Origin of the sequence: Streptomyces sp. NPDC050704 (assembly GCF_040654355.1) — a bacterium.
Classification (GTDB): domain Bacteria; phylum Actinomycetota; class Actinomycetes; order Streptomycetales; family Streptomycetaceae; genus Streptomyces.
In genome coordinates this window covers 1-56,746 of record NZ_JBFAHW010000055.1, presented here as the reverse complement: position 1 = coordinate 56,746, position 56,746 = coordinate 1, and the positions used below count along the sequence as shown (strand labels likewise).

Here is a 56,746-nt window from a genome sequence, read left to right as displayed (position 1 = left end):
ACGACGGGGGGAAGACCACGACCGCGAACGGGGTCGAGCTGGTCAAGGGCGGACAGCTCACCACCTGCACGCACCTGCCGTACCCGCCGTTCCAGTCGGAGATCGGCGGCAAGGTGGAGGGCTTCGACGTGTCGCTGATCGACCTGGTCGCCAAGGACCTCGGGGTGAAGCAGGACATCCTCGACCAGCCCTTCGAGAACTTCAAGACGGGCGCGTCCCTCAACTCCGGCCAGTGCGACCTCGCCGCGGCCGGCATGACGATCACCGAGGAGCGCAAGAAGAACGTCGACTTCTCCGACCCGTACTTCGACGCCACCCAGGCCGTTCTGGCCGACAAGAAGAGCGGCATCGGCTCCTTCGCGGACCTCAAGGGCAAGAAGGTCGGCGCCCAGGCGCAGACGACCGGCGAGGAGTACGCGAAGGGCAAGGGCCTCGACCCGGTCTCCTTCGAGTCCTCCGACGCGGTCCTCAACGGCCTGCGCACCGGCCAGGTCGACGCCGTCGTCATCGACTACCCGGTCGTCCAGGGCTGGCTGAAGGACAAGGCCAACGCGGACGCCTTCACGGTCGCCGACAACATCAACACCGGTGAGCAGTACGGGTTCTCGGTGAAGAAGGGCAACACCAAGCTCGTCGAGGCCATCAACAAGGCCCTCACGGACGCCCGCGCCGACGGCACGTACAAGAAGCTGTACGAGAAGTGGATCGGCCCGTACGACGAGGATGCCGCGGGCGCCTCCTCCGCTTCACCGTCCGCCGCCTCATGACCGAGACGGACACTCAAGTACAGCCAGTCAAAAAGGGCCTGACCAGGCGTCAGAAGCGGGCCCTCTCGCGCGGCATCCAGTACGCGGTGGGCCTCGCGGCCGTGGTCGCGCTCGTCGCCACGGCCGACTGGGACCGGCTGCAGAACCAGTTCGCCCAGGCAGACCTGGCCAAGCGGCTGTTCCCGGACATCATCACGCTGGCGCTGAAGAACACCGTCCTCTACACGCTGTCCGGCTTCGTCTTCGGCCTCGCGCTCGGCATGGTCATCGCGCTGATGCGGCTGTCCCCGGTGGGCCCGTACCGCTGGCTGGCCGGCATCTACATCGAGATCTTCCGCGGGCTGCCCGCCCTGCTGATCTTCATCTTCGTGGGCGTCGCCGTCCCGCTGGCGTTCCCCGGCACGGAGATCCCCGGCGGCACGTACGGGAAGGTCGCCCTCGCGCTCGGCTTGGTGGCGGCCGCGTACATGGCGGAAACGATTCGCGCGGGCATCCAGGCCGTCCCCAAGGGGCAGATGGAGGCGGCCCGTTCGCTGGGCTTCTCACACGCCCGGGCGATGGTCTCGATCATCATCCCGCAGGCGTTCCGGATCGTGATCCCGCCGCTCACCAACGAGTTGGTCCTCCTCTTCAAGGACTCCTCGCTGGTGCTGTTCCTCGGTGTCACGCTGGAGGAACGCGAACTCGCCAAGTTCGGCCGCGACCTGGCCAGTGAGACCGCCAACTCGACGCCGATCCTGGTGGCGGGCCTGTGCTATCTGCTGGTCACCGTGCCGCTCGGCTTCGTCGTACGCCGACTTGAGAAGAAGGCCGGGGAGGCCACCAAGTGAGCAGTGCCAAGACCCCAGTCGGCGGCCCGGAGATCCAGGTCAGGGGGCTGCACAAGTCCTTCGGCGACAACGAGGTGCTGCGCGGCATCGACCTGGAGGTCGCCCACGGCGAGGTCGTCTGCGTCATCGGCCCGTCCGGCTCCGGCAAGTCCACGCTGCTGCGCTGTGTGAACCTCCTGGAGGAGCCCACCAAGGGCCAGGTCTTCGTCGGCGGCACCGAAGTCACCCATCCCGACGTGGACATCGACGCGGTGCGCCGCCGAATCGGCATGGTCTTCCAGCAGTTCAACCTCTTCCCGCACCTGACGGTGACCGAGAACCTCGCGCTGCCGCAGCGCCGGGTCCTCGGCCGCGACAAGACGGAGGCCGCGAAGGTGGCCGCCGACAACCTCCGGCGCGTGGGGCTCTCCGAGAAGGCGCAGGCGTATCCCTCCTCCCTCTCCGGCGGCCAGCAGCAACGGGTCGCCATCGCCCGCGCGCTCGCCATGGGCCCCGAGGTGATGCTCTTCGACGAGCCGACCTCGGCGCTCGACCCGGAGCTGGTCGGGGACGTCCTGGCGGTGATGCGCATGCTGGCGAACGAGGGCATGACGATGATGGTGGTGACCCACGAGATGACCTTCGCCCGCGAGGTCGCCGACCGGGTCGTCTTCATGGACGCCGGCGTGATCGTCGAGGACGGCCCGCCGGCCCAGGTCATCGGCAACCCCGCCCACGAACGCACCCGGCACTTCCTCTCCCGCCTCCTCGACCCGGCGATGGCGGAGGTGGAGGAGGAGATCTCGGACAAGGCGGGCGACAGCGACTGAGAGCCTGAGTCAGACCCCCCGTCGTCCGCGCAGCACCCGCCGCGCAGCGGCTGTCGGACGCAGCCGGTGCGTGCCGGGCGTCGGGGCGCAGGTGGGGGTTCAGACACAGGCTCTGCCCCTCGGCGCCTGCCGCCCCGACTCCGTACGCCCATGAACGTTTCGGATCGGACATACCCGCCTCTGTCGTTCAAGGCGCCGGTACCGTCATCATTCGGGGCATGACGACTGTCGACGACGCGGGCGGCTTCGGAGCCGGCACCGCGCTGCCCCTGCTGCCGGAGGACTGGGAACGCTGCCTGGCCGTGGCGGCGCACCCGGACGACATCGAGTACGGGACGGCGTCCGCCGTGGCCCGGTGGACGGCTCAGGGCAAGCGGATCACGTACCTGCTGGCCACGCGTGGCGAGGCGGGTATCGACGGGCTGCACCCGGATCGCGCGGGCCCGCTGCGCGAGGCCGAGGAGCGGGCCGGGGCCCGCGAAGTGGGCGTGGAGACGGTGGAGTTCCTCGACCACCGGGACGGGGCCGTCGAGTACGGGCCGGCCCTGCGCCGCGACATCGTGCGGGCCATCCGCCGGCACCGGCCCGAGGTCGTGGTGTCGGGCACGTACACCGTACGCATGGTCGGCGGAGTGACCAATCAGGCCGACCACCGCGCGGTGGGACTCGCCGCGCTCGACGCGGCGCGGGACGCGGGGAACCGGTGGATCTTCCCGGAACTCGCCGACGAGGGCCTCGAACCCTGGGGCGGGGTCCGCTTCGTGTGCTTCGCGGGCGCCGAGCGGCCCACCCACGGTGTGGATGTCTCGGGGGAGCCGCTGGAGCGGGGCATCGCCTCGCTGGAGGCCCACGCCGAGTACACCAAAGGGCTCGGGGCGCAGGGTTTCGAGCCCCGCCTCTTCCTGACCTGGGCGGCCCGGCAGGGCGGGCCCGCTCTCGGTGTCGAGGCCGCGGTCCTCTTCGACATGCACTGGATCGCCTTCGAGGGACCACCACCCTGGGAGCAGTGACGCCGCGGCTGGCTATCGTGCAGTCCATGAGCGATCACGCGGTGCTGCACGTGAAGGGACGGGTCCTGGCCGGACCCGACGACGTCCGCGACGAGCTGTGGGTCGTCGACGGCAGGATCACCTATGACCGTCCCGCCGGCGCCCGTGACATCCGTACGGCGAAGGGCTGGGCGCTGCCCGGACTCGTCGACGCGCACTGTCATGTGGGCCTCGACACCCACGGCCCGGTCAGCCAGGACGTCGCGGAGAAGCAGGCGCTGACGGACCGGGAGGCGGGCACGCTGCTGATCCGCGACGCGGGCTCGCCCTCCGACACCCGCTGGATCGACGACCGCGCCGACCTTCCGAAGATCATCCGGGCGGGCCGCCACATCGCGCGCACCCGCCGCTACATCCGTAACTTCGCCTGGGAGATCGAGCCGGAGGACCTCGTCGCGTACGTCGCCCAGGAGGCCCGGCGCGGCGACGGCTGGGTCAAGCTGGTCGGCGACTGGATCGACCGCGGGACCGGCGACCTGGGTGCCTGCTGGCCGCGCGACGCGATCGAGGCGGCGATTGCGGAGGCCCACCGCCTGGGCGCCCGCGTAACGGCCCACTGCTTCGCCGAGGACTCACTGCGCGACCTGGTGGAGTCGGGCATCGACTGCGTCGAGCACGCGACGGGCCTGACGGAGGAACTGATCCCCCTCTTCGCCTCGCGCGGCGTCGCGATCGTCCCGACCCTCGTCAACATCGCCACCTTTCCGCAGCTCGCGGCCGGTGGCGAGACCAAGTACCCCCGCTGGTCGGCCCACATGAGGCGGCTGCACGAACGCCGCTACGACACGGTCCGCTCCGCCTACGACGCCGGTATCCCGGTGTACGTCGGCACGGACGCGGGCGGCTCCCTGGCGCACGGGCTGGTGGCGGGGGAGGTGGCGGAACTGGTCACCGCCGGGATTCCCGCGGTGGAGGCGCTCTCGGCGACGACCTGGGGCGCCCGCAAGTGGCTCGGGCGACCCGGCCTCGACGAAGGCGCACCGGCGGACCTGGTGGTGTACGAGCGGGACCCCCGCACGGACGTACGTGTGCTGGGGGCCCCGCTGCGGGTGGTGCTGAACGGGCGGGTCGTCGGCTGAGGTCTCGACGGCGTCCCGTTGACAGAGCGTTACCATCCGCCACGCCGGGTCGTTGTGCACTCCACTTCATGCCCCGGGGTGTCAACCGGCGCGTTCGTACAAGGGCGGGCCTTCGGGTGACTCCGGTGAACATCCGTGTCATGAGGTTCGAAGATCTGCACGGAAACCCCACGTTGGAGTGAACTCCCGTCAGATTGCTGACTGTTCACTCTCCGTGCGTAATTCTGACCGGGTCCCGAGCTTGTCTCTTATGGGGGTCCCACCACCTTGAACACCCACAACTTCCGCATGCCCGCACGCCGTTTCGCCACCGTCGGAGCGGCCACCGCCCTGGCCGTCGGCCCCGCGGCCCTGGCCGGCGCGGGCTCCGCACACGCGACCCCCGACCAGGGCCGCGCGAGCGCCGTCGTGCTGCGCACCGGCCTCGACGTGTCCCTGCTCAACAAGACCGTGAACGTCCCGCTCGCGGTCTCCCTCAACCACGTCGAGGCACCACAGAGCGCCGAAAAGACCGCGCTGAGCGCCCGGTTGGACGGCGTCGACGACGGAAAGCCGTTCAGCGTGCTGCGCGCGGACATCGCCGACGCGAAGGCGACGGTGTCCGCCAGAAAGGCCGAGGCCTACACGAACCTCGCCCACGCGAAGCTCCATGTCCCCGGACTGCCGCTGCTGTCCCTCGTCGAGGTCGACCAGGTCACCTCAAAAGCGACCTGCGAGACCGGCAAGAAGCCGGTCGCCTCCTCGAACCTGCTGGGATCGGTGACGGCCCTCGGCAAGAAGGTGACCCTGACGGCGGGCGGCCCGACCGAGGTGACGGTGCCAGGCGTCGGCACCGTACGGCTGGACCTCTCGAAGACGGCGACCACCTCCCGCACGGCCGCCGCCACCGCCCTCGAACTCAAGGTCTCCATCAACCCGTTGAAGCTGAACGTGGCCGAGGTCGAGGGAACCCTGACCCTGGCCGAGGCCACCTGCGAGACCCCCGCAGCGCCCCCCACCAAACCAGCGGCAGAGGTAAAACCACAGGGAGAGCCCGCCCAAGAAGCCAACCTGGCCGACACAGGCGGCAGTTCAACAACCCCCTACGTGGCAGCCGGTGCAGCAGCCCTACTGGTCGTGGGTGCCGGAGCAGTAACACTGGCCCGCCGTAGGCGAAACTGACCATTCGTCACCCAAGCCCCCACAACACGCACTCGGCTCTCCGGCGTGAGGGGTCGTGTCGGGGTGTCCGATCGCCGCGGCAACATGCCTGAGGCTGAATATCCCAGAGCGGCGATCGGATACCCCGTCGCGGCACCGCCCCACCCACACACCCAGGGGCGCGAGGAACTGCGCGACCAGCCCCCACCCACCCCGCAGACAAACACCCCCAGCCCCACCAACCCGCACCCACCAACCGCCTAACCACCAGAGGTCAACGCCTGATCCAACGCCTGAAGAAAACGATTGACCGTCGCCCGATCCCGCACAGCCACCCGCAACCACCCCTCGTCCAGCCCAGGAAACGTATCCCCACGCCGCACCGCGAACCCCAACCGCCGCAACCGATCCCGCACCCCCACCGCCCCGGAGACCCGCACCAGAACGAACGACCCCTCGGCCGGCTCCGCGACATACACACCGTCGGACGCGAACTCCCGGAGCCCCGCCACCAGATGGCCCCGGTCGACGGCGACACGACGAGCCGCCTCAGCCTGCTCTCCCAGGGCCCGCGGAGTCATACAGGCCTCCGCGGCAGCCAGCGCCGGCGAGGAAACCGGCCACAACGGCTGAGCCCGCTCAAGATCAGCGACCACCCCCGCGGACGCGAGCACGTACCCGATCCGCAACCCCGCAAGACCCCACGTCTTCGTAAGGCTGCGCAGCACCACGAGCCCCGGCACATCGGTACGCCCGGCAAGCGCCTCCCGCTCACCCGGCACCGCGTCCATGAACGCCTCGTCGACGACCAACGTCCGCCAGGGCCGGGCGAGTTCGGCGATCCGACCGGCCGGATGGAGAACGGACGTGGGGTTGGTCGGGTTGCCGATCACCACCAGGTCCGCGTCCTCGGGAACGGCCGCCGGGTCGAGCCGGAAACCGTCCTCCGCCCGCAGCAGCACCCGGTCCACGGAGTGCCCCGCGTCCCGCAGCGCCGCCTCCGGCTCGGTGAACTGCGGGTGCACGACGACGGGCCTGCGGACCTTCAGGGCGCGCGCGAGCAGCACGAAGGCCTCGGCAGCCCCCGCCGTGAGCAGCACCCGCTCCACGGGCAGCCCGTGCCGCGCCGCCACCGCGGCCCGCGCGGCCCGCCCGTCCGGGTATGCGGCAAGCCCGCCCAGCGACTCGGCGATGTGCGCACGCAGCCAGTCCGGGGGAGTACCCGCACGGACGTTCACCGCGAGATCGACGAGCGCCGAACCGTCGTCGCGCACTTCGGTGTCACCGTGATGGCGAAGATCATGCGCCGCCACCCGACCGCCGACACCGTGCCCGCCGATGCCCTGCCCGCCGACACCGTGCCCGCCGGCGCCCTCAGTGTGCATGGGAGGGCGCATGACCGCTGTGATGGTGATGCCCGTGCTGGTGACCGTCGTGACTGTCGTGCCCGTCGTGATGGTGACCGTCGTCGTCCGGGTGGAAGTGCGGCTGCTGCGGCAGCCCCACCTTGTCCTCGAAGCCGGGCAGCGCGATGCGGTAGACGCAGGAGTCGCAGTTCATCCGCAGATCGCCCTCGACCGCCTCCCGGTAGCGCTCCATGACCAGGTCGAGCAGTTCCGGTTCCGGACCGATGACGTCGGCGGACCGCACCTCGACCTCGGGATGCGCCGCCGCCCACCCCTCGGTCTGCTGCCGCACCCGGTCCGGGAGGATCCCGGTGAACAGGAAGTAGGGGAGCACCACGATCCGCCGCGCACCGAGCATCACACAGCGGTCCAGGCCCGACGGCACGTCCGGCGCGGCCAGCGACACGAACGCCGTCTCCACGCCCGCGTAACCGCGCCCCTCCCACAGCAGCCGCGCCGCCTTGTGCACCTCCGCGTTGGCGTCCGGGTCGGTCGAGCCGCGCCCGACGAGCAGCACGGTGACGTCGGCCCGGTCCGCGGGCGTACGCGCGCCGCCGCCGAGCGCCTCGTCGAGCCGCCGCTCAAGCACGGCGAGCAGCGCCGGATGCGGGCCGAGCGGACGCCCGTACGTGTACGAGATCCCCGCGTGCCGTTCCTTCTCGCGGGCCAGCGCGGCCGGAATGTCGCCCTTGGCGTGCCCGGCGGACACCAGCATCAGCGGCACGGCGGCGAACCGCCGCACCCCCCGCTCGACCAGCTCGGTCACGGCGTCGCCGAGCGGCGGCGGGGACAACTCGATGAAGCCGCCCGCGACGGGCAGTTCGGGGTTGCGGCGCCCCAACTCCCGTACGAAGTCGCGGAAGGCCTCGGCGCCGGCGTCGTCCCGGGTGCCGTGGCCGGCGATGAGGAGGGCGGGAGGCGGGGTGGTCACGATTTCTCCTTGGACTTGGACGGGGACTCGGACGGGGACTTGGACGGGGACTCGGACGGCGAGACAGGGTGATACAGCAGAGCGTTGAGCGCGGCCGCGGCGACCGCCGAACCGCCCTTCTCGGACACATTGCTGACGGCGGGCAGCCCGCTCTCGCGGAGCGCGGCCTTGGACTCCGCCGCGCCGACGAAGCCGACGGGCAGACCGATGACGAGCGCCGGAGCGGCGTCCAGCGCGAGGAGCTCTTCGAGCGCGGTCGGAGCGCAGCCGATCACCCAGAGCGCGCCGGGCCCCACCTGCTCGTACGCGAGCCGGACCGCGTGCGCCGAACGGGTCAGCCCCGGCCCGGACCTGGCGTCCTTCAGCCGGCACACGGTCGCGCGGCGCGTGATGCCCGCCGCGACCATCTCCACGTCCACGACGACGGGCGCCCCGTCGTGCAGCGCCCGGTGCGCCTTCGCCAGCACACCCTCGTCGGTCACGAGGTCCGTCGCGTACTCCAGGTCGGCGGCGGAGTGGATCACCCGCTCCACGACCGCCCGGGTCAGCGGCGGGAAGTGCGAGGTGTCCAGGCGGGCCCGCAGCCGCCGGAAGGACTCCTGCTCGATGGGGTGCACGACCCGGGTCTCCGGGAACACCCGGCTCACGTGAGCTTGGCTCGCCTGAGCTCGGCTCACTTCGGCTCGGCTCATTTGGCCTCCTCCTGCCAGCGGTAGCCGCGCGGCGTCACCATGCGCCCGGCGATCTCACGGGTCGCCGTGTTGCCCACGGTCACCACCGTCATCATGTCCACGATCGCCGGATCGAGTCCGGAGAGGGTGGTGAGGCGGCTGGATTCGTCCGGTCGCGAGGCGTTGCGTACGACTCCCACGGGCGTCGTCGGCTCCCGGTGCCCGGCGAGGATCGTGAGCGCCTTCGGGAGCTGCCAGTCCCGGCCCCGGCTGCGCGGGTTGTAGAAGGTGACCACGATGTCGGCCTCGGCCGCCGCGCGCACCCGGCGCTCGATGACCTCCCACGGCGTGTGCAGGTCGGAGAGGCTGATCGACACGTGGTCGTGGCCGAGCGGCGCCCCCAGGATCGCCCCGGCCGCGAGTGCGGCCGTCACCCCCGGCACGCCGACCACGTCGATGTCGTCGGACGCCTCCGCGAGCGCCGGCGACGCCATCGCGTACACGCCCGCGTCGCCGCTCCCGATCAGCGCGACGGCCTGACCGAGCCGGGCCTCGGCCACGGCGGTCCGGGCCCGCTCCTCCTCGGCCCCGAGCCCCGACTCCAGGACCCGGGTGCCCGGGCGGAGCAGGTCGCGGATCTGGTCGACGTACTGGTCGAGCCCGACGAGCACGGAGGCCCGGCGCAGCTCGTCCTTCGCGCGCGGTGTCAGCAGGTCCCGGGCGCCGGGCCCGAGCCCGACCACCGCGAGCCGCCCGCGCGCCGCCCGCCGGACGACCGCACAGGTCGCCATCGCGGGCCGCGCGGCCGACTTGCGCTTGGGGACGAGGAGTTCACCCCCGCGGACGAGTGCCGCGGCCTCCGCCACCGAAGGGGTACCGACGGCGGCCAGCGGCGCGTCCGAGGGGTTCGGCACGTCGACCTTCGCCAACTCCTCGGCGCTGTACGTGACCACGGGCACCCCGAGCCGCTCGGCCGCCCCGAGAATGCCGGGCTCACCGGCCTTGGCGTCAACGGTGGCGAGCTCGGCGACGGACTTCGCGGACAGCCCGGCATCCCGCAGAGCGTCCTCGACGAGCCCGAGCACCTCGTCGACCGGAGCACCCTTGGAGGCGCCGACCCCGACGACGAGGGACGGCGGCCGGAGGACGACTTGGCGCTCGGCGCTCTCAACAACCCGATCGGTGACGCGAATCGAATACTCGCCACCCGACGCGACGACCCGGAGCGGAGGCAGCGGCCAGGCCAACTCCGCCCGCAACCCGACCTGTTCGCCGTCCAGCATGGCTCGCGACACCCCGGCCACATCCCCCTCGACGGGGAACCCAAATGTGTCGAGACCCGGCACCCCGACGGAGTCGGTGGCCGTCGTCACGACCGGCTCGGCGCCCAGCAACTCGCCCACCTCCCGGGCGAGTTCGTTGGCACCGCCGCCATGCCCCCCGACCAGGGACACCGCGAACCGCCCGCCCTCGTCGACGCACACCACCCCGGGATCGGACGCCTTGTCGACGAGCAGCGGCGCGACGAGCCGCACCACGGCCCCCGTCGCGAGGAAGCACACGAGCTGCTCACACTCGGCGAAGGCCCGCCGCACGGCGTCCCCCACCGGCCCCTCGTACACACGGGTACGGCCCGGCCACGCCGAGGCCACCCGCTCACAGCCCGCCGAACCGGCGGCCGTCGCGGAAATCAGGCCGATCACTGTGCGACTCCTTCACTACGCGCCGGAGGCCGGACGCCCCACAGCAGAAAGACGGGATTGGTCGCCGCGAGCCGGGTGACATCTCCGGGCAGCGGCGCGAGCCGGGACGACTGCAGCAGTACGCCGTCGCAGTCGAGCCCGGCCGCGACGAGCGCGCCCCGCACAGCCGGAACCCGGTCGAGCGCGGCCATCGCCACGACCACCGACCGCCGGGCCCGCCGCGCGCAGGCGGTCACGATCGCGGGCAGCTCGCGGCCGCCCCCGCCGATGAACACGGCGTCGGGATCGGGAAGATCGGACAGCACGGTCGGCGCGGCACCGTGCACGACGCTCACGTCGACCCCGTGCGCGGCGGCGTTGGCGCGCACGCGCTCCACCCCGTCCAGGGTCTTCTCCACGGCGGTCACGGCGGCCCCGAGCCGCGCGCACTCCACGGCGACCGATCCTGAACCGGCGCCGACGTCCCAGACGTGTTCCCCGAGCCGCGGTCCGAGCCTGGCCAGCGCGAGCGCCCGCACCTCGAACTTGGTGATCATCGAGTCGCGGTGCGTGAAATCACCCTCGGCCAGGGCCCATTGAGCGGGCCCGGGTGGCGGCCCGGCGACGGTGCGCACGGGGGAGAGGACTCGTGCCTCGTCCAGGCACAGCACGACACTGACGGCCGGTCCCCAGTCGCGGGCGGCGGCCTCGGCGGGCGTGACCCGCTCGACCCGCTCACCCCCCGCACCCTCGCCCTCCGCACCCTCCTCGTCCGAGCCCTCCTCGCCCGAGCCCAGAGCCGAAGCCACCACCAGAACCCGCTCACTCGACCGCAGCGCGGCCCCCAACTCGGCGGGCCCGGAGCCGGGACCGGTCAGCACCGCCACCTTCGGGTGCGCCCGGCAGACGTTCACGGCGGTTCGCAGGTCACGCCCGTGCGCGCTCACCACCACCGCGTCGTCCCACGTCAGCCCGAGCCGCGCGAAGGCGGTGGCGACGGAGGAGACCCCCGGATGGACGGTCAGCCGATCGGACCCGAAGCGCTCGGCGAGCGCCCGCACGATCCCGAAGAACCCGGGGTCCCCGGAGGCCAGTACGACGACCGGTCGGCGCTCGTCGGGCTTCTCCGGCTCCAGTTTCTCCAGGAACCGCTCGATCGCGTCGAGGGCGGGGGCGAGCGGCCCGAGGACGATCCGCGCCGCCGTGTCCGGCAGCGCGGCGGCCGCCAGATGCCGCCGGGCCCCCACGACGAGTCCCGCCCCGGCCAAGGCGGCCTCGGCGTCCGGCGGAAGGGGCGCCCCCGTACCCGTACCGATGACGGTGATCACGTGGTCGCGCCCGTCGCATCCACCGCGTCCGTCGCGCCCCGCGTCCGCAGCGCCCTGCGGGCCTCCGGGTCGGCCTTGCGGAAGCCGTGGAAGTGGCCCGGGTGGTAGAGGTGCGAGCGCGTGCCGTGCGCGTCGAGGGCCGGGCCGACCAGGAACAGCGTGTGCTTCCAGAGCTTGTGCTCCTTGACGGTCTCCTCCAGCGTGCCGATCGTGCACTTCACGATCAGCTCCTCCGGCCAGGTCGCCTGATACGCGACCACGACGGGGGTGGAGGTCGGATAACCGCCCTCCAGCAGCTCCCGTACGAGCTGCCCGCTGCGGGCGGCCGACAGGAAGAGCGCCATGGTGGTCCCGTGCCGCGCGAACTCCCGTACTTCCTCCCCCGGTGGCATCGGCGTCTTGCCGCCGCCGAGCCGGGTGAGGATCACGGACTGGGCGACCTCGGGGATGGTCAGCTCGCGCTGGGCAAGCGCGGCGACGGCGGAGAAGGAGGAGACACCCGGCACGATCTCGGTGTCGATGCCGATCTCCGCGCACCGGTCGACCTGCTCCTGCGTACCGCCCCAGAGAGCGGGGTCGCCGGAGTGGATACGGGCCACCCGCAGCCCGTCCAGGGCGGCCCGCTCGTACACGGCGACGACGTCCTCCAGGGACATCGTCGCCGAGTCCAGGATCTCCGCACCCGCACGCGCGTGCTCGAGAACCTCCGCCTGCACCAGGCTGGCCGCCCAGATCACGACGTCGGCCTCGGCGATGGCGCGCGCGGCACGGAACGTCAGCAGGTCGGCGGCACCGGGACCGGCCCCGACGAAGGTCACCTTGCCGGTGGGGGCATCGGCCATGGGATGGGGTCCTCTCCTACGAGACATCAGCGCACGTACTCCGCCGGCCGCGGGGACGCGGGTATGGGCGTGGGGCGTGCGCGAAAGGGGGGTTGATCGGATAGCAAGGGCATATGGCGGTGTTCGTCGCGCTCGGCGCGTTCCTCATGACGCTGGCCGGCGGCTGGACGGCGCAACGCGTCACCGACCGCCGCCACCTCGTACTCGGCCTGGCCGGCGGTCTGATGCTGGGTGTGGTCGGCCTGGACCTGCTGCCGGAGGCACTCGACGCGGCGGGCGACGAGATCTTCGGCGTACCGGCCGCACTGCTCCTGTTCGTGGCCGGCTTCCTGCTGGCCCACCTGGTGGAACGCCTGCTGGCGGTCCGGCAGGCGGCGCACGGCGCCGAGGAGCACAACGGCCGGACGCCCCAGGTGGGCCTGACCGCGGCCGCCGCGATGGTCGGTCACAGTGCCATGGACGGCGTGGCGATCGGCGCGGCCTTCCAGGTCGGCGGCGGCATGGGAACCGCCGTGGCGCTCGCCGTGATCGCCCACGACTTCGCGGACGGCTTCAACACGTACACGATCACGACCCTGTACGGGAACGCCCGCCGCAAGGCCCTGCTGATGCTGTTCGCGGACGCCGTGGCACCGGTGGCGGGCGCCGCCTCGACGCTGCTCGTCACCATCCCGGAGCACCTGCTCGGCGGCTATCTCGGCTTCTTCGGCGGCGCGCTCGTCTACCTCGCCGCCGCCGAGATCCTCCCCGAGGCGCACCACGAGCACCCCGCCCGCTCCACCCTGCTGTGCACGATCGCCGGAGCGGCCTTCATCTGGCTGGTGGTGGGCATCGCGGAGTGAGACGACACATATGCGCCCCCTGAAAACGGCACATGTGTGCCCTCTGAAGGGGGTCACAGCTTGCCGCCGCGTCCGCCGTCGCGCCGGGCGGGCGCGATGAGCGTCGAGAGATAGGGCAGCGGAGCGCCGTCCAACTCGGCCGCGGGCCGAATGGACTCGTCCGGCAGCCCCAGCGCGGACCCCCACACGGCGTCGTCGACCCGCCCGGTCTCCCGCAGCGCCGCGACCACTTCCTGCGCGAGCCGCCCGAACTTGTACGCGACGACGGTCCCGGGCCCGTTGAGCGCGTCCTTGAGCACCTCGGCCCCCGCCGTGACGGGCACGAGCGTCAGCGGCTCGGTCCCCTCCGTCAGTACGGCCCCGGACCGGGCGGCGAGATCCTGCATGGCGGTGATACCGGGGACGGTCTCGATGCCGGTGCCCGGTACGAGGCGCTCGATGGTCTGGGCGAGATAGGTGAACGTGGAGTACACGTTCGGATCCCCGATCGTCGCGAAGGCCACGGTGCCGTGCGCCCGCAGCAGCTCGGCCACCCGCGCCCCGGCCGCGTCCCAGGCGGCCTCGCGCCGCTCCCGGTCGGACCGTTCGTTGAGCGCGAAGACAACCCGTACGACCTTCTCCGCGCCCACGTAATGCAGCACGGTGGCCTCGGCGCGCCCCCGCTCCCCGCTGTCCATTACGGGCACGACCACAACATCCGCCGCCCGAAGGCAGTTGACCCCCTTGACGGTCACGAGCTCGGGATCCCCGGGCCCGACCCCGATCCCGATCAGCCTGCTGTTGCTCATGACCCGACACACCTCTCCACGAACCGACGTGCGACACCGGGCGCGGAAGCCCAGTGCGTGTGCAGATAACTCGCGTGCACACCTCGCTGTACGAATCCTTCGACCCGCCGCACCGGAGCCCGTACTCCCCATGCGGGAGTCACCCCGGCCCCCGGCTCCAAGACGGTCCGGTGAAACTCGTGCCCGCGCATCCGGCTGCCGGCCACGGCGAGCACGCTGTCACTCACGGCCACGGCGTCCCGATACCCGAGCGTCAGCCGCTCGTCCATCCGGGCCTTCGCGTCGATCACCCCGCACATCGGCTGTCCGTCGAGCTCACGCGCGAGATACAGCAGCCCGGCACACTCGGCGGCAACCGGCGCGCCACGCTCCGCGAGAGCGACAACGGCCCGACGGAGGCCCTCATTGGCGGACAACTCAGAGGCGTACACCTCAGGAAACCCACCTCCGATGACCAACCCGCATGTCCCATCGGGCAGTTCCTCATCCCGAAGCGGATCAAAGGTGACAACTTCGGCCCCGGCGGCGACAAGCAACTCGGCATGCTCGGCATACGAGAAGGTGAAGGCCGGCCCACCGGCAAGGGCAACGACGGGAACCTTCGGACCAAGTCCCGGCCCACCCAGTCCGCCTGTTGTCTCCGAGGCCGGCCCCGGCCCACCCAGCCCGTCCGGCGTTTGAGGACGAGGCCGTCCAGGCCGATACGGGGGTTTGGGGGCGGAGCCCCCAAGGTCGGGAACGGGAAGGGGCGGCGGGGGCGAAAGAGCCAGAACCTCAGCCGCATCCCACGCGCCACAAGGCACCGACCCAGCCCCCCGCGCCAACGCAAGCAGCCCCTCCAGATCACACCCTTCCCGTACCTGCGAGGCCATGGCGGCCACAGCCGAAACCGCCTCCGCCCGCCGCTCGGCAACCGGCACAAGCCCCAGATGCCGAGAAGGCGTCCCCACCGGCTCAGCCCGTCGCAAGACGCCAAGCACCGGCACCCCCGACGAATCCAACGCCTCCCGCAACAACTCCTCATGCCGAGAGGACCCGACCTTGTTGAGAATCACCCCACCGATCCGCACCTCCGGATCCCAGGAAGCAAACCCATGCACCAACGCCGCCACGGACCGAGACTGCGACGAGGCATCCACGACCAACACCACAGGCGCCCGCAGCAGCTTGGCCACATGGGCGGTGGAAGCCAGCTCCCCTTCCCCCGCAGCCCCGTCGAACAGCCCCATCACACCCTCGACGACGGCGAGATCACACCCCCGCGCCCCATGGGCGAACAACGGCCCGACCAACTCCGCCCCACACAGATACGCGTCGAGATTCCGCCCCACCCGCCCGGTGGCGAGCGCGTGATACCCGGGATCGATGTAGTCGGGCCCCACCTTGTGCGGAGACACGGCAAGCCCCCGCGCGGCGAACGCGGCCATCAACCCCGTGGCAACGGTGGTCTTCCCGCTCCCCGAAGAGGGCGCGGCGATAACCAGCCGAGGGACGGAACCAGGGACGGAACCAGGGACGGAGGGAGTCACCACTCGATGCCCCTCTGCCCCTTCTGCCCGGCGTCCATCGGATGCTTGACCTTGGACATGTCGGTGACGAGATCGGCGAACTCCACCAACTTCTCCGGAGCGTTGCGCCCGGTGATCACGACATGCTGGTTGCCCGGCCGATCCCGCAGCACGGCAACAACCTCATCGACATCCACCCACCCCCAGTGCATGGGGTAGGCGAACTCATCGAGCACATACAGCTTGTACGTCTCCGCCGCGAGGTCCCGCTTGACCTGCTCCCACCCCTCGCGGGCCTTCTCCTCGTTGTCCATCTGGGAGTCGCGCTGCACCCACGACCACCCTTCGCCCATCTTGTGCCAGTCGACGGACCCGCCCTCACCGCTGGCCCCGAGCACGCGCAGCGCGTTCTCCTCCCCGACCTTCCACTTCGCCGACTTGACGAACTGGAACACCCCGATGGGCCACCCCTGATTCCAGGCGCGCAGCGCGAGCCCGAAGGCGGCGGTGGACTTCCCCTTCCCCACCCCCGTATGCACGACGACAAGCGGCCGGTTCCGTCGCTGACGTGTCGTCAGCCCGTCGTCCGGCACGACACTCGGCTGTCCCTGAGGCATTACGCGGCCCTCCCGCTGTTGCGCCCACCCTGACCCTGAACATCCCTGACCAGCCCGGCGATGGAATCGGCCCGCAGCTCGTCCAACGTCACCGCGGTCCCACCGAGTTCACCCGCGAGCTGCCCGGCAAGGCCGAGCCGTACTGGCCCGGACTCGCAGTCGACGACAACGGAGGCGACCCCGTCGACGGCGAACAACCGAGCCGCCCGCCCCGCGAGCGCGACCGGCTCGGGCCCACCCGTGGCCCGCCCATCGGTCACCACCACGACGAGCGCCCGCCGAGCCGGATCCCGCAACCGCTCCACCCGCAACACGTCGTGCGCGCGCAGCAGCCCGGCGGCAAGCGGCGTACGCCCACCCGTGGGCAGCGACTCCAGTCGCACCGCCGCAGCATCGACCGATGAGGTGGGCGGCAGCGCCACCTCGGCCGCGGCCCCCCGGAAGGTCACCAGCCCCACCTTGTCCCGCCGCTGATAGGCGTCGAGCAGCAACGAAAGGACAGCCCCCTTCACGGCACTCATCCGCTGCCGGGCCGCCATCGACCCGGAGGCGTCCACGACGAAGAGCACGAGGTTCCCCTCACGCCCCTCCCGGGTCGCCTGCCGCAGATCGTCCCGCCGCACGACGAGACCGGGCCCGGACCGACCGCGCGCCCGCTGATGCGGGGCCGCGGCCTGCACGGTGGCGGCCAAGTGCAGCTTGGTGAGCGCGCCTTGGGGCCGCCGGGCCCCTGTGGTCCGCCCGTGCTCGGTCCGCGCCCGGGACCGCCGCCCGGCGGCCCCCTCGCCCAGACCGGGCACGGTCAGCGCCTTCGTACGAAAGGGCTCGGCGGCCCGTACGGCCTGCTGCTCGCCCGAGCCGCCGCCGGAAGCCTGCGGCTGCCCGCCCTCACCGGCCTCCGGCTGGACGGCCTCGTCACCACCTGGCTCCGAGCTGTCGGCCGCGTTCTGAGGTTCGTCCTGCGGCCCGTCCTGGGGAGGCTGTCCGCCGCCCCCGCCCGGCCCGTCCGGATCCGGATCCTCGTCACCGGAGCCCTCGGAGTCGCCGGAGCCGTCCCCACCCCCGAACTCCTCCAGCGTCTCGTCGAGCTTGTCCTCGTCAATTCCCGGCGCGTCAAAGGGATTCCGCCGCCGCCGGTGCGGCAGCGCGAGCAGCGCCGCCTGCCGTACGTCCTCCGCCAGCACCTCGGTCCGCCCGGCCCACGCGGCCAGCGTGGTCGCGGTCCGGGCCATCACGATGTCGGCCCGCATCCCGTCCACTTCGAAGGCCGCACAGGTCGCCGCGATCTGCCGCAGCGCCGCGTCGCCGAGCCGCACGGACGGCAACAGTTTCCGCGCCGCCACGATCCGGGCCCGTACCGCCGACTCCTCGTCGGCCCAACGCGCCGCGAAGCCCGCCGGATCGTCGTCGTACGCGAGCCGCCGCCGCACGACCTCCACGCGCTGGTCGGGCTCCCGCGAGGCGGCGACCTCGACCGTCAGCCCGAACCGGTCGAGCAACTGCGGCCGCAGCTCGCCCTCTTCGGGATTCATGGTCCCGACGAGCAGAAACCGTGCCGCATGCCGTACGGAGACACCCTCGCGCTCGACGTACGAGGCGCCCATAGCAGCGGCGTCCAGCAGCAGATCGACCAAGTGGTCGTGCAGCAGGTTCACTTCATCCACGTAGAGAATCCCGCGATGCGCGTCGGCCAGCAGCCCCGGCTCGAAGGCCTTCACGCCCTCGGACAGGGCCCGCTCGATATCGAGCGCCCCCACCAGCCGGTCCTCGGAGGCGCCCACCGGCAACTCGACCATCCGCGCCGGCCGCGACACCCCGGGTCCCACCTCGTGCGGCCCGTCCGGACACGCAGGATCGGGCGCACCGGGCGCACCGGGCGCACACGAGAACCGGCACCCGGCGACGACGTCCACCTCCGGCATGAGCGCCGAAAGGGCGCGCACGGCCGTGGACTTGGCCGTGCCCTTCTCGCCGCGCACCAGCACACCGCCGACCGCGGGCGACACCGCGTTCAGCAGCAGGGCGAGCCGCAGGTCGTCCTGGCCGACAACAGCCGTGAACGGAAACGGAGTACTCACTGGTCGTCACCCTCCAAGTCGCCCTCGAGCTCCAGATACGTGGCCCGCAGCCGCTCCAGCGTGTCCGCGTCCGGCTCTGCCCACAGCCCGCGGTCGGCCGCCTCCAGAAGACGTTCCGTGATTCCCCTCAAGGCCCAGGGGTTGGACTTCTTCATGAAGTCCTGGTTCTCCGCGTCGAAGACGTACTCCGCGCTGAGTTTCTCGTACATCCAGTCGTCCACGACCCCGGCCGTGGCGTCGTACCCGAAGAGGTAGTCGACGGTCGCCGCCATCTCGAAGGCACCCTTGTAGCCGTGGCGCCGCATGGCCGCCATCCAGCGCGGATTGACGACCCGCGCGCGGAACACGCGGTGCGTCTCCTCGCCCAGCGTCCGCGTCTTCACCTGATCCGGCACCGCCGAATCACCCACATACGCCTCAGGGCTGGCCCCCGTGAGGTGCCGCACCATCGCGACCATCCCACCGTGGTACTGGAAGTAGTCGTCCGCGTCGACAAGATCGTGTTCCCTCGTGTCGACGTTCTTCGCGGCCACGGCGATGCGCTTGAACGCCGTCTCCATGTCCCCCCGCGCCGCCCGCCCGTCGAGCCCGCGCCCGTACGCGTAACCGCCCCACACCGCGTACACCTCGGCCAAGTCGGCATCGCTGCGCCAGTTGCGCGCGTCGATGAGCGGCAGCAGACCGGCCCCGTACGCACCCGGCTTCGACCCGAAGACCCGGGCCGTCGCGCGTCGGCGGTCGCCGTGCTCGGCGGTGTCCTCGTCGGCGTGCGCGCGTACGTAGTTCCGGTCGGCGGGCTCGTCCAGGTCCGCGATCGCGCGTACCGCGTCGTCGATCAGCCCGATCACATGCGGGAACGCGTCCCGGAAGAACCCGGAGATGCGGACCGTGACGTCGATGCGCGGCCGGCCCAACTCCTCCAGGCCGACGACCTCGAAGCCGGTCACCCGCCTCGACGCGTCGTCCCACACCGGCCGGCACCCCAGCAGCGCCAGGATCTCCGCGATGTCGTCACCCTGGGTGCGCATGGCCGACGTCCCCCACACCGTCAGGCCGACCGACTTCGGATACGCACCGGTGTCCTGGAGATACCGCTGCACGAGCGAGTCGGCGAGGGACTGCCCGACCTCCCAACTGAGCCTGGACGGGATGGCCTTGGGGTCGACGGAGTAGAAGTTGCGGCCGGTCGGCAGGACGTTGACCAGTCCGCGGGTCGGCGAGCCCGACGGTCCCGCCGGGACGTAACCCCCGTCCAGGGCCAGCAGGATGTGGTCGATCTCGTCCGTCGTACGGGCGAGCCGCGGTACGACCTCACGGCAGGCGAACTCCAACACCGCGACCCCGTCCGGGAGTTCGGTGCCCAGGACCTCGCGCACGAGAGCGGGGACGGTCGCGACGTCCCAGCCGCGCTCCTCCATGCCCTCCGCGAGCCGCCGGCACAGCTGCTCCAGCAGGTCGATCGCGTCGGCGCCGGTCCGGGCCGGGCCCTGGACCAGCTCGGTCAGCTCGACCGGCACCTTCACCGGCGCACCCGGCTCGCCCAGCAACTCCTTCTCGACCAGGCCGAAGTACTCGGCGAGGCAGGCCCGCAGACCGGGCAGCGCGTTTGCCGTGCCGCCCCACACCTGCGAGGCCCGCAGCACGGCGAGGACGAGGTTGACGCGCGGCTCGGCCTCCGGGCCGCCGCCCAGGATGTGCAGCCCGTCGCGGATCTGCACGTCCTTGATCTCGCAGAGGTAGCCGTCGATGTGCATCACGAACTCGTCGAACGACGTGTCGTCCGGCTGCTCGTCGACATGCAGGTCGTGGTGCAGTTCCGCCGCCTTGACCAGCGTCCAGATCTGGGCGCGTACGGCCGGTGCCTTCGTCGGGTCCAGGTCGGACACGAGGGCGTACTCGTCGAGGAGCTGCTCCAGCTTCGCCAGATCGCCGTAGGTGTCGGCGCGCGCCATCGGCGGCACGAGGTGGTCGACGACCGTGGCGTGGCCGCGGCGTTTGGCCTGGGTGCCCTCACCGGGGTCGTTGACGATGAAGGGGTAGATGAGGGGGAGTTCGCCGAGGACCGCGTCCGGGGCACACCCCCCGCTCAGACCGAGGCCCTTGCCGGGCAGCCACTCCATCGTGCCGTGCTTGCCCATGTGCACGACGGCGTCGGCGCCGAAGCCCCCCTCCGAAGTCGCGGCCTCCAGCCATCGGTACGCCGCCATGTAGTGGTGCGACGGCGGCATGTCCGGGTCGTGGTAGATCGCGATCGGGTTCTCGCCGAAGCCGCGCGGCGGTTGGATCATCACGACGACGTTCCCGAACTGGAGGGAGGCGAGGACGATGTCGTCGCCGTCCACGTAGAGGGAGCCCGGAGGTTCTCCCCACGCCTCCAGCATCCCGTCGCGCAGCTTGGGGTCGAGCTTGTCGAACCAGGCCTGGTAGTCGGCGAGCGGCACGCGCGCGGGGGCGGCGGCGAGTTGCTCCTCCGTCAGCCATTCGACGTCGTGGCCACCGGCGTTGATGAGCCGGTGGATCAACTCGTCGCCGTTGTCGGGGTGTCCGTCGACGCCGTACCCGGCGTCCCGCAGCGAGTCCAGTACCCGGATCGCCGAGGCGGGCGTGTCGAGTCCGACCGCGTTGCCGACCCGGGAGTGCTTGGTCGGGTAGGCGGTGAAGACGAGCGCGAGCTTCTTGTCCGCGTTCGGCTTGTGCTTCAACCGGGCGTGGCGCACGGCGATTCCGGCCACCCGCGCGGCCCGCTCGGGATCGGCGACGTACACCGGCACGTCGTCAGGGCCCTGCTCCTTGAAGGAGAAGGGGACCGTGATGAGCCGCCCGTCGAACTCCGGGATGGCGACCTGCATAGCCGCGTCCATGGGGGAGAGGGCGGCGTCGGACGCCTCCCACGCGGCGTGCGAGGAGGTGAGGCAAAGCCCTTGCAGGACGGGGATGTTGAGGTCGGCGAGGGCGCCGATGTCCCAGGCCTCCTCGTCGCCGCCCGCGGAGGCCTCCGAGGCGTGCGCGCCACCGGCCGCGAGCACGGTGGCGACCAGCGCGTCCGCCCGGCCGAGGGTCTCGTAGAGGCCCATGTCGGCGCCGCGCAGCGAACCGCAGTACACGGGAAGGGCGTTGGCGCCCCGGGCCTCGATCGCGTCGCACAGCGTGTCGACGAAGCCGGTGTTGCCGGACAGTTCGTGGGCCCGGTAGAAGAGCACGCCGATCGTGGGGCGCCCGTCGACGAAGGCCCGCTCGCCGTGGACCCCGTACTCGGCCATCTTCAGCGGCTCTTCGAAGCCCTCGCCCGTGAGCAGCACGGTGTCGGAGAGGAAGCGGGCCATCTCGGTCAGGTTCTCCGGCCCGCCCTCGACGAGGTAGCGCAGCGCCTCCGCGACGACACCGGCGGGCACGGACGACTCGGCCATCAACTCCGCGTCCGGCACGCTCTCCCCGCCGAGCAGCACGGTCGGAATCCCGGCCGCCTTCAGGGCGGCGAGCCCGTCCTCCCAGGCGCGCTTGCCGCCGAGGAGCCGTACGACGACGATGTCCGCGCCCTCGACGAGAGCGGGCAGCTCCTCCGCGACGTCCACGCGGGTCGGATTGCCGATCCGGTACGCGGCGCCGGAGGCCCGGGCCGCCAGCAGATCCGTGTCGGCGGTCGACAACAACAACACTGTGCTCATACGGGCGCTCCCGGTGGAATGAAAGGCAGTCCTGAAGGCGCGCCGGACTCGATGAGCCGCCACAGCGCGTCCGTGTCCGCGTGTTCCTCGATCAGATCGCCGAGCAGGTCCAGCTGCTCCTCGCGCAGTGCCGCGAACGACGTGTCCGGGGCCGGCACGAAGCGACGCCCCGCGGCGGCCGCCACCTCGCGCAGGAAGGCCCGCCGGAAACCGTCCGACTCCAGCGAGCCGTGCCAGTGCGTGCCCCAGACCTCGCCGACCCGGCAGCCGTCCAAGAACGGTGTGCCGCCCGCGACTTGGGCGACCCCGTGGTGGATCTCGTACCCCTCGACGGGTTCGCCGAGCGCCTCACCGACGGGCCGGGTGAGGGTCTTCTCGCGCGCGAACCGCACGCGTACGGGCAGGAGTCCGAGTCCGTCGACGGCACCCGCTTTCGACTCGACCTCGTCGTCGATGTGCTCGCCGAGGACCTGGAAGCCGCCGCAGATGCCCAGTACGGGACGTCCTTCCGCGGCTCTGCGCGCGATGGCGTCCGCGAGCCCGCGTTCCCGCAGCCACTCCAGGGCCCTGACCGTCCCCCGAGTCCCGGGGATGACGACGAGGTCGGCGTCGGCCAGTTCCTCCGCGCGGTCCACGAACCGCACGACGACGCCCGGTTCGGCCGCCAGTGCGTCCACGTCCGTGAAGTTGGACATCAGGGGGATCGCGCAGACGGCGACGCGGAGGATGTCCTCGCCGACGGGGGAGGAGACCGCGGACTCCCGGACCGCCCCCCTCAGCGACACCGCCATCCCGTCCTCCTCGTCGATGCCGAGACCGTGCCGGAAGGGGAGCACGCCGTACGTGGAGCGGCCAGTGAGGCCGTGGAGCATCTCCAGGCCCGGCTCCAGCAGCGACACATCGCCGCGGAACTTGTTGACGAGGAACCCGGCGACCAGCTTCTGGTCCTCGGCACTCAGCAGCGCCACCGTCCCGAAGAAGGAGGCGAAGACGCCGCCGCGGTCGATGTCACCGACGACGAGCACGGGAAGCCCGGCGTTCCTGGCGATCCCCATGTTCACGATGTCGGTCCGGCGCAGATTGATCTCGGCGGGACTGCCCGCCCCCTCGCAGATCACCGCGTCATACGTGCCCCGCAACTCGGCGAGGCACTCCAGCACGGTCCCGAGGAGCTGTTCCTGCCGTCCTCCGTGGTAGCCGCGCGCGCTCATCTCGCCGACGGGCCTGCCCATCAGTACGACCTGGCTGTTGCGGTCGCTGCCCGGCTTGAGCAGTACGGGGTTCATGAGCGCGGTGGGCTCGACGCGCGCCGCCTGCGCCTGCATGGCCTGCGCGCGCCCGATCTCCGCGCCCTCCCGCGTGACGAACGAGTTGAGCGACATGTTCTGCGCCTTGAACGGCGCGACCTTGACGCCCTGCCTGACCAGCCAACGGCAGATCCCGGCGGTGACGACGCTCTTGCCCGCGTCGGAGGTGGTGCCTGCGACGAGCAGCCCCCCACCACTCATGACGTACGCCCCTTCGTGAGGAATCCCTTGGTGAGCAGCCGCCCGGCGACACTCACGCCGAGCGCGAGCAGGTTCACGCGCCGCGAGAGCCGTACGGCCCGCTCGATGTCCCCGACCTCCACGGCCCGCCCCGCACCGTTGAGTACGGGCCGGTGCTCGACCCTTCCCGCGTACGAGAGCGTCCCGCCGAGCCGCACTCCGAGCGCCCCCGCGAACGAGGCCTCAACGGGCCCGGCGTTGGGGCTAGGATGCTTCGCGGCGTCGGTACGCCAGGCACGTACGGCCCCTCGCGGATCGCTCCCGGCGACGGCGGCGAGCACGGCGGTCAGCCGGGCCCCCGGCCACCCCATGACGTCGTCGAGCCGTGCCGAGGCCCAGCCGTACCGCCGGTACCTGGGCGACCTGTGCCCGACCATGGCGTCCAGCGTGTTGACCGCCCGGAATCCGACCAGGCCCGGAACGCCCGCCGCGGCGCCCCACACCAGGGCGCCGACCACGGCGTCGGAGGTGTTCTCGGCGACGGACTCGACCACGGCCCGGGCGATCCCGTCGGCGTCCAGCGCCTGCGGATCCCGCCCGCACAGATGCGGCAGCCGCTCCCGGGCCACCTCGATGTCCCCGGCGGCGAGCGCCCCGCCGATCGCCCGGGCCTCGCGCCCGAGGGACGTGCCCCCGACGACGGCCCAAGTGGCGGCGGCGGTCAGCGCGCTGGAGGCGGTGGGTGACGTACGTACGGAACGGGCGGCGGCAGCCGCGACGGACACGGCCCCGCCGGCGCACACGAGGGCGTGCAGCGCGCCCCACCCCCGGTGGTCCCGCCACAGCACCCGCTCCACGGCTCCCGCGGCCCGCCCGAACGCGGCGACCGGATGCCCCCGGCGGGGATCGCCGAGCAGCAGGTCACCGAGGAGGCCGGCGGCGGCGCCGTACGCGTGGACGCGATCGGCACGCACCGGTTCAGCCCGCCGTTACGTAAGGCAGAACCCTCGTCCGGAGAGAAGCCCTTGTATCGGGCCTGGGCACACTGGTCCACAACAGGCGGCCGCGCATGGTGATATGTCCTCACTCAGGGTGTCCACGCCCTGGTTCGACGAGACCGACGACGAGAGTTCCTGGCTCCCGGGGGGATTGATTCCCCGGTAACAGTGGCGGGACCGCGCCGGATTCGCACCGGCTTCCTCTCCTGCCGTCGTACATGGCTCCGGCAGTCCACCACGGCCCGAGAACAACCGTCAACTTGCTGTTGACCTGCGAAGGGAGAGTGTGCTGAGACCCACACACGGGCCCACGCACAGGTGGGGTGCGGGACGTTGTTCCGTCCCGCACCCCACCTGTTGACCTGCTTGACCTGTCGGAGGAAGCGCCGCTGTCAGGCGACGATCAGATAGATCCCGTACGCCACCGCCGCCGCGCACGCCGCGAAGCAGGCGTAGGCGCCGGTGGCCGCGAGGGCCGCCGAGCCGCCCTGGGCGGTGGCCGACTCGCGCTTGGAGAGGCCGAGGATGCCGAGGGTGAAGAGGGCCACGAGGGCGACGGTGACGATGAGGCTGACTCCGAAGACGGAGCCGAGGGCTGCCCAGTCGATGTGCATGCTGTTTCTTCCTTAGCGCTTCAGACCACGGCCGACGAGGCCGGCGGGTTCGCGGGCGTCCCGTCGGGAGCCGCGATGGTGGCCGACAGGTCCTCGGCCAGGTCGTCCTCGGCCGCGGCGCCGGCCGGGGGCGGGGTGACGGCGGCCACGGCCGTGGTCACCACACCGGGGGGCTCCTCGGTGTCGTTGACGTTGGTGTGGTCGATCACCTGGCGGCGGGAGGCCAGCCAGATCCCGGCGCTGGAGGCGACCAGGAAGACGGCGACGACGCCCGTGCCCCAGTTGCCGAAGGAGGTCAGGTACTCGGCGAGGGCGGCCACCAGGGCCGCGGCCGGCAGGGTCAGACCCCAGGCGACGAACATCCGGGTGGCCGTGGACCAGCGGACCACGCCCCCCTTGCGGCCGAGGCCCGCACCCATCACGGCACCGGAGACGGAGTGGGTGGTGGAGAGGGAGAAGCCGATGTGCGAGGAGGCCAGGATGACCGTGGCCGCACTGGTCTGGGCGGCGAAGCCCTGCTGGGGCTGGAGGTCGGTCAGCCCCTTGCCCATCGTGCGGATGATGCGCCAGCCGCCGAGGTAGGTGCCGAGCGCGATGGCCAGACCCGCGGAGAGGATGACCCAGACCGGCGGGTCGGAGTCCGGGGCGATGGCGCCACCGGCCACCAGAGCCAGGGTGATGATGCCCATCGTCTTCTGGGCGTCGTTGGTGCCGTGGGCGAGGGAGACCAGGCCGGCGGAGGCGATCTGCCCGGCGCGGTAGCCCTTCTTGGACGACTTCTCGCCGATGTTCCTGCCGAGCCGGTACGTCAGCCGGGTGGCCAGCAGCGCGGCGATACCCGCCACGACGGGCGCCGCGATGGCGGGGATCAGGACCTTGGTCACGAGCGCGTCGCCGTGCACGGCACCCAGGCCGGCCGAGGCGACGGTGGCGCCGATGAGACCGCCCATGAGGGCGTGCGAGGAACTGGACGGCAGTCCGACGAGCCAGGTCAGCAGATTCCAGAGGATCGCGCCGACGAGCGCGGCGAAGATCACCTCGGGCTGGATGCCGGATTCGTCGACGAGGCCCTTGGAGATCGTGTTGGCGACCTCCACAGAGAGGAAGGCGCCGACAAGGTTGAGTACGGCGGACATGGCCACCGCGACCTTGGGCTTGAGCGCGCCGGTCGAGATGGTGGTGGCCATCGCGTTGGCGGTGTCGTGGAAACCGTTCGTGAAATCGAACACGAGAGCGGTGACGATCACGATTCCGAGGAGGAGCGTGATGTGTTCCATTTACCCAGGCTTCTGTTGGACGTCAGTGGCACAGGGACCGTAGGTAACCTGGATGAACGGAAGATGAACTGGGGTGGGCGGCAGGGTGGCCCGATAGGGGTGTCGCCACTCCGCTTGTGGCGAAGTGGCGACGGTGATCCTCGAACAGAGGCGGAATACCGGGCTCCGCTACCCCTTCGCGAACCTCTTGAGCTGAGCCGGCGATCCGTTGAAGAGATTCTGATCACCCGGCAGGCTGCCGCTGCCGTTGTCGTACTGCCAGAACGTCCAGAACCGCCAGCCCGACGGCAGCGACCCCGCCGACGCGCTGTAGCGAGCCAGCCAGAGCGGATGGTTGGAGGCGAAGGCGGCGCTGTTTCCGGTGCACATCTTCCACCAGTTGAAGTTGGTGTAGATCACCGGGCGGCGGCCGGTCTGCCGCTTCACCTCGTCGCTGAAGCTCTTGATCCAGCTGACCATCCCGCCCTTGCTCAGGCCGTAGCACTTCTTCTTGCCGTACGGGTTGTACTCGATGTCCAGCGCGGGCGGCAGCGTCCAGCCGTCCGCCCGCCAACTGCCTCCGTTGCGCAGGAAGTACGCCGCCTGCGCCTTGCCGGACGACTTGTGCGGCAGTGCGAAGTGGTACGCCCCGCGGACCATGCCCACGTTGCGTGAGCCGTTGTACTGCTGGCCGAAGTACGGGTTGCGGTACGTGGTGGACTCGGTCGCCTTCACGTAGACGAATTTGGCGCCTTTGCTCTTCGCGCTCGACCAGTTGACGTTCTTCTGGTGCGAGGACACGTCGTGGCCCTTGGGCTTGGCGGCTGCCGAGGCAGGCACCTCGAAGAGGGCGGTTCCACCGAGCGCCAGTGTCGCCACGGAGGCCGCGACGAGACGGGCACGCTGACGGGACGGTTTGCGATCACGAGCCATGGTTCCCCCCGGAATGGCGGCGCGCACGAAAAATCTCCCAGAGATTACTGGAAGATCCCTGAAAGCCCGTCGTATGCCGGTCATTCGTTCACGGTTGGCGATTCATGCCCATCTGTGACCTTTCGAAGACCGGGATTCCGCCCTAAAGTGCCCTCTCCTGCGCGGTGTTGAGGCACCCGGCTGGCAGGATCGCGGCATGACTGAGCAGCGGCGGGACGCGGGAGACGGACGGGACGCGGGGGAGCGGAGCGTGCCCCGGGCGCCCGAGGCACTGGAACAGGCTTGGGACGACCTCGTGGCGACGGCCCGCCGGTCGGTGTCCGACGGTCTGGTCGTCGGTACGTCGGGCAACGTGTCGGTGCGTGTCGGGGACACCGTCCTGGTCACCCCGAGCGGAGTCCCGTACGACCGGCTGGGCCCGGAGGACATCTGCGGGGTCGCTCTCGACGGCCGGCGGGTGCTCGGTTCGCTCGTTCCGACCAGCGAACTGCCCATGCATCTCGCCGTCTACCGCGCCACCGACGCGCGGGCCGTCGTCCACACCCACGCCGTGCACGCCACGGCCGTCTCGACCCTCGTCACTGAGCTGCCGCTCATCCACTACATGGCCGCCGCGCTGGGCGGCGCCGTCCGCGTCGCCCCCTACGCCACGTACGGCACGGAAAAGTTGGCCGAGAACATGCTCCAGGCCCTACGCGATCGCACAGCCTGCCTCCTCCAGAACCACGGCACCCTCACCTACGGCACCACCCTGCCCCAGGCCTACGACCGCACAGCCCAACTGGAGTGGATGTGCCGCGTGTGGCTCACCGCGTCATCCCTCCCGGGCCACACACCGACACTCCTCTCCGAGGCGGACGTACGAGAGGTGGAGGACCGACTTCGGGGGTACGGGCAGCCGGGGGTGAGTGAGCCGGAAGTCTGAGGGCTGCTTCCCGAGCGGTCCGGGCGCGCCCCAAAGGGGCGCGGGGAACTGCGCGACCAGCCACGACGCACCCGCAGACAAAGACACCGCGACCAGGCCGCCCGCACCATTCCGGCGGCCCCGAACCCACCGCATCCCCCGCAGACCTCCCACTCCCTGCGAACAACAGAGCCGCACCAAAACACGCCTGCCCCGCTCCACTGGCCGACAACGGGCTCCGTCAGGAGACTGGACCCGTGCGCACCGTGAAGCCGACGACCGCAGCCGTCACCACCGCCCTCACCGTCGCGATAGCCGGCGCGGCCACCGTCGCGGCGGGCCGCTTCGCCAGCGACGCCGCCCTGAAGGCGCCGCCGGGCAAACCGCTGCCCACCGAACCCCGCCTCACCGTGCACGCCACGGCGGCGGGCCGGATCACCCTGACCCGCGCGCTGGCCTCCCAGCGCCCGGGCGTGTACGGCCTCAGCGGCGACGGCAGTCACGCGGTCGTCGGCCCTCTCCTGGACGCCGCCCCGCACCCCGCGGACACGGTCGTACGCCGCCTGGAACGCGTCACCCACGGCACGCTGGAACCCGGCGCGAAGGTGTGGTTCACCCCCGGCGTGCACATCGGCAACCCGAGCGCCGCCCTCGGCCTGGACCACGCCGACGTGGACGTACCCGGCGAACTCGGCGCCCTGCCCGCCTGGTTCGTGCCCGCCGCCCGGGACACCTGGGTGATCACCGTGCACGGCCTCGGCGCCACCCGCGAACACCCCATGAACGTCATGGAGTTCCTGCACCGCCACCACTTCCCGGTCCTCGACCTCGCCTACCGCGGTGACCTCGGCGCCCCCCGACCGCCGGACGGCCTGAACCACCTCGGCGAAACGGAGTGGCGCGACCTGGACGCGGCCATCCGCTACGCCGTCCGCCACGGCGCCGAGCGGGTCGTCCTGCACGGCTGGTCCACCGGCGCCACCATGGCCCTGCGCGCCGCCGCGCACTCCGCGCTGCGCGACCGGATCTCGGGGCTCGTCCTGGACTCGCCCGTCCTCAGCTGGGAGACCACGCTGCGCGCCCTCGCCACGGCCCGCCGCACCCCGGGCGCCCTGCTGCCGCTGGCCGTCCGCGCCGCCCAGGGCCGCACGGGCCTGCACGGCGACCGCACCCAGGGCGCCGCCGACCCCGATCGGCTCAAGGTGCCGGTCCTCGTCCTGCACGGCCCCGACGACACGGTGGCCCCGTGGAACCTCTCGCGCCGCCTCGCCGACCGCCGCCCCGACCTCGTCAGGCTGCACACGGTCCGGGGCGCCCCGCACGGCGCCATGTGGAACGCCGACCCGGCCGGCTACGAAGAGGCCCTCCGCCGCTTCCTCACCCCGCTCATGTAGCCACCCGGCTCCGCTCATGCGGTCACCCGTGCAGCCACCTCCGCCGCCTTGTCGGCGGGCTTCCGTTCGTCGTTCCCCCAAGCTTCCGTTTAACCCCGTACCACCTGGTCGTTCCCGCCTCACGAGCGCTCGCCGGGCCCGGTCCGCCGGCCGCCCCCGTCGCCCTCGGCGGCATTCCGTTTGGGTTTTCGGACCGTCAACGGGAAGACTGCCCCCGTGACGTCCCGTATCCCGCGCGACTCCAGGCTCCGACTCGTCCGCCCGCGAACCCTGGCCGCCGCCCCCCGAGCGATGACCCAGCGGCCCACGCGCCGACCCGCACCCCGCCCTCCCGAGGGCACACCGGCACCGGCGGAACTGGCCCGGATGGCGCGCGCCGTGCTCGCCGGCGCGGCCCGCGTCGCCCGCTGGGCCGACGCCGCCCTGAGTGCCGGCCGGGCCCGTGACGGCGCGGCCTCCGACGGCAGCCCCGAAGGCGGGGGCACCCTGTCCGACGCGACCGCCCAACGGGCCGCCGACGAGCTGACCCTGACACCGGCCCAGGTCCGGGCGGACTGGGACACCGCGCGCCTCGCGGGCCTCGTCGAGGTGCACGGCGGCGTCGCGCGCCCCGGCTGGCGGCTGCGTGCCTGGCACCGCGACGACAGCGCCGTACTGCGCGGCTGGGTCGCCCTCTTCGACGCCTGGTCGATCGCCCACCCCGGCCCCGACGGGCGCGAGCCCGCCGCCGTCGCCGAGGTCGTCTCCGCGATGCCGCAGGTCCTCTCCTTCCTCCAGCTGTCCGCAGGACCGGTCCCTGTCACCCAACTCCTCGACCTGCTCGAACAGCGCGTCACGGAACTGCGCACCGAGCGCTGCGAAATCCCGTACGGCCCGCAGCCCGAGCCCTCGGAGGACCCGGCCGAGGACACCCCGCTGGCTCCCCTCCTCGACTGGGCCCTGCACGCCCTGGCCGCCGTGGGCGCCCTGACCTGGGCCGACGGCCAGGCCACGCTCACCCCGCTCGGCAGCTGGGCCGTGTGGGTCAAGCTGGAGCAGATCTGCGTCGCCGCGCAGAGCCCCGCCGGGAACATCGAGCAGGGCGCTGAGGACATGCTCCGCGGCTGCGCCCGGCTACGGCCGAACGCCGCCCGCGCCGAGTACCGTGCCTGGCTCGCCGCTCGCCCCGTCGGCAGCGCCGTCACCGAACTCCTCGACGCCGCCCGTGGTGAGGACGCCCTGCTGCGCGGGCTCGCCTTCGAGGCCCTGCGCGTCGTCGGCGCCCCCGCCGAGCCCGACGTACGAGCCGTGGCCGAGGAGACCCATCTGCGTCCGTACGCCCTGCTGTGGCTCGCCGAGCACGACGGGCACGACCCCGAGGACGCGCACGAGGTGCTCACCCGCGCGGAGGCCACCTGGCTGTGGGTGGACACCGCCGCGGCCGTCGCCGACCACGGCGAAGCCCCGCTGCTCGTCCGGCACTTGGAGTCGGCCGTGCAGGCCACCGTGCCCGCGCTCCTCGACGAGGTACGGGCGGTCGGGCATCCCCGCACCGTGCAGGTGCTGGTCGCGCTCGCCGCCGCCCATCCCGACCCGGCCCTCGCCAAGGCCGTACGCCGGGCGGCCTTTCAGGTGCACACCGGGGGAAGCTAGCCGCCCCGCGAAGCGGTTCGCTCCGCGGAGCCGCATGGTGTCACCGCCCGGCGCCCCCGCGGGGCGCCTTTCGTCACGCAGTTATCTCGGGGGTGTACGTGCCGAAGCTCCAGATGTTGCCCTCGACGTCCCGGGCCATGTAGTCCCGCGACCCGTAGTCCTGGTCCGTCGGGGGCATCAGGATCTCCGCCCCGTGGTCGACGGCCCGCTGGTGGTGTGCGTCGATGTCGTCCACGACGACGTACACCCCCGTGTGCCCCGCGCCCTTCATCGCCTCGTCGAAGCGACCGCCGCGGCCCTTGGAGCCGAGTATCACCGCGCCGTTCCCCTGCACCAGCTCCGCGTGCATCACGGTGCCGCCCTCGCCCTCGTACACCGACGCCTCGGTGAATCCGAAGGCCTCGGTGAGCTGCTTGATCGCGGCCTTGGCGTCCGCGTACAGCAGCGTCGGGTAGATGCTCGGGCGTCCGCCGCCGATGCCTGCCATACCGACCACTTCCTCTCGTCCGACCGCTGGAACCCTGCCGAAATGTGACCTGCTCCACAGTCTTGCACCCGGCACTGACAACGCCCCGCCGAGCTCGTGGGACCTGTGCACGTGAGGGCACCCGGCCGGGCACCGCCGGGCAATGAGCGTCACAGTCCCGAACACCCGCACGCAGAAAAAATGCTTGCACCGCCCCGTTAGACTTGGCCCATGGCCATTCTCCTCGCGCACTAGACGGCGTGAACGACGTCAGCCGCCCGCCCCGTCATCAACCCCGCCCAGGAGTCTGTCCGTGATTTCCGCCTCCGGTATCGAACTGCGTGCCGGCGCCCGCATCCTCATCGAGTCCGCCACCTTCCGTATCGCCAAGGGCGACCGCATCGGCCTGGTCGGCCGCAACGGAGCGGGCAAGACGACGCTCACCAAGGTCCTCGCGGGTGAAGGCACCCCCGCCGGCGGCACCGTCACCCGCTCAGGCGAGGTCGGCTACCTCCCGCAGGACCCGCGCACCGGCGACCTCGACCAGCTCGCCAGTGACCGCATCCTGTCCGCGCGCGGCCTGGACACCCTGATCCGCAAGATGCGCGAGAACGAGCAGCGCATCGCCAACGGCTCGGGCGCCACCCGGGAGAAGGCGATGCGGCAGTACGAGCGCCAGGAGACCGAGTTCCTCACCAAGGGCGGGTACTCCGCCGAGGCCGAGGCCGCCACCATCGCCGCCGCGCTCAACCTGCCCGACCGCGTGCTCGGCCAGCCGCTCCATACGCTCTCCGGCGGTCAGCGCCGCCGCATCGAGCTGGCCCGCATCCTGTTCTCGGACGCGGACACCCTGCTCCTCGACGAGCCCACGAACCACCTCGACGCCGACTCGATCGTCTGGCTGCGCGACTACCTGAAGACGTACCGCGGCGGTTTCATCGTGATCTCCCACGACGTCGACCTGGTCGAGACGGTCGTCAACAAGGTGTTCTACCTGGACGCCAACCGCTCCCAGATCGACGTCTACAACATGGGCTGGAAGCTCTACCAGCAGCAGCGCGAGGCCGACGAGAAGCGCCGCAAGCGCGAGCGGCAGAACGCCGAGAAGAAGGCCGCCACACTGCACTCGCAGGCCGACAAGATGCGCGCCAAGGCCACCAAGACCGTCGCCGCGCAGAACATGGCCCGCCGTGCCGACAAGCTGCTGGCCGGCCTGGACGCCGTGCGGAAGGCGGACAAGGTCGCCAAGCTGCGCTTCCCCGAGCCGTCCCCGTGCGGCAAGACCCCGCTGATGGCGGAGGGCCTGTCGAAGTCGTACGGCTCCCTGGAGATCTTCACCGACGTCGACCTGGCCATCGACAAGGGCTCGCGCGTCGTCATCCTCGGTCTCAACGGCGCCGGAAAGACGACCCTCCTGAAGCTGCTCGGCGGGGTCGAGAAGCCCGACACCGGAAGCATCATCGAGGGCCACGGACTCAAGCTCGGCTACTACGCGCAGGAGCACGAGACCCTCGACCCCGAGCGCACGGTCCTGGAGAACATGCGCTCGGCCGCCCCCGACCTGGACCTGGTCGAGGTCCGCAAGACGCTCGGCTCGTTCCTGTTCTCCGGCGACGACGTCGACAAGCCGGCCGGTGTCCTCTCCGGCGGCGAGAAGACCCGCCTCGCGCTCGCGACCCTGGTGGTCTCCTCCGCGAACGTCCTCCTCCTGGACGAGCCGACGAACAACCTCGACCCGGCCAGCCGCGAGGAGATCCTCGGCGCGCTGCAGACCTACAAGGGCGCCGTCGTCCTCGTCACCCACGACGAGGGCGCCGTCGAGGCGCTCCAGCCGGAGCGGATCATCCTGCTGCCGGACGGCGTCGAGGACCTGTGGGGCTCCGACTACGCGGACCTGGTCGCCCTCGCCTGAGCCCCGTGCCCGCCCGGAGCGGCGGTCGGCGGCGCTTGATCGAATGACTGATCCACGGGCTGATCCACTTCGTATGGATCATTCGGCCGATCCGTGATCCATCATCTGTGTGAGATCTCCTCGTACCGAGGTGTGTCCTACATCGATTTCCCGGCCGGCCCCTTCGTTCCCAAGGGGTCGGCCGTCGCGCGTCCCTGACCTGGGACTTCTTCGCCGAACTCGTTCGGTCGTACGGACGGGTACACCCGGAATATCAAATTCCGCTCGTGGGGACGGCCCTCCCCGGCCCAAAGCTTGTCCGACGGACCTTGCCGAATGGGTGGCCAGGAAGCTCTTGAGGGGTGATCATGAGAAGTCCAGAGCGCACTTCCCATGAGGAGGCACGGGTGGCCGAGACTCTGAAGAAGGGCAGCCGGGTAACCGGCGCCGCGCGCGACAAGCTCGCGGCAGACCTGAAGAAGAAGTACGACTCCGGTGCGAGTATCCGGGCGCTGGCCGAGGAGACCGGCCGCTCGTATGGCTTCGTACACCGGATGCTCAGTGAGTCGGGTGTCACGCTTCGTGGGCGTGGCGGAGCGACGCGGGGCAAGAAGGCCGCGTCAGCCTGACGCCGGGCGGTTCCTCGTACCTCGATGGTGGCCACCCGGTCGGTCGGTTGACCGGCCGGGTGGTTACTGTGCAGTCACTTAAGGGTGTGCTCGTCCGGCACCCACTCTGACCGCACCCATCGGAGGCGCCCCATGGCTTCGTTCGACCCACTGCTCGACAAGGACGGCGTACGGCTCACCGTCGACGACGCGATCGCCACGGTGACGCTGACCAACCCGGCCAAGCGCAACGCGCAGAGCCCCGCTCTGTGGCGTGCGTTGGCCGAGGCGGGGCAGTTGCTGCCGGGCACCGTTCGAATCGTCGTGCTGCGCGCGGAAGGCAAGTCCTTCTCCGCGGGGCTCGACCGGCAGGCGTTCGCGCCCGAGGGCTTCGACGGCGAGCCGTCCTTCATCGATCTCGCACGCGGTTCCGACAGCGAGCTCGACGCGACCATCGCCGGGTACCAGGAGGGTTTCACCTGGTGGCGGCGGAGCGACATCGTGTCCATCGCCGCCGTGCAAGGACATGCCATCGGGGCGGGTTTCCAGCTCGCCCTCGCCTGCGACCTGCGCGTCGTCACCGACGACGTGCAGTTCGCCATGCGCGAGACCAGCCTGGGCCTCGTCCCCGACCTCACGGGTACGCATCCGCTGGTGGGGCTCGTGGGGTATGCCCGTGCGCTGGAGATCTGCGCGACCGGGCGGTTCGTGGCGGCCGACGAGGCCGAGCGTACGGGGCTGGCGAATCTTGCGGTGCCGGTCGATCAGCTCGACGGTGCCGTGCGTGATCTCGCGGGGGCGTTGGTGGCTGCGCCGCGGGATGCCCTGATCGAGACCAAGGCGTTGCTTCAGGGGGCCGTGGATCGTACGTATGCGGACCAGCGGGTTGCCGAGCGGGCGGCTCAGGGGCGGCGGTTGCGGGATCTGGCCGGGGTTGGTGACTAGGCGCTTCGCTGGGGCGGTGCGTTACGTGCGGGTTCGTTGTGGCTGGGCGCGCAGTTCCCCGCGCCCCTTTGGGGCGCGTCTGAGCGGGCGCAGCTGATGAAGGCTCAGCCCCTTACCGCTGTTAGACGAAGGCTCAGCCTCTTACCGCTGTTACCAGTACCGCCACCGACGGGTGGTCCGGTAGTGCCTTGGTGACCGCGGTGCGGACCGCGCGGGTCACGTCCAGAGTGCGTTCGTGAGCGTCTGTCTCGATCTCGACGCGGATGTGGCGGCGCGGTAGGGCTGCGGTCTCGCCGGGGCGCTGCTCGATGTGCACCCCGCCGGTCAGGCGGGTCACGCCCGGGACAGACTGTGCGGTGGCGGCCACTCGGGATTCGTCGTCGCCCCGTTGTGGTTCGGCGGGGCGTGTGCCGGTCTCGTCCCGGTCCGCGGTGTCCGCGGCCGGGTTTTCCTCCAGCAAGCCCGTCACTCGTAGATCCACCTCTGTGACCGTCAGGCCGAGGCGCTCCGTCGCCGCCGTGGCGAGGGTCGCGCGCAGGCGGGACGCGGTCGTCGGGAGCGGTTCGCCGGGTGTGAGCGCGGCCGTGAAATCCGCGCTGATCCGCAGGGGGCCAGGCGGCAGCGCGCTCGGCGGCGAGGGCACGGCGGCCTCGTACGCCGTCTCCGGGTCGGCGAGCGCGAGCCGCAGCACGCCGAGGCGTACGCCCGGCAGGTGACGGGCCGCGCGGCGCAGAACCGAGCCGGCCGCCCGCTCCGTGATCCACGCGCCGTCGCGCGGGCCGCCCAGCGGCACCAGCCGGCCGAGGCCGAGCTGATGCCGTACCTCCTGTGTCCATCGGTCCACCGTCATTGCCCCAGCCTGCCGCATCCCCGGCGCGCGACAGGGGAACCCCACTTAGTGTGGGCGAAGAGGCCAACCGAAAGGGACGGACGGCGATGACCGACATGACTGAGCGGGAACGGCCCGAGACCCCCCAGAGCGAGCCGCCGGACCCGCAGCAGCTTCGCAAGACCGGCGTGACCAAGCGCGGCGGCGGAGATCCGGCCACCCGGGGACGTACCACCATCGCCGACGGCGTGGTCGAGAAGATCGCCGGGCTCGCAGCCCGGGACGTCCTCGGCGTGCACGCGATGGGCAGCGGGATCTCGCGCACCTTCGGCGCGGTACGGGACCGGGTCCCCGGCGGCGGCGCGAGGTCCGCCACGCGCGGGGTGAAGGCCGAGGTCGGCGAGGTGCAGACCGCGCTCGACCTGGAGATCGTCGTCGACTACGGCGTGTCCATCGCCGATGTCGCCCGCGACGTACGGGAGAACGTCATCGCGGCCGTCGAGCGCATGACCGGGCTCGAGGTCGTCGAGGTCAACATCGCGGTCAGCGACGTCAAGCTGCCCGAAGAAGAGGACGAGGAGCCGGAGACCCGGCTCCAGTGAAGCCGCGTCAGCGACTCGCTGTTGACCTGCTGAGGAGCGCACCATGAGCATGGCCGTGATCGGCATGATCGCCGGAATGGCGCTGGGCTTCGCCGGGTACTTCGGCGGGTTCGGCGCCTTCCTCCTGGTGGCGGCGCTGGGCGCCATCGGGTTCGTCGTGGGCCGGTTCCTGGAGGGGGATCTGGACCCCGGTGACTTCTTCCGCGCCCGCGGCACGCGCGACGACCGCCGGCGGTGACGCACATGCCCGGTGAGTCCGTTCCGGCAGCCGGCGAGCTCGCCGGATCCGGTGCGGTCGTCCGGCCGGGCAGCCCCGGCCGGGCCGTCGCGGCGGCCGACCGCGGCGCGACCCGGATCGCCGACCGGGTCGTCGCGAAGATCGCGGCACACGCGGCACGCGAGGCCCTCGACGTGCTGCCGCCGGACGCCGTACGCCCGCACGCCACGGTCGTCGTGCACCACGACACCGCCCGCGTCCGGGTCAGCCTCGAACTCGACTATCCCTCGGACATCGGCGGACAGTGCGGCGCCGTGCGTCGCCAAGTCTCTCGGCGGGTAGAGGAGTTGGCGGGGATGTCGGTGCCCGAGGTCGCCGTTCAGGTGGAGCGGCTGCACTCGGTACAGGCACGCGGCGCGGCACACGGGAGGACGCAGTGAGCGAGTCCCAGGGTTCCGAGAGCACCCGGCAACTGCCCGTCATCGACGGGGCGATCGAGCAGCCGACGGCCGAGCAGACGACCGGGACCGAACTCGGCCAGTCCGCCTCCGCGGCCGACTACAAACCCCTGCCGGTCCTCGACGACACCGACGACGGGGACGGCCGCTTCTGGTCGGCGCGCCGTGTCCCGGCCGGTGTCCTCGCGCTGCTGATCCTGGCGGGCGCGGCCCTGCTGCTGTACGACGTCGCCGCCGTCCGTGCCGACCGGCCGGCCATGCGGTGGCGCAGGTCGCTGGCCCGCGAACTCGCCGAGCGGCCCCTCGACGACACCTGGGTACTCGTCGGCGCTGGAGTGGCCACGGCCCTCGGCGCCTGGCTGCTCGTGCTCGCCGCTACACCGGGACTGCGCGAGGTCCTGCCGATGCGGCGCGTCCACCCCGACGTACGGGCCGGACTGCACCGGGCCGCGGCCGCCATGGTGCTGCGCGACCGGGCCATGGAGGTGTCCGGCGTGCGGTCCGTGCGGGTCCGCATGGGGCGTACGAGGGTCGACGTCCGCGCGGTGTCGCACTTCCGTGAACTCGACGACGTACGCACCGACCTGGACGCCACACTCGCCGACGGCATCAGGGGACTCGGGCTCGCCCGGCGCCCGGCGCTGTCGGTGCACGTCGGGCGTCCCAGCGGCAAGCGGAAGGGGTGACGGCGGTGCTGAGGATCGTGAACCGGGTCCTGCTGGGCCTCGCGGGGCTGCTCCTCGTCGTGCTCGGCGGTTCGGTGCTGGCCGTCGGCCTCGGGGTGGAGCCACCCTCGGGGTGGGTCCACGACGGGCGGCACGACGTGCTGCTGAGCGACGCCGACCGGGCCCGGTGGCGGGACGACGGCTGGTGGTGGCCCACCGTCATCGGCGTACTCGCCGCGGCCGTGCTGCTCGCCCTGTGGTGGCTGGCGGCCGTGCTGCGGCGGCGCCGGCTCGCCGAGGTGCTCGTCGACACCGGCGACGGTGAGGGCGCGCTGCTGCGGGGACGGGCCCTGGAGGGCGTACTGGCCGGTGAGGCGGGCGCGTTGGACGGCGTCGACCGTGCACAGGTGTCGCTCACCGGGCGGCGCAGCGTCCCCGAGGCGCGGGTCCAGCTGCTGCTCGAACCGCACGCCGACCCCGGCGACGCCCTGCACCGCCTCACGACAGAGGCCCTCACCCACGCGAGGGACTCGGCCGGCCTGGCCTCCCTCCCGGCGGAGGTACGCCTGCGCGGGGTCAAACACCGCGCGGAGAGGGTCAACTGAGGGGCGCCCGTCTTTTGCTTTTAGGGGCGCGGGGAACTGCGCGACCAGACCCCGCGGCCCGCAGACACACAACAACCCCGCTGTTCAGAACCCATGCCGAGCCCCACCATCAACAGGAACCATGATCCCCGTCAGATAAGAGGCGGCCGGGGACAACAAAAACGCGGCCGTCCGCCCGAACTCCTCCGGCGTGCCGTACCGACGGAGCGGAATCCGCGCCTCGTTGGCGGCCCGCGTGGCCTCGGGATCCGCGGAGTACCCGTCCAGCTCGCGCACGCGATCCGTGTCGATGCGGGCAGGGAGCACGCCGACAACGCGGATACCGCGCGGCCCGAGCTCGTCCGAGAGCGACTTGGCGAAGCCCGCGAGGCCGGGGCGCAGGCCGTTGGAGACGGTCAGGCCGGCGATCGGCTCGTGCACGGAACCGGAGAGCACGAAGCCGATGACCCCGCCCTGGCCCAGCTCCGCGGCCGCCGCCCGGGCCAGCCGGACAGCGCCCAGGAAGACCGACTCGAACGCCGACTGCCACTGCTCGTCCGTGTTGTCGGCGGCGAACCCGGGCGGCGGGCCGCCGACGCTGATCAGGATGCCGTCGAAGCCGCCGAAGCGCTCGCGCGCGGCCGCGATCAGGCTCTCCGGGGCGGTCGGATCGGCGTTGTTCACGGCGACGCCGTGCGCGTTCGGGCCGAGCGCCGTCGCGGCCTCGGCCACCGTCTTCTCGTCGCGCCCGGTGATGACCACCTTCGCGCCGTCGCCGACGAGCTCACGCGCGGAGGCGTGGCCCAGGCCCCGCGTTGCTCCGGTGACGACGTAGACACGGTCCTTCAGTCCAAGATCCATGGCCTCTATCCTGCCCCCTCCTCATCGGACCTTCCATCCTCCCCCTCCTTGTCTTCCGCTTCCCCGTCCTCACCGAACAGGGCGAAGGCCGTGCCCACCAGGCCGATGTGGCTGAACGCCTGTGGGAAGTTGCCGAGCTGGATGCCGGCCACCGGGTCGTACTCCTCGGCCAGCAGCCCCACGTCGTTGCGGAGCGCGACCAACTGCTCGAACAGCTCGCGCGCCTCCTTCGTGCGCCCCGTCATGTGCAGCGCGTCCGCGAGCCAGAACGAGCAGACCAGGAAGGTGCCCTCGTGGCCCGGCAGCCCGTCGATGACCGTCTGTTCCGAGTTGTAGCGGCGCAGGAAACCCCCGCGGCCGAGCTCGTCGCGTACCGCGTCGATCGTGCCCGCCACCCGCGGGTCGTCCGGCGGCAGAAAACCGAGGCGGGGGATGAGCAGCAGCGCGGCGTCCAGTTCGCGGGAGCCGTAGGACTGCGTGAAGGTGTTCCGCTCCGGGTCGTAGCCGCGCTCGCACACCTCGCGGTGCACCTCGTCGCGCATCGCCCGCCAGTGGTCCACGTCACCGCGCAGCCGAGGGTTCTCCTCCAGAGCGCGGACCGTGCGGTCGGCGGCCACCCAGGCCATCACCTTGGAGTGCACGAAGTGGCGGCGCGGGCCCCGGACTTCCCACAGCCCCTCGTCCGGCTCGCGCCATGTCTCGTGCAGGAACTCCATCAGGGCCTGGTGCAGACGCCACATGTGCGGTTTGGCGGGCAGACCGGCCTGCCGGGCGAGCGCGAGCGAGTCGACCACCTCGCCGTACACGTCCAGCTGCAACTGCCGTACGGCGTCGTTGCCGATCCGGACCGGGGCCGAGCCGCGGAATCCGGGCAGCCACGGCAGCTCGTACTCGGGGATCCGCCGCTCGCCCGCGAGGCCGTACATGATCTGCAGGTCGGCCGGGTCGCCGGCGACCGCGCGCAGCAGCCAGTCGCGCCAGGCCTCCGCCTCCTCCTGGTAGCCGCAGGCGAGCAGCGCGCCCAGGGTGAGCGTGGAGTCGCGGAGCCAGCAGTAGCGGTAGTCCCAGTTGCGTACGCCCCCGACCTCCTCGGGCAGTGAGGTCGTCGGGGCCGCGACGATGCCGCCGGTGGGTGCGTAGGTGAGGGCCTTGAGGGTGATCAGGGAACGGATGACCGCGTCCCGGTGCGGGCCCGCGTAGCGGCAGCGGGCCGCCCACGCCTGCCAGTCGGCGAGGCTCACGGACAGTGACTCGTGCGGGTCGACGGGGTCGGGGCGCGGCTCGTGCGAGGGGTGCCAGGTGAGCACGAAGGCGACCTTCTCGCCCTCGGCGACCGTGAACTCGGAGTGCGTGCAGAAGTCCTTGCCCCAGGTGCGTACGGCGGGTTCGCTGCGCAGCCACACCGAGTCCGGGCCCGCCACGGCCACGCGATGGCCGTCGGCCTTGCGCATCCAGGGCACGATCGAGCCGTAGTCGAAGCGCAGCCGCAGGGTGCTGCGCACGGTCACCCGGCCCTTCAGGCCTTCGACGATCCGTACGAGGTCGGGGGCGCGGTCGCGCTGCGGCATCAGGTCGGTGACGCGTACTGTGCCGTCCTCGGTCTCCCACTCGGTGTCGAGCACGAGGGAATCGGGCCGGTACGCCCGCCGGGTGCAGGTGCCCGCCTCCTTCGGCGCGAGCCGCCAGTGCCCGTTCTCCTCGTCCCCCAGCAGCTTCGCGAAGCAGGCCGCGGAGTCGAACCGCGGCAGACAGAGCCAGTCGATCGACCCGTCGCGCCCGACCAGTGCGGCGGTCTGGTGGTCGCCGATGAGTGCGTAGTCCTCGATGGACGCGATGGGCTCGGCGGACGCGGCGGGCTCGGTGGGTGTACCGGACGCGGTGGCCTCGGTGGGGGCGGTGGCTGTGACGGACTCGTTGGATGAGTGCACGTGTCCCGGGTTCCCGCCGCGCACGTTGATCAATCCGGCCGGGCGACGCGTCGGTCACGGCAGGCCGGCCCCACGCCCTGTCACATCGGTCGGCCGACTGGACTAGACGGTGGCGGGTTCCGCCGCCTCCTGAGTGGCCTCCGTGGCCGCCGCCTCCGCCAGGTCCCGGCGCTCGCGGCGGACCAGGACCACCCAGCCCACGGGGACGCCCGCGGCGAAGAGCCACCACTGGATCGCGTACGCCATATGGGGGCCGATGCTGCTGTGGTCGGGCTCGTCGAGCAGCTCGGGGCTGTCACCCTTGGGCTCCGGCGCGGTCATCTCGACGTAGCCGCCGAGGACCTGCTTGCCGAGGGACTTCGCCTGCTGCCCGCTGCTGATCAGCATGATCTGGCGGTCGGGCAGCCCGCGAACGTCCTTGATGCCGCTCTCGGCGCTCGTCTCGTCGGCCATCAGCCGGCCGGTCACGGTGATCTCGCCCTTCGCGGGCGCGGGGATCTTCGGGAACTCGGTCTGCACGCCGTTCGCCGGGATCCAGCCGCGGTTGACCATGAGGACGCGGCCGTCGTCCAGGACGAACGGGGTCAGTACGTGGAAGCCGACCTCGTCGTCGGAGTTGGTACGGCGGCGGACGACGACCTCGTGCGCGGTGTCGAAGGAGCCCTTCGCGGTGACCCGGCGGTACAGCTCGTCATGCCTGACCTCGCGGCCCGGCGCGGTGAGCGACTCGGCGGGGACCGGCTCGGCGGACAGCGAGTCGGAGATCACCTTGTTCAGCGCGACCCGCTGCTCGTGCCGGTGCAACTGCCAGAAGCCCAGCTCGATCATCGTCGGGATGAGCGCGAGCATGATGAGGGTGAGGATCACCCACTGCCGGGACAACAGGAAGCGGTACACCCCACGACCGTACAACTCGGTCATGGGGTGCTGACGGCAGGGGGTGGGCTCAGACCTTGTCGACGATCCCCACCTTCCCCTCCGCGCGGGCGCAGTGCGCCCCGCAGTACCAGTGGCCCTCGACCTCGACCCCCTGGCCGATGATCTGGACGCGACAGTGCTCGCAGATGGGCGCCATCCGGTGGATCGCGCAGGAGAAGCAGTCGAAGACGTGCACCGCGCCCTGCGCGTGCACCTCGAACGTCATGCCGTAACTGTTTCCGCATACCTCGCATCTCGCCATGCGCCACAGGGTGGGCCGCCCGGGCGGTGGGGGCGAGCGGCCGCCGGGCGAGTCGCCCGCCAATCACCCGTACGACCGGATGCGTGCTCGTGTCTGTACGACCTGATGCGCGCTCAGGCCTCCGACGCCGGCTCCACATCCCGCAGCAGCTGGCCGAACGCCGCCTCGTCGACGACCGGCGTGCCGAACTGGCGGGCCTTGACCACCTTGGACGTACCGGAGTCCGGGTCGTTCGTGACGAGGAGGCTGGTCAGCCGGGACAGGCTCGTCGCGACATGCAGCCCCGCCTCGACCGCGCGGTCCTCCAGGAGGTCGCGCTCGACCGAGGTGTCCCCGGAGAACGCGATCCGCATGCCCTGTTTGAGCGGCTTGTTCGGTTCGTGCCGTCCCGGGTTGGGGTACGGGCAGGCGGGCCGCTTGCGCGAGGGGCGCCAACTCCCGGACGGATAGCCGCCGCCCGAGCCGCCGGAGGACTGCCGCCCGATCCGCGGCGCCGACCGGTCCGACCACTCCGTCAGCGGCCGGCACTCCAGCAGCGGCAGCCGCACCCCGTCACGCGCCGCGGCCCGCAGGCTCGGCCGGAACGCCTCGGCCAGCACGCGCGCGTCGTCCAGCGCGTGGTGCGCCCGCCGCTGTACGACGCCGAAGTGCGCGGCGAGCGACTCCAGCTTGTGGTTGGCCAGCGGCAGGCCCAGCTCCTTGGAGAGCGCGATGGTGCACAGCCGCTGACGGACCGGCGCCTCGCGCTCCGCGCGCGCGTACTCCCGCGCGATCATCGACCAGTCGAACACCGCGTTGTGCGCGACGAGGACGCGGCCTTCGAGCCGGGTCGCGAACTCCTCGGCGATGTCCGGGAAAAGGGGCGCTCCTTCGAGCATGTCGCTCGTCAGACCGTGGATCCACACCGGGCCCGGGTCCCGCTCCGGGTTGACCAGCGTGTACCAGTGGTCCTCGACCTCGCCGCGCGCGTCCAGCCGGTAGACCGCCGCCGACACTATGCGGTCGTCGCGGGCCAGTCCTGTGGTCTCCACGTCGACGACCGCGTATCCCTGCGGATACGCGGCCGGCCAGGAGGCTTCGGAGGCTGCGGTCATACGGTCTTCGAGCATGGTCATTGAGGATAAGGGGCGCGACTGACAGTCCTGTCCCCGGAGTCGGTCAGGAGACGGTCCGGAGCCGGTCCTCCGCGGTGGCGGTACGACACGGGAGTTGTGCGATGGGCGACCGTTGACGTATGAGGTCCGGGCCGGTTGGTCCGATCGCGTCGACATCGGCTTGTCGCTGCACGGCTATGGACCATTGCCCCGCCCGGTGCAACTGTGCCGCACGCCTGGACAGCACGCGACGCGGAGGGCGGTACGACATGGCACGCGTACGGTACGGCGCGCGGACCGAGGCGGAGATCGCCGCCGCGCGAGGGGCGGGCTCCCGGCTCCCCGACATCTGGTCCACCGGTGTGGTGGCCGTCTGGGCGAGCGACCCGGACGCCGTGGCGGCGGTCCTGCCGCCGCCGCTCAAACCCACCGGGCGGCCCCTGGTACGGGTCAACATCAGCAAGGTCGACCTGCCCGGATACCCGCTGGGCGCCGGGTCGTTCGCCGTCGCCGCCGCGCACGACGGCGTCGAGGGCTGGTATCCGCTCGTCATGCCGATGACCCACGAGCGGGCCCTCATCGGCGGCCGCGAGGTCTTCGGGGAGCCGAAGAAACTCGGCGAGGTGACGGTCGAGCGCGAGGGCCTGGTCATACGTGCCGCGATGGCCAGGCACGGCATCGCGTTCGTGGAGGTGCGTGGTGCGGTGAGCGGTGACCTGCCGCTTCCGGAGCCCGCCCGGAAGACCGACTTCTACTTCAAGTTCCTTCCCGCGGTGGACGGTTCGGGCTTCGACGCGGACCCCCTGCTCGTGCACTGCGTGCGCAACGAGAAGGTGCGGAAGCTGGAGCGGATCACCGGTGACGTCGTCCTGCGGGAGTCGATGTACGACCCGGTCGCCGACCTCCCCGTACGCGAACTCGTGGACATCACCATCGGCGAGAAGACGACCGACCAGCAGGGCCGGGTCGTCGAACGGGTCGACGCGCAGGCCCTGTTGCCATACATCCACCAGCGCTACGACGATCCGCGGCAGATCCTCGACGGGCCTCCGGACGGGAGTGTCTGATGCGCCTTCAGGAAGGGCAGGTTGCCGTCGTCACGGGCGCGGCGAGCGGCATCGGTCTTGCGATGGCCCGGCGGTTCGCGGCCGAGGGGCTGAGGGTCGTCCTCGCGGATGTCGAGGAGGGCGCTCTGGAGAAGGCCACTTCGGGGCTGCGGGAGGACGGGGCCGACGTGCACGCGCGCGTGGTGGACGTCGGCGAGCGTGCGGAGGTCCTCGCGCTCGCCGAGGACACGTACGACAGGTTCGGCGCCGTCCATGTGCTGTGCAACAACGCGGGGGTCGGCTCGGGGGCCGAGGGCCGGATGTGGGAGCACGACCCGAACGACTGGAAGTGGGCGTTCGCGGTCAACGTGTGGGGTGTCTTCCACGGCATCCAGGCCTTCGTCCCGCGGATGCTGGCCGGCGGCGAACCCGGGCACATCGTCAACACCTCCTCGGGGGACGGCGGTATCGCGCCCCTGCCCACCGCCTCCGTGTACGCCGTCACCAAGGCGGCCGTCGTGACGATGACCGAGTCCCTGTACGCGCACCTGAAGGCGGAGCACGCGCGCGTGGGGGCATCCGTGCTCTTTCCGGGGCCCCACATGCTGCGTACGGGCCTGTGGGAGTCCCACCGCAACCGGCCGGACCGGTTCGCGAAGCAGAAGCCCCGGAAAACCCCCTACCGCAGCCTCGACCAGTGGGAGGCCGCGATGAAGGAGGCCGGGCGGGAGGTGCGGTTCACGCCGGTCGAGGAAGTCGCCGGGCTGGTCGTGGACGGCATCCGGGCGGGCCGCTTCTGGCTGCTGCCCGAGAGCGAGCACAGCGACGCGCAGATCCGGGCGAGGTCGCAGTCGATGCTCGACCGGGCCGAGCCGTCGTACCTGGAGAACTTCATTTTGGACTGATGGACATGAGGGACCACTGAGGACTGAGGAGTTTCGATGAGCGACCAGGATCCGTACCTGATCATCTCCTCCGACTGCCATGCCGGGCTGCCCACCGAGGAGTACCGGCCCTATCTGGACGCCCGTTTCCACCGGGACTTCGACGAGTTCCTCGCCGGGCGCGACCGCCGCCGCGAGGAGATGACGCGGCTCGGGGTGCGCAACGAGGCCTTCGCCGACCGGTGGTTCGCGGACAACGAGGAGGGGCTGCGCGGCGGCTGGGACACCGCCCAGCGGCTCAAGGAGCTGGACGGCGACGGCGTGGCGGCGGAGGTCGTCTTCCCGGACGCCGACGCCGTGGACAGCCGGACGGCCGCCCCCTTCGGGGTGGGGCTCGGGCTCTCCGGCGACCAGGACCCCGAGTTGGGCATGGCCGGCGCGCAGGCGCACAACCGGTGGCTCGCGGAGTTCGTGGGCGAGCACCCCGAACGGCACTGCGGGGTCGCCCTGTTGCCGATCACGGCCCCCACCGAGCGGGTCGTCGCCGAGGTGTACCGGGCCAGGGAATCGGGCCTCGGCGCCCTGATGATCCCCTCCATGTGGGTCGACAAGGAGCCGTACCACGACCGCCGTTACGACCCCGTGTGGGCCGCGGCGGCCGAGTGCGGGATGCCGGTGGTGACCCACTCCGGGGCCGCGCCGCGCGGCGAGTACGGCGACCACCTGGGCATCTACGTGAGCGAGGTGACCTGGTGGCCGTCCCGGCCGCTGTGGTTCCTGCTCTGGTCCGGCGTGTTCGAGCGCCACCCGGGGCTCAGGTTCGGTGTCGCGGAGTCGGGCTGCTGGTGGCTGCCCAATCTCCTCTGGTTCATGGACCGGCTGTACCTGGGAGCGCACGGGGGCAAGAAACTGTCCCCCTTCGCGGAGTTGAAGCGCCCGCCGCACGAGTACCTGGACCGGCAGGTCTTCATCTGCGCGACCAACACCAAGCGGCGCGAACTCGCCCAGCGGTACGAGATCGGCGTCGACAACATCCTCTGGGGCAGCGACTTCCCGCACCCGGAGGGCACCTGGCCCGACACGCGCGCGTGGCTGTCCCGTACCTTCCACGACATCCCGGTCGCCGAGACGCGCCGCATGCTCGGCCTGGCGGCGGCGGAGGTGTTCGGCTTCGACACCGCCGCGCTGGCCCCGCTGGCCCGCCGGATCGGCCCGACACCGGCCGAACTCGGCCAGTCCGAGGACCAGTCGGCGGTCGAGGCGTCCTGGGCGCGCTCGCGCGAGGTGGGCCGCCACTGGCTGACGGACCACGACTTCCCGACCCTGGGGGTGACCCCGTGAGTCCCATGAGCCCTACGACTCCCGTGAACTCCGCACCTTCCGTGCGTCCCATGAGCGGGGACCGCTACACCGTCATCTCGGCCGACTGCCACGCCGGAGCCGATCTCCTGGACTACAAGCCGTACTTGGCGACCAGGTACCACGACGAGTTCGACGCCTGGGCGGCCACGTACGTCAATCCGTACGAGGACCTGGTGGCCGACACGGCCGACAAGAACTGGAACTCGGAGCGGCGCCTGGCGGAGCTGGAGCAGGACGGGATCGTGGCCGAGGTCGTCTTCCCGAACACCATCCCGCCCTTCTTCCCGTCCGGGTCGCTGATGGCGCCGGCACCGGCGGCCGAGGAGTTCGAGCGGCGCTGGGCGGGCCTGCGGGCGCACAACCGCTGGCTGGCGGACTTCTGTTCGGCAGCGCCCGGCCGACGGGCGGGCGTCTTCCAGATCCTCCTGAACGACGTCGAGGAGGCGGTGAAGGAGATTCGCTGGGCGGCCGGGGCGGGGCTCACCGGCGGTCTCCTGCTGCCCGGCACACCGCCGGGTTCGGGCCTTCCCGAGCTCTACTCGTCGACGTACGACCCGATCTGGGCGGTCTGCGCGGAACTCGGCGTCCCGGTGAACCACCACGCGGGCTCGGCCTCCCCGCCCCTCGGCGACGAGCCGGCCGCCCGGGCTGTCTTCATGGTGGAGACGACCTGGTTCTCGCACCGCGCGCTCTGGCACCTGGTCTTCGGCGGCGCCTTCCGCCGTCACCCGGGCCTGAAACTGGTGCTGACCGAGCAGGGCTCGGGCTGGATACCCGGGGTGCTCGACATGCTGGACTACTACCACGGCCGCCTGGTCGCGGCGGCGACGAAGGCGTCCTCGGCGGCTTCGGCTTCGACCGCCGAGTCCAAGTTCGGCGCGGGACTCGCCGCCTCGATGGGAAAGGGGCCCTCGGAGGTCTGGCGGGACAACTGCTTCGTCGGCGCCAGCTTCATGCGCCCGCACGAGGTGCCGCTCCGTGACCGCATCGGCCTCGACAAGATCATGTGGGGCAGCGACTACCCGCACGACGAGGGCACGTACCCGTACTCCCGGGAGGGTCTGCGGATCGCCTACGCGGGCCTCCCTCGCGAGGAGGTCGCGGCGATGGTGGGCGGCAACGCGGCCCGGGTGTACGGCTTCGACCTGGATCTGCTGGACCCGATCGCGGCGAAGGCGGGGCCGACGGTGGAGGAACTGGCGGAGCCGCTGAAGGAGGTACCTGCGGGGGCGACCAGTCCGGTGTTCGCGCCGGGAGGGTCGGTCCGGGTTTGGTGACGGGCGAGGGATGCCGGGGCCGCCTCTTGGCGGAGATCACCAATAAGCAAGCGCATACCCCCGCTAATACTTGTGGGTAACAACGTCTAGCCGCGGCCGACCAGCGGTTCTACGGTGCACGCATGCCGAACCTGCCCGATGTCGTGCTGTGGTCGATACCCGCCTTTGTGCTGCTCACCGTCGTGGAGATGGTCAGCGTCCGGATTCATCCGGACACCGAAGGCGCCGCCGCGGGGTACGAGGCGAAGGACGCCGCGACGAGTGTCGGGATGGGGCTCGGCAGTCTGGTCTTCGACCTTCTGTGGAAGATCCCGATCGTTGCCATCTACACGGCCATATATGAGCTGACACCACTGCGGGTGCCCGTCCTGTGGTGGACCGTGCCACTGATGTTGCTGGCGCAGGACTTCTTCTACTACTGGTCCCACCGCGGGCATCACGTGATCCGGATCCTCTGGGCCTGTCACGTCGTGCACCACTCCAGCCAGAAGTTCAACCTCACCACCGCACTGCGGCAGCCGTGGACGACCTGGACCGTCTGGCCGTTCTACGTTCCCCTCATCGCCCTCGGCGTCCACCCGGCCGCGCTCGCGTTCTGCTCGTCGGTGAACCTCGTGTACCAGTTCTGGATCCACACCGAGCGCATCGACAAGCTGCCCCGGGCCTTCGAGTTCGTCCTCAACACGCCCTCGCACCACCGCGTCCACCACGCCTCCCAGGGCGGCTATCTGGACCGGAACTTCGGCGGCATCCTGATCGTCTGGGACCGGCTCTTCGGTTCGTTCGTCCTGGAGACAGAGCGGCCGGTGTACGGGCTGACCAAGAACATCAACACGTACAACCCGCTGCGCGTCGCCACGCACGAGTACGCCGCCATCGCCAGGGACCTGAGAGCGGCGGGCAGTTGGCGGGAGCGGGCAGGGCGGGTGTTCCGCGGGCCGGGCTGGCAGCCGACGCCGGCTGATACGCCGACCGGGACGCCTGTGGAGAAGGCCGCGGTCGCGGAGTCCGCCGCGTGAGCCCACGCCACGCGCGCGTGCTGCTCGTTTCCTTCGGACTGGTAGTGGTCGTGGATCTGGTCTCGCTGGCCACCGGACACGACACCGGCCACACACTGGCCAAGCCCCTGCTCATGCCTCTGCTCGCCGCCTACGTACGCGTACGCGGCGGACCCCGGTTCCTCGTCGCCGCTCTGCTCTTCGGGTGGGGCGGCGACGTCCTGCTGCTCTCCGACGCCGAACCGGCCTTCCTTGCCGGAATGGCGTCCTTCGCGGCGGGCCACGTGTGCTACCTGCTGCTCTTCAGACAGAGCTCCTCGAAGAGCACCCCACGCGCGCGTGGAACCGGAACAGCGGCTGGGACAGTGACCGGGACCGGGCTCACGGCCGTCGCGTACGCCGTCGCGCTCGTCGTCACCGTCGTCCTCCTGTGGCCCGGCCTCCCGACCGGCCTCCGAGGCCCCGTCGTCGGCTACAGCCTGCTGCTGACCGCGATGGCGTACGGCGCCACGAGGCTCGGGCCTGTCGCGGGGCTCGGGGGTGTCCTGTTCCTGGCCTCGGACACGCTCATCGCTTCCGGTGTCGCCGAGTGGCCGCAGCTCCCGCGGCCCGACTTCTGGATCATGCTCACGTATACGGCGGCGCAGTACCTGCTGGTCAGGGGCGTCATGGAGGTGTCCGGCGCGCGGCCGGCCGGCCTCCTGAGGGCCAGCGAGGTCACCGAGGTCACCAACGGATCGGCACCGGCAGCGCCGTGAGCACGGCCGAGACCACCACCACCAGGCCCAGGACCGCGACCTCCGCGCGCGCGGGGGAGTGGGCGCTGAGCGGGTCGGCCGCCCGGCGCAGCCGGTGGCGGGCCCACAGGGCGAGTACGGCCACGGCTGCCACGAGGAGCACCTTGGCGAGCAGGGTGCGCCCGTACGCCGTCGTCGTCAGCTGGTCCAGGACGGTGCCGGGGGGCATCCGGCGTAACGTGCTGAACACCCCGGTCGCGGTGATCGCGGCGAGCAGCACGGCCGCCACGCGCGCGTAGAGGCCCAACAGTGCGATGCCCTCCCCGGGGGCACTGACGCGCCATCGCCGCAGCAGGCGCAGGACGTGCAGCAGACCGCCCACCCACAGGGCCGCGCATGTCACATGAACGAGCGTCAGGCCTGAGCCGATCAGCGGACTCTGCTCCGTGACGGGGTGGGCGCGCAGCGCCTCCGCGACGGCCACCGCGGCCAGCGGCCACGCCTGGGTAGCCGGGCGGCGCGACAGGGCGCACAGGCCCGCCACGACGAACGCGTTGACCTCCAGGAGGGCGAGCATGCCGTCCCGGGTCTGGTAGAGGCCGCCGATGTCCATGTCGGAAGGGCTGCGCGGCACCAGGTTGCCGGTGGCCACCACCGAGGCGAGACCGAGCGCGGCGACGAAGCCGGCGGCGGCCGCGTAGGGGGCCCAGCTGCGGGGCGTGTCCTCCAATGGTGCGCCCGGCACCCTGCGGGCCAGCCGGGTGACGAAGAGCTCACCGGCCGAGACGCACAGCGCCGCGAACAGGACCGCCCGCAGCAGGGCGATGCCACCGATACCGGGTGCGGCGGCCTCGCCCGTACCACTCAGTGCGGTGGACGGCCCGAGGAGCGGGATCAGCGCGGCGAGGGCCACCAGGCCGAGGACGGCGACGGCACGCTGCATGACGGCCGCGTTCACCCGGGGATCGCCCGTCTCGCCACCCGCGTCGGCAGTCGGTCTTATCGAACTCACCCCAAGATCTTCACCAGTCGTCCAGACCGGGGCAAGTCCTGGAAACAACTGGTGGTACGGCATTCCGCCCATCCATACGCTTCCGACGACCTTTGTGACTCAGTTCCGCGCGGTTCCGCGTGCCGGGCATAGCGAAGGGCCGGGCACGGGGAAGGGCCGGGCGGATGCTCCGCCCGGCCCTTCCGTTCTCGACCGATCAAGCGATCAGGCGATCAAACCGTTCCTACTTCGTCACCGCGTCCAGCGCGTCCGCGGTGCCCCAGCCGTAGAAGCCGTTGTAGTTCTTCGGGCCCTCGCAGACCGCGTCGACCTTGCCGTCACCGTTGATGTCGTACGGGTCGGTGCACGGCGTGCGGTCGGCCTCCGCGTACAGCAGCGCCTTGACCACGGCGGCCGGAGCCTTCGGGTGCGTCGACTTGATGAGCGCGGCGACGCCCGCGACGTGCGGGGACGCCATCGACGTACCGGCCATGTAGCCCCACTTGCCGCCGGGGATCGGGCCGAGGATGAGGCCGCTGGTGGCCGGCGGTGCCGGGGTCTGGTAAGCCGTCGAGTCGCCGCCGGGGGCCGCGATGTCGATGACGCCGAGACCGTGGTTGGAGAAGGACGACTTGATGCCCTTCGCGCCGGTCGACGCGACCGTGACGATGCCCGGCAGCTGCGTCGGGATGTCGAGGCATTCGGACGGGTCGATGACCCGCTCGCCGGGAGTCGTGTCGTTCGGCGAGGTCGGGTCGGTGATCTCGTCCGCGGCGAGGTCGTAGTTCTCGTTGCCCGCCGCCGCGACGTTGACCGTGCCCTTCTTCTCCGCGTACTTCGACGCCCGGGTGATGGCCTCGACGAGCGCCTTCTGGTCCGGGTCGTTCTTGCAGTTGAAGTACCAGGGGTCGGTGTAATAGCTGTTGTTGGTGACGTCCACGCCGTGCTCGGCCGCCCACATGAAGCCGCAGACGACGGCCTCCGTGTAGAAGAAGCCGGCCGTCGTGGAGACCTTGATGCCGGAGACCTTCACGCCGGGCGCGACACCCGTGACGCCGACACCGTTCTTGGCGGCCGCGATCTCACCCGCGACGTGCGTGCCGTGCGGGGACTCGGCGGCGCTCGGCCGCCACGCCCCGTCGGTCGTGTCCGGCTTGCCCGTCACGCAGTTGACCGAGGCGTCACGGTCGAAGTTCGGCGCGATGTCGGGGTGGGTGTCGTCGACGCCGGTGTCGATCACGGCGACGGTGACCTTGCTGCTGCCGAGCGTCTTCTCGTGCGCCTTGTCCGCCTTGATGGCGGGCAGGTCCCACTGCAGGGGCTCCAGCGGGTCCTGGCCGGCCGCCGCCTCGACGTCCGCGACCTGCGCCGAGGTGAGCACCTTGGGGGTGCCGACGTCGGTCGTGGACTGCGCGGGCAGCGGCGCGGTGCGGGTCGCACCCGCCGACTCGACGCCGCGCACCTTGCGCACGGTCTTGGCGAAGTCGGCGTTGGACGAGTGGACGACGATCACGCCGATCTTGTCGTACGACGTCACGATCGTGCCGCCGGCGTCGGCGATGGCCTTCTTCACGGAGGAGGAAGGGCCGTGTCCGGGGCGGACGTTGACGACGTAGCTGAGCGACGTGGCCTGCGCCGAGAGCTGGTCGACGATGCCGGCTGTGTCGGTCGCGGTGGTCGCGTCGTCCGCCGGGGCCGCCGACGCGCTGACGTTCGGCAGGAAGGCGAGAGTCGTCGCCAGGGCCATCCCCAGCGGGATCGCTATGACGCGGCGAGAGCGCGTATGAGGCGCTGTCATACTGTCTCCAGTTCGTTCGCGAGTTCGTGTGGGCCGTGCGGAAGTCCTGGGAAACCGGGCTACTTGACAGCCTTCAGGGCGTTCACGATGCCGAAGCCGTAGAAGCCGTTCACGCGCTTGCCGCCCTCACAGGTGGCGTCCTGCGTGCCGTTGCCGTCCTGGTCGTACGAGTCCGGGCACCCCGGGTTGTCCGCCTGGGCTTTGAGCAGCCCCTGCAGCTGGGCCGGGGCCAGCCACGGGTACTTGGACTTCAGCAGCGCGGCGACACCGGAGGCGTGCGGCGCCGCCATCGACGTGCCCTGCAGGAAGCCGTACTGGTTGTTCGGCATCGTGGAGAGGATGCGGCCGTTCTTCGACGGGGTGTCCGGGATCTGGTAGCGGCTGTCGCCACCCGGTGCCGCGATGTCGACGACGCCCTTGCCGTACGTGGAGTAGAACGACTTCAGGTTCTGCACGCCGGTCGCGCTGACCGTGACGATGCCCGGCAGCTGGGTCGGCACGTCGAAGCACTCGTGCGGGTCGATCGTGCGGGTGACCGGGGTCGAGTCGTCGGGGCTCGTGTCGTCGACGATGGCGTCCGAATCCAGGTCGTGGTTCGAGTTGCCGGCCGACGCGACGTGCAGCGTGCCCTTCTTCGTGGCGTACAGCTGGGCCCGGTTGACCGCGTCGACGATCGCCTTCTGGTCGGGGTCGTCCAGGCAGTTGTAGAGCCACGGGTCCACGTAGTAGCTGTTGTTCGTGATCTCCACGCCGTGGTCGGCGGCGAACACGAAGGCGCAGACGACGCTCTCCGGGTAGAACAGGCCGTTCTCCCGGTCGGTCACATTGATGCTGGAGACCTTCACGCCGGGCGCGACACCGGCCACGCCGACGTCGTTGCGGGCCGCGGCGATCTCACCGGCCACGTGCGTGCCGTGGTAGTCCTCCGGGGTGTACGGGCGCCAGGCGCCCTCGCTGGTGTCCGCCACGCCGCCGGCGCAGTTGGCGGACTGCGACGCCGAGAAGTTCGGGGCGAGATCCGGGTGCGTGTCGTCGACACCCGTGTCGATCACGGCGACCGTGACCTTCTTGCTGCCCGGGTTGATCTTCGCGGCCTTGTCGGCGCCGATCGCGCGCAGGTCCCACTGGTCGGCTTCGAGGGGCTCGCTGTCCGGAGTGGCGGCGGCCTCGACCTTGGCGGCCTCCGCGGCCGACAGGTAGTCGGCGGCGCCCTCGTCCGTCGTGCCCGCCGGGGTCAGCGGCGTCGTACGGGTGGCGCCGGCGGACTGCACGCCGCGCACGGCGCGTATCTGCGGGCCGAAGGACGGGTTCGCCGAGTGGACGACGATGACGCCGATCTTCTCGTACGTGGTGACGACCGTGCCGCCGGCCTTGGCTATCGCCTTCTTCACCGACGCGATCGTGCCGCGGTCCGTCCTGGTGTTGACCACGTACGCGAGATTCGGGCCGTCCTCCGCAGCGGCCGTCACGGCGGGGGCGGCGGACGGGGCGGCCGAGGCGACACCGGGCAGGAAGCCGAGCGAGGCGGTGAGGGACAGAGCGACCGGCACAGCGAGCGCGAGACGGCGTCTGGAACGCAGATGAGCCATGGGATCTCCACATCATCCGGAAACGGAACCGGCCCGAACACAGGTGGTGCTCGGGCAGGCACATCGGGCAGGTACATGACGGGGTGGTGCAGGGCGAAGCTATCTCCCGTCGTCCCTGGCCAGCAATGACTTCTGGGGATGTCTTCGGAAAGTCAGGAGACGAGTTCGGAAAGAAGCGTCATCGGTTGAACCGGTTCCAGCGTGGCGCCGTGACGTTGAGCAGGGAGGCCGAGCACCGTCGAGCCCCCTGTCGGATCACGCCCGAGGGCCCTAACATCGCCACTCGGCCCACGTGATCCACATCACCCGTGAGGTCAGAAGAAGTCATGTCCGCACCAGATCCGTCCCCCGGTCCCGATACGCCCCCGACCGACGCCGCAACCGCATCCGCAACGCGAGGAGACTCCGTGGCTACCGACGCACCGCCCCCCTCGAAAGCACAACCTCACCTCCCCACCACCGAGGAGTTCGTCGAGGTGCAGGAGAGCGCTGAGTTCGGTGAACTGCGCCGCTCCCACCGCTCCTTCGCCTTTCCGCTGACCATCGGCTTCATCGCCTGGTATCTGCTGTACGTCCTGCTGTCGAACTACGCGGGCGACTTCATGGGCACCAAGCTGTTCGGCAACATCAACGTCGCACTCATCCTGGGCCTCGCCCAGTTCCTCACCACGTTCCTCATCGCCTGGTGGTACGAGCGGCACTCCACCGCCAAGCTCGACCCCAAGGCCGAGGCGATCAAGTCCCGGATGGAGGGCGGCGCATGAGCCCCGCGATCACCCAGGTACACCTCGCGACGGATCAGTTCCAGTTCGCGGCGAACGAGGCCAGTGAGCACCGGCCGCTGATCATCTCCCTGTTCGCCGTCTTCGTCGTCGCGACGCTCGGCATCACCGTCTGGGCGGGCCGCCAGACCAAGGACGCCGCGGACTTCTACGCGGGCGGCCGCCAGTTCAGCGCCTTCCAGAACGGTCTTGCCGTCTCCGGCGACTACATGTCCGCCGCCTCGTTCCTCGGCATCGCGGGCGCCATCGCCCTCTTCGGGTACGACGGCTTCCTGTACTCCATCGGCTTCCTCGTCGCCTGGCTGGTGGCGCTGCTCCTGGTCGCCGAGCCGCTGCGCAACTCCGGCCGGTACACGATGGGCGACGTCCTCGCGTACCGCATGCGCCAGCGCCCGGTGCGTACCGCGGCCGGCACCTCCACGATCGTCGTCTCGATCTTCTACCTGCTGGCGCAGATGGCCGGCGCGGGCGTCCTCGTCTCGCTGCTGCTCGGCATCACCAGCGACGCCGGGAAGGTACTCATCGTCGCCCTGGTCGGCGTCCTGATGATCGTGTACGTCACGATCGGCGGCATGAAGGGCACCACCTGGGTCCAGATGATCAAGGCCGTGCTGCTCATCAGCGGCACCCTCCTGATCACCTTCCTGGTGCTGCTCAAGTTCAACTTCAACATCTCCGACCTGCTCGGCTCGGCGGCCGAGAACAGCGGCAAGGGCTCGGCCTTCCTGGAGCCCGGACTGAAGTACGGCCTCACGACCACCTCGAAGGTCGACTTCATCTCGCTGGGCATCGCGCTGGTGCTCGGCACCGCGGGTCTGCCGCACATCCTGATCCGCTTCTACACGGTGCCCAACGCCAAGGCCGCGCGGAAGTCCGTGAACTGGGCGATCGGCATCATCGGCGGCTTCTACCTGATGACCATCGCGCTTGGCTTCGGAGCGGCGGCGCTCATCTCGCAGAAGGAGATCACCGACTCCAACCCGGCGGGCAACACGGCCGCGCCACTGCTCGCGCTGCATATCGGCGGCGTCGACTCGGCGTGGGGCGCGATCCTGCTCGCCACCATCTCGGCGGTCGCCTTCGCCACGATCCTCGCGGTCGTCGCGGGCCTGACCCTGGCCTCGTCCTCCTCGTTCGCGCACGACATCTACGCGAACGTCATCCGCAGGGGCAAGGCCACCGAGAAGGAAGAGGTCAGGGCCGCCCGCTGGGCGACGGTCGGCATCGGCGTCGTCTCCATCGGCCTCGGCGCCCTCGCCCGCGACCTGAACGTCGCCGGCCTGGTCGCCCTCGCCTTCGCGGTCGCCGCGTCCGCCAACCTGCCGACCATCCTGTACAGCCTCTTCTGGAAGAAGTTCACCACCCAGGGCGCGCTGTGGTCGATCTACGGCGGTCTGACCACCGCGGTCGGCCTGGTGCTGTTCTCGCCGGTCGTCTCGGGCAAGGCCAGCTCGATGTTCCCGGACGTCGACTTCCACTGGTTCCCGCTGGAGAACCCGGGCATCATCTCGATCCCGGTCGGCTTCCTGCTGGGCTGGATCGGCACGAAGCTGTCCAAGGAGGAGCCGGACACCGGCAAGTACGCCGAGCTGGAGGTCCGCTCCCTCACCGGCACCGGAGCGCACTGACCGTCCCGGTACCGGCCGCCCCGGTACCTGGGGTGCCCCGCCGAGCGGCCGTGTCGGATAAAACAAAAACCGCGCG

Annotated in this window: 52 protein-coding genes and 1 riboswitch (1 of these 53 cut by a window edge); of the genes, 26 read left to right on the top strand and 26 right to left on the bottom strand. The window is 71.1% G+C overall.

What is annotated here, in order from left to right:
- The 6 genes from AB0I18_RS29290 to AB0I18_RS29265 all read left to right on the top strand — a co-directional run.
- On the top strand, nt 1–767 hold the 3' portion of the coding sequence (locus AB0I18_RS29290; RefSeq protein ID WP_363108602.1) for a basic amino acid ABC transporter substrate-binding protein. The gene continues 91 nt to the left of window position 1, outside the view; 767 of the gene's 858 nt are visible here — the last part of the coding sequence; its start codon lies beyond the left edge, outside the window; it ends in the stop codon at nt 765–767.
- Entirely contained in the window at nt 764–1,597 is an 834-nt protein-coding gene (locus tag AB0I18_RS29285; protein ID WP_363108601.1) for an amino acid ABC transporter permease, read from the top strand. The genes AB0I18_RS29290 and AB0I18_RS29285 overlap by 4 nt, the downstream gene beginning before the upstream one ends.
- On the top strand, nt 1,594–2,406 hold the full coding sequence (locus AB0I18_RS29280; protein WP_363108600.1) for an amino acid ABC transporter ATP-binding protein: 813 nt from the start codon (nt 1,594–1,596) through the stop codon (nt 2,404–2,406). Before AB0I18_RS29285 ends, AB0I18_RS29280 begins: the two co-directional genes overlap by 4 nt.
- Before the next feature lie 218 nt (nt 2,407–2,624).
- Nucleotides 2,625–3,416 carry a PIG-L deacetylase family protein gene (locus tag AB0I18_RS29275; RefSeq protein ID WP_363108599.1) on the top strand — a complete coding sequence of 264 codons (792 nt, stop codon included), beginning with the start codon at nt 2,625–2,627 and terminating at the stop codon, nt 3,414–3,416.
- A 26-nt stretch (nt 3,417–3,442) separates the two neighbouring features.
- On the top strand, nt 3,443–4,534 hold the full coding sequence (locus tag AB0I18_RS29270) for an amidohydrolase family protein (protein ID WP_363108598.1): 1,092 nt from the start codon (nt 3,443–3,445) through the stop codon (nt 4,532–4,534).
- A gap of 267 nt (nt 4,535–4,801) precedes the next feature.
- Nucleotides 4,802–5,695, top strand: a complete 894-nt coding sequence (locus AB0I18_RS29265; RefSeq protein ID WP_363108597.1) for an SCO1860 family LAETG-anchored protein — start codon at nt 4,802–4,804, stop codon at nt 5,693–5,695.
- Nucleotides 5,696–5,934: 239 nt separating this feature from the next.
- Here the strand turns inward: AB0I18_RS29265 and cobC are convergent, their stop codons facing one another.
- Genes cobC through cobM form a run of 6 tightly spaced genes read right to left on the bottom strand, consistent with a single transcriptional unit; the run spans nt 5,935 to nt 12,534 of the window.
- Nucleotides 5,935–7,059 carry an Rv2231c family pyridoxal phosphate-dependent protein CobC gene (cobC, locus tag AB0I18_RS29260; RefSeq protein ID WP_363108596.1) on the bottom strand — a complete coding sequence of 375 codons (1,125 nt, stop codon included), beginning with the start codon at nt 7,057–7,059 and terminating at the stop codon, nt 5,935–5,937.
- Complete coding sequence (locus AB0I18_RS29255; RefSeq protein ID WP_363108595.1) at nt 7,049–8,011, bottom strand: sirohydrochlorin chelatase; 963 nt, start codon at nt 8,009–8,011, stop codon at nt 7,049–7,051. Before AB0I18_RS29255 ends, cobC begins: the two co-directional genes overlap by 11 nt.
- Nucleotides 8,008–8,703 (bottom strand): precorrin-8X methylmutase, encoded by a 696-nt coding sequence (locus AB0I18_RS29250; RefSeq protein WP_363108594.1) that lies wholly within the window; start codon nt 8,701–8,703, stop codon nt 8,008–8,010. The genes AB0I18_RS29255 and AB0I18_RS29250 overlap by 4 nt, the downstream gene beginning before the upstream one ends.
- Nucleotides 8,700–10,385, bottom strand: coding sequence for a precorrin-3B C(17)-methyltransferase (cobJ, locus tag AB0I18_RS29245; protein ID WP_363108593.1), 1,686 nt, complete (start codon nt 10,383–10,385; stop codon nt 8,700–8,702). The genes AB0I18_RS29250 and cobJ overlap by 4 nt, the downstream gene beginning before the upstream one ends.
- On the bottom strand, nt 10,382–11,692 hold the full coding sequence (gene cbiE / locus AB0I18_RS29240; RefSeq protein ID WP_363108592.1) for a precorrin-6y C5,15-methyltransferase (decarboxylating) subunit CbiE: 1,311 nt from the start codon (nt 11,690–11,692) through the stop codon (nt 10,382–10,384). The genes cobJ and cbiE overlap by 4 nt, the downstream gene beginning before the upstream one ends.
- Nucleotides 11,689–12,534 (bottom strand): precorrin-4 C(11)-methyltransferase, encoded by an 846-nt coding sequence (gene cobM / locus AB0I18_RS29235; RefSeq protein ID WP_363108591.1) that lies wholly within the window; start codon nt 12,532–12,534, stop codon nt 11,689–11,691. Before cobM ends, cbiE begins: the two co-directional genes overlap by 4 nt.
- Before the next feature lie 113 nt (nt 12,535–12,647).
- Here cobM and AB0I18_RS29230 point away from each other — a divergent pair, with 113 nt between their 5' ends.
- Nucleotides 12,648–13,376, top strand: a complete 729-nt coding sequence (locus AB0I18_RS29230) for a ZIP family metal transporter (RefSeq protein ID WP_363108590.1) — start codon at nt 12,648–12,650, stop codon at nt 13,374–13,376.
- A gap of 53 nt (nt 13,377–13,429) precedes the next feature.
- On the opposite strand, the gene cobI is transcribed toward AB0I18_RS29230, so the two are convergent.
- The 10 genes from cobI to AB0I18_RS29180 all read right to left on the bottom strand — a co-directional run bounded on the left by cobI (nt 13,430) and on the right by AB0I18_RS29180 (nt 27,320).
- Entirely contained in the window at nt 13,430–14,176 is a 747-nt protein-coding gene (gene cobI / locus AB0I18_RS29225) for a precorrin-2 C(20)-methyltransferase (RefSeq protein ID WP_363108589.1), read from the bottom strand.
- Complete coding sequence (locus AB0I18_RS29220) at nt 14,161–15,696, bottom strand: cobyrinate a,c-diamide synthase (RefSeq protein ID WP_363108588.1); 1,536 nt, start codon at nt 15,694–15,696, stop codon at nt 14,161–14,163. Before AB0I18_RS29220 ends, cobI begins: the two co-directional genes overlap by 16 nt.
- On the bottom strand, nt 15,690–16,289 hold the full coding sequence (cobO, locus tag AB0I18_RS29215; RefSeq protein WP_363108587.1) for a cob(I)yrinic acid a,c-diamide adenosyltransferase: 600 nt from the start codon (nt 16,287–16,289) through the stop codon (nt 15,690–15,692). Before cobO ends, AB0I18_RS29220 begins: the two co-directional genes overlap by 7 nt.
- Nucleotides 16,289–18,367 (bottom strand): putative cobaltochelatase, encoded by a 2,079-nt coding sequence (locus AB0I18_RS29210; RefSeq protein ID WP_363108586.1) that lies wholly within the window; start codon nt 18,365–18,367, stop codon nt 16,289–16,291. The genes cobO and AB0I18_RS29210 overlap by 1 nt, the downstream gene beginning before the upstream one ends.
- Nucleotides 18,364–22,032, bottom strand: a complete 3,669-nt coding sequence (cobN, locus tag AB0I18_RS29205; protein ID WP_363108585.1) for a cobaltochelatase subunit CobN — start codon at nt 22,030–22,032, stop codon at nt 18,364–18,366. Before cobN ends, AB0I18_RS29210 begins: the two co-directional genes overlap by 4 nt.
- Nucleotides 22,029–23,540 (bottom strand): cobyric acid synthase, encoded by a 1,512-nt coding sequence (locus tag AB0I18_RS29200; RefSeq protein WP_363108584.1) that lies wholly within the window; start codon nt 23,538–23,540, stop codon nt 22,029–22,031. The genes cobN and AB0I18_RS29200 overlap by 4 nt, the downstream gene beginning before the upstream one ends.
- Nucleotides 23,537–24,493 carry a cobalamin biosynthesis protein gene (locus AB0I18_RS29195; RefSeq protein WP_363108583.1) on the bottom strand — a complete coding sequence of 319 codons (957 nt, stop codon included), beginning with the start codon at nt 24,491–24,493 and terminating at the stop codon, nt 23,537–23,539. The genes AB0I18_RS29200 and AB0I18_RS29195 overlap by 4 nt, the downstream gene beginning before the upstream one ends.
- 132 nt (nt 24,494–24,625) lie before the next feature.
- Nucleotides 24,626–24,770: riboswitch (cobalamin riboswitch) on the bottom strand.
- 139 nt (nt 24,771–24,909) lie between these two features.
- Nucleotides 24,910–25,131, bottom strand: coding sequence for a hypothetical protein (locus AB0I18_RS29190; RefSeq protein WP_363108582.1), 222 nt, complete (start codon nt 25,129–25,131; stop codon nt 24,910–24,912).
- Nucleotides 25,132–25,151: 20 nt separating this feature from the next.
- Complete coding sequence (locus AB0I18_RS29185; RefSeq protein ID WP_363108581.1) at nt 25,152–26,408, bottom strand: inorganic phosphate transporter; 1,257 nt, start codon at nt 26,406–26,408, stop codon at nt 25,152–25,154.
- A gap of 168 nt (nt 26,409–26,576) precedes the next feature.
- Entirely contained in the window at nt 26,577–27,320 is a 744-nt protein-coding gene (locus tag AB0I18_RS29180) for a lysozyme (RefSeq protein ID WP_363108580.1), read from the bottom strand.
- 196 nt (nt 27,321–27,516) lie between these two features.
- Between AB0I18_RS29180 and AB0I18_RS29175 the strand changes: the two genes are divergently transcribed.
- The 3 genes from AB0I18_RS29175 to AB0I18_RS29165 all read left to right on the top strand — a co-directional run bounded on the left by AB0I18_RS29175 (nt 27,517) and on the right by AB0I18_RS29165 (nt 31,250).
- The gene (locus tag AB0I18_RS29175) at nt 27,517–28,245 is read left to right on the top strand and encodes a class II aldolase/adducin family protein (RefSeq protein ID WP_363108579.1); all 729 of its coding nucleotides are present in this window, start codon (nt 27,517–27,519) and stop codon (nt 28,243–28,245) included.
- A gap of 236 nt (nt 28,246–28,481) precedes the next feature.
- Nucleotides 28,482–29,618, top strand: a complete 1,137-nt coding sequence (locus AB0I18_RS29170) for an alpha/beta fold hydrolase (protein ID WP_363108578.1) — start codon at nt 28,482–28,484, stop codon at nt 29,616–29,618.
- Nucleotides 29,619–29,834: 216 nt separating this feature from the next.
- The gene (locus tag AB0I18_RS29165; RefSeq protein ID WP_363108577.1) at nt 29,835–31,250 is read left to right on the top strand and encodes a hypothetical protein; all 1,416 of its coding nucleotides are present in this window, start codon (nt 29,835–29,837) and stop codon (nt 31,248–31,250) included.
- 73 nt (nt 31,251–31,323) lie between these two features.
- Here AB0I18_RS29165 and AB0I18_RS29160 read toward each other — a convergent pair whose 3' ends face one another.
- Nucleotides 31,324–31,737 (bottom strand): VOC family protein, encoded by a 414-nt coding sequence (locus AB0I18_RS29160; protein WP_363108576.1) that lies wholly within the window; start codon nt 31,735–31,737, stop codon nt 31,324–31,326.
- A 292-nt stretch (nt 31,738–32,029) separates the two neighbouring features.
- On the opposite strand from AB0I18_RS29160, the gene AB0I18_RS29155 reads away from it, so the two are divergent.
- From AB0I18_RS29155 to AB0I18_RS29145, 3 genes are all read left to right on the top strand, one after another.
- Complete coding sequence (locus AB0I18_RS29155; RefSeq protein WP_363108575.1) at nt 32,030–33,628, top strand: ABC-F family ATP-binding cassette domain-containing protein; 1,599 nt, start codon at nt 32,030–32,032, stop codon at nt 33,626–33,628.
- Between the two features lie 386 nt (nt 33,629–34,014).
- Nucleotides 34,015–34,236 (top strand): helix-turn-helix domain-containing protein, encoded by a 222-nt coding sequence (locus AB0I18_RS29150; protein ID WP_006123601.1) that lies wholly within the window; start codon nt 34,015–34,017, stop codon nt 34,234–34,236.
- Between the two features lie 132 nt (nt 34,237–34,368).
- Nucleotides 34,369–35,160 (top strand): enoyl-CoA hydratase/isomerase family protein, encoded by a 792-nt coding sequence (locus AB0I18_RS29145; RefSeq protein WP_363108574.1) that lies wholly within the window; start codon nt 34,369–34,371, stop codon nt 35,158–35,160.
- A gap of 133 nt (nt 35,161–35,293) precedes the next feature.
- Here the strand turns inward: AB0I18_RS29145 and AB0I18_RS29140 are convergent, their stop codons facing one another.
- On the bottom strand, nt 35,294–36,010 hold the full coding sequence (locus AB0I18_RS29140; protein WP_363108573.1) for a nucleopolyhedrovirus P10 family protein: 717 nt from the start codon (nt 36,008–36,010) through the stop codon (nt 35,294–35,296).
- A gap of 86 nt (nt 36,011–36,096) precedes the next feature.
- On the opposite strand from AB0I18_RS29140, the gene AB0I18_RS29135 reads away from it, so the two are divergent.
- From AB0I18_RS29135 to amaP, 5 genes are read left to right on the top strand one after another with little or no spacing between them, the layout of a single operon-like run.
- Nucleotides 36,097–36,591 (top strand): Asp23/Gls24 family envelope stress response protein, encoded by a 495-nt coding sequence (locus AB0I18_RS29135; RefSeq protein ID WP_363108572.1) that lies wholly within the window; start codon nt 36,097–36,099, stop codon nt 36,589–36,591.
- A gap of 43 nt (nt 36,592–36,634) precedes the next feature.
- Nucleotides 36,635–36,829, top strand: coding sequence for a hypothetical protein (locus AB0I18_RS29130; RefSeq protein WP_363108571.1), 195 nt, complete (start codon nt 36,635–36,637; stop codon nt 36,827–36,829).
- Nucleotides 36,830–36,834: 5 nt separating this feature from the next.
- Nucleotides 36,835–37,248, top strand: a complete 414-nt coding sequence (locus AB0I18_RS29125) for a hypothetical protein (protein ID WP_363108570.1) — start codon at nt 36,835–36,837, stop codon at nt 37,246–37,248.
- Nucleotides 37,245–37,952 carry a DUF6286 domain-containing protein gene (locus AB0I18_RS29120; RefSeq protein WP_363108569.1) on the top strand — a complete coding sequence of 236 codons (708 nt, stop codon included), beginning with the start codon at nt 37,245–37,247 and terminating at the stop codon, nt 37,950–37,952. Before AB0I18_RS29125 ends, AB0I18_RS29120 begins: the two co-directional genes overlap by 4 nt.
- A 5-nt stretch (nt 37,953–37,957) precedes the next feature.
- Nucleotides 37,958–38,536, top strand: coding sequence for an alkaline shock response membrane anchor protein AmaP (amaP, locus tag AB0I18_RS29115; RefSeq protein ID WP_363108568.1), 579 nt, complete (start codon nt 37,958–37,960; stop codon nt 38,534–38,536).
- A gap of 84 nt (nt 38,537–38,620) precedes the next feature.
- Here amaP and AB0I18_RS29110 read toward each other — a convergent pair whose 3' ends face one another.
- From AB0I18_RS29110 to AB0I18_RS29090, 5 genes are all read right to left on the bottom strand, one after another.
- Nucleotides 38,621–39,376 carry an SDR family oxidoreductase gene (locus AB0I18_RS29110; RefSeq protein WP_363108567.1) on the bottom strand — a complete coding sequence of 252 codons (756 nt, stop codon included), beginning with the start codon at nt 39,374–39,376 and terminating at the stop codon, nt 38,621–38,623.
- A 5-nt stretch (nt 39,377–39,381) separates the two neighbouring features.
- Nucleotides 39,382–41,211: a glycoside hydrolase family 15 protein gene (locus tag AB0I18_RS29105; RefSeq protein ID WP_363108613.1), complete on the bottom strand. Its 1,830-nt coding sequence runs from the start codon at nt 41,209–41,211 to the stop codon at nt 39,382–39,384.
- Between the two features lie 195 nt (nt 41,212–41,406).
- Entirely contained in the window at nt 41,407–42,201 is a 795-nt protein-coding gene (locus AB0I18_RS29100) for an SURF1 family protein (RefSeq protein WP_363108612.1), read from the bottom strand.
- Between the two features lie 49 nt (nt 42,202–42,250).
- Nucleotides 42,251–42,484: a hypothetical protein gene (locus AB0I18_RS29095; RefSeq protein ID WP_363108566.1), complete on the bottom strand. Its 234-nt coding sequence runs from the start codon at nt 42,482–42,484 to the stop codon at nt 42,251–42,253.
- Between the two features lie 113 nt (nt 42,485–42,597).
- On the bottom strand, nt 42,598–43,593 hold the full coding sequence (locus AB0I18_RS29090; RefSeq protein ID WP_363108565.1) for a DEDDh family exonuclease: 996 nt from the start codon (nt 43,591–43,593) through the stop codon (nt 42,598–42,600).
- A 254-nt stretch (nt 43,594–43,847) separates the two neighbouring features.
- Here AB0I18_RS29090 and AB0I18_RS29085 point away from each other — a divergent pair, with 254 nt between their 5' ends.
- From AB0I18_RS29085 to AB0I18_RS29060, 6 genes are all read left to right on the top strand, one after another.
- On the top strand, nt 43,848–44,645 hold the full coding sequence (locus AB0I18_RS29085) for an acetoacetate decarboxylase family protein (RefSeq protein ID WP_363108564.1): 798 nt from the start codon (nt 43,848–43,850) through the stop codon (nt 44,643–44,645).
- Nucleotides 44,645–45,529, top strand: a complete 885-nt coding sequence (locus AB0I18_RS29080; RefSeq protein WP_363108563.1) for an SDR family NAD(P)-dependent oxidoreductase — start codon at nt 44,645–44,647, stop codon at nt 45,527–45,529. The genes AB0I18_RS29085 and AB0I18_RS29080 overlap by 1 nt, the downstream gene beginning before the upstream one ends.
- A gap of 36 nt (nt 45,530–45,565) precedes the next feature.
- Nucleotides 45,566–46,849 carry an amidohydrolase family protein gene (locus AB0I18_RS29075; protein ID WP_363108562.1) on the top strand — a complete coding sequence of 428 codons (1,284 nt, stop codon included), beginning with the start codon at nt 45,566–45,568 and terminating at the stop codon, nt 46,847–46,849.
- A 50-nt stretch (nt 46,850–46,899) separates the two neighbouring features.
- Nucleotides 46,900–48,147, top strand: coding sequence for an amidohydrolase family protein (locus AB0I18_RS29070; protein ID WP_363108561.1), 1,248 nt, complete (start codon nt 46,900–46,902; stop codon nt 48,145–48,147).
- A gap of 122 nt (nt 48,148–48,269) precedes the next feature.
- Nucleotides 48,270–49,166 (top strand): sterol desaturase family protein, encoded by an 897-nt coding sequence (locus tag AB0I18_RS29065; protein ID WP_363108560.1) that lies wholly within the window; start codon nt 48,270–48,272, stop codon nt 49,164–49,166.
- On the top strand, nt 49,163–49,903 hold the full coding sequence (locus tag AB0I18_RS29060; RefSeq protein ID WP_363108559.1) for a lysoplasmalogenase: 741 nt from the start codon (nt 49,163–49,165) through the stop codon (nt 49,901–49,903). Before AB0I18_RS29065 ends, AB0I18_RS29060 begins: the two co-directional genes overlap by 4 nt.
- On the opposite strand, the gene AB0I18_RS29055 is transcribed toward AB0I18_RS29060, so the two are convergent.
- From AB0I18_RS29055 to AB0I18_RS29045, 3 genes are all read right to left on the bottom strand, one after another.
- Nucleotides 49,872–50,825 (bottom strand): CopD family protein, encoded by a 954-nt coding sequence (locus AB0I18_RS29055; protein WP_363108611.1) that lies wholly within the window; start codon nt 50,823–50,825, stop codon nt 49,872–49,874. The two genes, AB0I18_RS29060 and AB0I18_RS29055, sit on opposite strands and share 32 nt — an antisense overlap.
- 292 nt (nt 50,826–51,117) lie before the next feature.
- Nucleotides 51,118–52,671, bottom strand: a complete 1,554-nt coding sequence (locus AB0I18_RS29050) for a S8 family serine peptidase (protein WP_363108558.1) — start codon at nt 52,669–52,671, stop codon at nt 51,118–51,120.
- Nucleotides 52,672–52,730: 59 nt separating this feature from the next.
- The gene (locus AB0I18_RS29045; RefSeq protein ID WP_363108557.1) at nt 52,731–54,260 is read right to left on the bottom strand and encodes a S8 family serine peptidase; all 1,530 of its coding nucleotides are present in this window, start codon (nt 54,258–54,260) and stop codon (nt 52,731–52,733) included.
- A 407-nt stretch (nt 54,261–54,667) separates the two neighbouring features.
- Here AB0I18_RS29045 and AB0I18_RS29040 point away from each other — a divergent pair, with 407 nt between their 5' ends.
- Nucleotides 54,668–55,024, top strand: a complete 357-nt coding sequence (locus AB0I18_RS29040) for a DUF485 domain-containing protein (RefSeq protein WP_363108556.1) — start codon at nt 54,668–54,670, stop codon at nt 55,022–55,024.
- Nucleotides 55,021–56,670, top strand: coding sequence for a cation acetate symporter (locus AB0I18_RS29035; RefSeq protein WP_363108555.1), 1,650 nt, complete (start codon nt 55,021–55,023; stop codon nt 56,668–56,670). Before AB0I18_RS29040 ends, AB0I18_RS29035 begins: the two co-directional genes overlap by 4 nt.
- Nucleotides 56,671–56,746 lie beyond the last annotated feature (76 nt).

What these genes read in the sequence shown, in the direction of transcription:
- AB0I18_RS29285 (WP_363108601.1), top strand. Translation starts at nt 764, where the DNA reads ATGACCGAGACGGACACTCAAGTACAGCCAGTCAAAAAGGGCCTGACC.
- AB0I18_RS29275 (WP_363108599.1), top strand. Translation starts at nt 2,625, where the DNA reads ATGACGACTGTCGACGACGCGGGCGGCTTCGGAGCCGGCACCGCGCTG.
- AB0I18_RS29270 (WP_363108598.1), top strand. Translation starts at nt 3,443, where the DNA reads ATGAGCGATCACGCGGTGCTGCACGTGAAGGGACGGGTCCTGGCCGGA.
- cobC (WP_363108596.1), bottom strand. Translation starts at nt 7,059, where the DNA reads ATGCACACTGAGGGCGCCGGCGGGCACGGTGTCGGCGGGCAGGGCATC.
- AB0I18_RS29250 (WP_363108594.1), bottom strand. Translation starts at nt 8,703, where the DNA reads ATGAGCCGAGCCGAAGTGAGCCGAGCTCAGGCGAGCCAAGCTCACGTG.
- cobM (WP_363108591.1), bottom strand. Translation starts at nt 12,534, where the DNA reads ATGGCCGATGCCCCCACCGGCAAGGTGACCTTCGTCGGGGCCGGTCCC.
- AB0I18_RS29230 (WP_363108590.1), top strand. Translation starts at nt 12,648, where the DNA reads ATGGCGGTGTTCGTCGCGCTCGGCGCGTTCCTCATGACGCTGGCCGGC.
- cobO (WP_363108587.1), bottom strand. Translation starts at nt 16,289, where the DNA reads ATGCCTCAGGGACAGCCGAGTGTCGTGCCGGACGACGGGCTGACGACA.
- cobN (WP_363108585.1), bottom strand. Translation starts at nt 22,032, where the DNA reads ATGAGCACAGTGTTGTTGTTGTCGACCGCCGACACGGATCTGCTGGCG.
- AB0I18_RS29200 (WP_363108584.1), bottom strand. Translation starts at nt 23,540, where the DNA reads ATGAGTGGTGGGGGGCTGCTCGTCGCAGGCACCACCTCCGACGCGGGC.
- AB0I18_RS29190 (WP_363108582.1), bottom strand. Translation starts at nt 25,131, where the DNA reads ATGCACATCGACTGGGCAGCCCTCGGCTCCGTCTTCGGAGTCAGCCTC.
- AB0I18_RS29185 (WP_363108581.1), bottom strand. Translation starts at nt 26,408, where the DNA reads ATGGAACACATCACGCTCCTCCTCGGAATCGTGATCGTCACCGCTCTC.
- AB0I18_RS29180 (WP_363108580.1), bottom strand. Translation starts at nt 27,320, where the DNA reads ATGGCTCGTGATCGCAAACCGTCCCGTCAGCGTGCCCGTCTCGTCGCG.
- AB0I18_RS29175 (WP_363108579.1), top strand. Translation starts at nt 27,517, where the DNA reads ATGACTGAGCAGCGGCGGGACGCGGGAGACGGACGGGACGCGGGGGAG.
- AB0I18_RS29160 (WP_363108576.1), bottom strand. Translation starts at nt 31,737, where the DNA reads ATGGCAGGCATCGGCGGCGGACGCCCGAGCATCTACCCGACGCTGCTG.
- AB0I18_RS29145 (WP_363108574.1), top strand. Translation starts at nt 34,369, where the DNA reads ATGGCTTCGTTCGACCCACTGCTCGACAAGGACGGCGTACGGCTCACC.
- AB0I18_RS29140 (WP_363108573.1), bottom strand. Translation starts at nt 36,010, where the DNA reads ATGACGGTGGACCGATGGACACAGGAGGTACGGCATCAGCTCGGCCTC.
- AB0I18_RS29135 (WP_363108572.1), top strand. Translation starts at nt 36,097, where the DNA reads ATGACCGACATGACTGAGCGGGAACGGCCCGAGACCCCCCAGAGCGAG.
- AB0I18_RS29130 (WP_363108571.1), top strand. Translation starts at nt 36,635, where the DNA reads ATGAGCATGGCCGTGATCGGCATGATCGCCGGAATGGCGCTGGGCTTC.
- AB0I18_RS29125 (WP_363108570.1), top strand. Translation starts at nt 36,835, where the DNA reads ATGCCCGGTGAGTCCGTTCCGGCAGCCGGCGAGCTCGCCGGATCCGGT.
- AB0I18_RS29110 (WP_363108567.1), bottom strand. Translation starts at nt 39,376, where the DNA reads ATGGATCTTGGACTGAAGGACCGTGTCTACGTCGTCACCGGAGCAACG.
- AB0I18_RS29095 (WP_363108566.1), bottom strand. Translation starts at nt 42,484, where the DNA reads ATGGCGAGATGCGAGGTATGCGGAAACAGTTACGGCATGACGTTCGAG.
- AB0I18_RS29090 (WP_363108565.1), bottom strand. Translation starts at nt 43,593, where the DNA reads ATGCTCGAAGACCGTATGACCGCAGCCTCCGAAGCCTCCTGGCCGGCC.
- AB0I18_RS29085 (WP_363108564.1), top strand. Translation starts at nt 43,848, where the DNA reads ATGGCACGCGTACGGTACGGCGCGCGGACCGAGGCGGAGATCGCCGCC.
- AB0I18_RS29080 (WP_363108563.1), top strand. Translation starts at nt 44,645, where the DNA reads ATGCGCCTTCAGGAAGGGCAGGTTGCCGTCGTCACGGGCGCGGCGAGC.
- AB0I18_RS29075 (WP_363108562.1), top strand. Translation starts at nt 45,566, where the DNA reads ATGAGCGACCAGGATCCGTACCTGATCATCTCCTCCGACTGCCATGCC.
- AB0I18_RS29070 (WP_363108561.1), top strand. Translation starts at nt 46,900, where the DNA reads ATGAGCGGGGACCGCTACACCGTCATCTCGGCCGACTGCCACGCCGGA.
- AB0I18_RS29065 (WP_363108560.1), top strand. Translation starts at nt 48,270, where the DNA reads ATGCCGAACCTGCCCGATGTCGTGCTGTGGTCGATACCCGCCTTTGTG.
- AB0I18_RS29055 (WP_363108611.1), bottom strand. Translation starts at nt 50,825, where the DNA reads ATGCAGCGTGCCGTCGCCGTCCTCGGCCTGGTGGCCCTCGCCGCGCTG.
- AB0I18_RS29050 (WP_363108558.1), bottom strand. Translation starts at nt 52,671, where the DNA reads ATGACAGCGCCTCATACGCGCTCTCGCCGCGTCATAGCGATCCCGCTG.
- AB0I18_RS29045 (WP_363108557.1), bottom strand. Translation starts at nt 54,260, where the DNA reads ATGGCTCATCTGCGTTCCAGACGCCGTCTCGCGCTCGCTGTGCCGGTC.
- AB0I18_RS29035 (WP_363108555.1), top strand. Translation starts at nt 55,021, where the DNA reads ATGAGCCCCGCGATCACCCAGGTACACCTCGCGACGGATCAGTTCCAG.